Below are 57,671 nucleotides of genomic sequence, written 5' to 3'. Positions count from 1 at the left end.
CGAGGCGAAGCACACCGCGGCGCAGGAGCTTCTGGGGGACGCGTGCGAGCTGGCGTACTACCCCGAGGCGCGCCTGGGCGTGGCGGGCGGCATGCCCGCGCCCGACGGCGACGGCGTGGTCGTGGTCGCCGCGGCGGGCACGAGCGACGTCGCCGTGGCCGAGGAGGCGGCGCTCACGGCGCAGTTCCTCGGCAACGAGGTGGTGCGCCTGCTCGACGTGGGCGTGGCGGGCATCCACCGGCTGCTCGCGTGCTCGGACGAGCTCGCCCGCGCGCAGGTGGTCATCGCCGTGGCGGGCATGGAGGGCGCGCTCGCGAGCGTGATCGGCGGCATGGTGGCGTGCCCGGTGATCGCGGTGCCCACGTCCGTGGGCTACGGGACGGCGTTCGGCGGCGTGACGGCGCTGCTCGCGATGCTGAACTCATGTGCGAGCGGGGTGTCGGTGGTCAACATCGACAACGGGTTCGGCGCAGCCTATCAGGCGAGCCTCATCAACCACCTCTCCGCCCGCGCGGGCGCGTAGGGCCGGCGGCGCACGTGCGCCCTGCGGGCGCGATGTGCGGTGTGCGTGGGCGGTTGAGCGGAGCGAGCGCCTGCCTGGCGGCGTGTCGCGCGCCGCGGGCGGAATGTTTCACATGAAACATTCGTTTGTGCGAACCGATGTTTCACGTGAAACATCGTGAGTCGTATGACGTCTTGCAGGCGGAGCGCCTTGCGAGCGGAGTGCCTTGCGAACGCGGTGCCTTGAGAAGGGAGTTTGAGTGGGAAGCGTTTTGTGGTTGGAGTGCTCGTCGGGCATCAGCGGCGACATGTGCGCGGCGGCGCTGCTCGACGCGGGCGCTGACGAGGGGGCGGTGCGCCGCGCCCTCGCGAGCCTGCCAGTCGAGGGGTTCGAGGTGCGCATCACGCGTGTGGTGAAGTCGGGCCTGGACGTGTGCGACTTCGACGTGGTGCTCGACGCGGAGCACGAGAACCACGACCACGACATGGAGTACCTGCACGGCACGGGTTGTGAGCATGCGCATACGCACGAGGGAAGTCACACGCATCCGCACGAGCCGCACGCGCACGAGGACGACCAAGGTCACGCACACGCAGGCGAGGACGGCCACGCGCATGCGCACGCTTATGAAGGCGCTGGCGCGCAGGGGCACGCGCACCCGCACGAGCACCGCGGGATGGCGGAGATCGCCTCCCTCATCGACGCCGCCGACATGACTCCAGGTGCGAAGGCGATCGCGCGCGAGGTGTTCGCGATCATAGCCGAGGCCGAGGCGCAGGCGCACGGCGTGCCCGTCGGCGAAGTCCACTTCCACGAGGTGGGAGCCGTCGACTCCATCGCCGACGTGGTGGCCGTCGCCGCGGCGCTCGACAGCCTGCATGTCGAGGGGGTGGTCGTCACCGAGCTCGCGGAGGGGCGCGGCACGGTGCGCTGTCAGCACGGCGTCATCCCCGTGCCCGTTCCCGCGGTGGTCAACATCGCCGCAGCCCATGGCCTCGTGCTGCGTGTGCTCGACGTGCGCGGCGAGCTCGTGACGCCGACGGGCGCCGCCGTGGCGGCCGCCGTGCGCACGATCGACAAACTCCCCGAGCGCTTCACCGTCAAGCGCGTGGGCATGGGCGCGGGCAAGCGCGCCTACGAGACTCCCGGCATCCTGCGCGCCCTCATCATCGAGCCGGTGGAGTAGGGCAGGGCGCGACAGGGCTCGCCGCGCGCCTTTCGGCAGCTTCTCGCGATCAATTCGACGCGAACGCTTGCTTTATCACTCTACTGTGCTAAAGTATGGGGCGCTGCCGGAATCCTATGCGGTCGCACGCCAGTCTCGCGCGGTCGCATGAAGTGGATTGCCGACGGCTCACGCTGGTTGCGCAAGGTTGCGCGCCAGCCGTGTGGAGTCGGCGTACGCCGATGCACGCCGATCGCACGTGGCTGCGTGCCGGTCGTGTGGCGGCGCATGTTGCGCGGGTGCGGTCGCACGCCGACGGCGCATGCTGAAAATCCGCTGTTTTCGCCGCGCTGCTTACCCGGGCGGCGCGCGAGCAGTACCATAAGCTGTCTGAGAATACGTTGGAGAAGGAAAGCACCTGTGAACCTTGTCACCCCCTCTGGTTTCCGCGACGTCCTCACGCAGGAGGCGCGCGCGAGAGAGACGATCACGCGCGCGGTGCAGCAGCTCTTCGCTGACCGCGGCTACCTCCCCATAGAGACCCCCACGCTCGAGGTCCTCGACGTCATGCGCGCCGGCGGGCGCCTGCCGGGCTCGTCGTTCAAGTTCTTCGACTCGCGCGGCGACCTTCTGGCCATGCGCCCCGACGTCACGCTGCAGATCGCGCGCATGTGCGCCACGCGCCTGCGCAACGAGGAGGGGCCGCTGCGCTTCCGCTACACGCAGCGCGTCTTCCGCGAGACGGAGGCCGACGCGCAGGCCGCCGAGCGCGAGATGACGCAGTTCGGCGTGGAGTGCATCGGCGAGGAGGGGTTCGAGGCCGACGCCGAGATCGTGGGGCTGTTCATCGACGCGGTGCGCGAGAGCGGCGTGGACGACTTCTCGCTGGCGCTCGCCACGGTGGGCGTCCTGCGCGCGCTGCTCGACCGCTCGGGCGCGCCCGAGGCGTGGAAGGCCGCCGTGCTCGAGGCGTACCACGCGTCCGACTTCGTGGAGCTCGACCGCCTGACCGACCTCGACGACGCCACGCTCGACGTCGACGTCGCGGGCGTGGCCCCGGCCTATGCCGACGCCATCCGCGCGCTGCCGCGCATCCGCGGCGGCATCGAGGCCATCGAGGCCGTGCGCTCGCTCGTGGTGCCGCTCGGCTGCGCCGACGGCCTCGACGAGTTCGAGCGCACCTTCAACGCGCTGTCCGACCGCGGCCTGGCCGACCGCATCCTCATCGACTTCTCGGTCATGAGCTCGTTCGACTACTACACGGGCATCGTGTTCGCGGCGTACTCGCCGCATTTGGGCTCGCCGCTCGGCTCGGGCGGGCGCTACGACCACATGATCGGCGCCTACGGCGTGGAGCGCCCGGCGGCGGGCTTCGCGTTCTACCTCGAGCAGGTGATGAGCGCCGCCGCTGCGGAGAAGGCCGCGCAGGCCGCCAAAGCCGCGCCGGCCGCGGAGGGCGGCGAGGCTGCAGAATTCACGCCGGCCGCGGAGGGCGGCGAGACCGCCTGCGCTGCCCCCAGCGCGACCGCCACGTCCGCCAGCGCCGCGGGCCGCATGGCGCGCCCCCTGCGCATCGCCGTGCCGAAGGGCTCGCTGGCCGCCGACGCCCTCGAGTGCCTCGGCGCCGCGGGGCTCGACACCGCGGGCCTCGACAACCCGGGGCGCCAGCTCATCATCAGCAACCCGGGCGTGGACTTCATCATCGTGCGCCCCTCCGACGCGCCGGTGTTCGTGGCGCTCGGCGCCGCCGACTGCGGCATCTGCGGGAAGGACTCGCTGCTCGAGGCGTCGCCCGACGTGGTGGAGCTCGTGGACCTCAAGTTCGGCGAGTGCCGCTTCGTGGTGGCCGAGCCCGCAGGCGCAAGCGGCGCCATCGACGAGCACTACCGCAAGCTCGGCTCCATCCGCGTGGCCACGAAGTATCCCAACATCACGTCCGCCCACTACGCCAAGACCGGCGTGCAGGTGGAGATCGTGAAGCTGCACGGCAACATCGAGCTCGCGCCGCTCACGGGCATGGCCGAGCGCATCGTCGACATCACGGCCACGGGCACCACGCTGCGCGAGAACAACCTGGTGGTCGTGGAGGAGGTGCTGTCCTCCACGGCGCGCTTCTTCGCGAACACCTGCGCGTTCCGCACCGACGAGCGCGTCGCGGCCTTGGCGCGCGCGCTCCAACGCCACGCCGACGAGAGCACCTACGAGCCCATCGCGGGAAAGCCCATCGGCAGCGCCGCTGAGCCAGCCGCGCCCGCCGACAGCGGCGTCGCACCCGCCGCACCCGCCAAACCCGCCGCATCCGTCGGGTAACCCAAGAGCAAGACACCGGGCACGGCCGTGCGGGCCTGCCGACAAAAGATAGGAGATCACCATGATGCGCCGCGTCATCCTCAGCCCAGACGAAACGTTCACCAGCTCGCTCATCAACCGCACGGGCGCCTTCAACGCCCGCGCGCTCGAGGCCGCCACGTCCATCATCGAGGAGGTGCGCACCCGCGGCGACGCGGCCCTGCGCGACTTCACCGAGAAGTTCGACGGCGTGCGCCTGGAGGACTTCCGCGTGCCAGCCGCGGCCATCGAGGCCGCCGAGGCGAACGTCGCGCCCGCCACGGTGGAGGCGCTCAAGCACGCCGCCGCGCAGATCCGCGACTTCCACGAGCGCCAGGTGCAGCAGAGCTGGATCTACGCGCGCGCCGACGGCGCCGTCCTCGGCGCGAAGGTGACGCCGCTCGAGTCGGTGGGCATCTACGTGCCGGGCGGGCGCGCCCTCTACCCCTCCACCGTGCTCATGAACGCGCTGCCTGCGAAGGTGGCGGGCGTCGAGCGCATCGTGTGCGTGACGCCGCCGACGAAGGACGGCACGCTTGACGCGGGCATCCTCACGGCGTGCAAGATCGCGGGCGTGACCGAGATCTACTCCGTGGGCGGCGCGCAGGCCATCGGCGCTTTGGCCTACGGCACCGAGTCCATCGAGCCGGTCGCCAAGATCACGGGCCCGGGCAACGCGTACGTGGCCGCCGCCAAGAAGATCGTCTCGGGGGACGTGGGCATCGACATGATCGCCGGGCCGTCCGAGGTGTGCGTGGTGGCCGACGAGGCGGCCGACCCGTCGCTCGTGGCCATCGATCTCATGGCGCAGGCCGAGCATGACCCGCTTGCGGCGTGCTACCTGGTGACGTTCTCCGAGGCGTACGCCGACGCCGTGGAGGCTGCCATCGAGGGGCACCTCGCGCGCTCCATGCGCGCCGAGATCACGCGCGCCTCGCTCGAGGGACAGGGCCTCATCACCGTCTGCCCGAGCATGGAGGCCGCCCTGCAAGCCGTGAACGTCATCGCCCCGGAGCACCTCGAGATGCACGTGGCCGACGCCATGAGCTATCTGGGCAGCATCCGCAACGCGGGCGCCATCTTCCTCGGCGAGTGGACCACCGAGGCGCTCGGCGACTACGTGGCGGGCCCCAACCACACGCTGCCCACGGGCGGCACGGCGCGCTACGCGAGCCCGCTCTCGGTGGACGAGTTCGTGAAGAAGTCGTCCATCATCCAGTTCTCGCCCCAGGCGCTGAGAAACGACGCGCAGGCCACCATGCGCATCGCGCGCCACGAGGGCCTGTGGGCGCACGCCGAGTCGGTCGCGCTGCGCGTGGAGGCGCTCGAGGCCGCCGCCGCCGCGCAGGCCGCCGGGGCTGGCGCCGCCGCCGGCGCCGGAGTCGCGCAGGCCGCCGGGGCAGGGGCTGGCGCTTCCGACGTTGCCGGCGCCGACGCTGAGGAAGGGGAGGCCGCCGATGAATAAGGTGCGCGCATCCGCCCCCCAGCTTCGGGGCCTTATGCCCTATGATCCGAAGTACCTGCCCGCCGAGGCGCTCCTCTCCGCGAACGAGAACCCGCGCGACGTGGACCATGAGATCCGCTCGCAGGCGATCCGCGAGGTGAAGAAGACGGCGTTCAACCGCTACCCCGACCCGCTCGCCAACGAGCTGCGCGACATGATCGCCGAGGCCAACGGCCTCGAGCGCGACCAGGTGCTCGTGGGCAACGGCGGCGACGAGCTTCTGTTCAACCTGGCGCTCGCGTGGGGCGGCCCGGGGCGCACGTTCCTCAACCTGCCGCCGACGTTCTCGGTGTACGCGGCCAACGCGCGCCTCACGAACACCACGGTGGTCGACGTCCCGCGCAAGCCCGACTACTCCATCGACGAGGAGGCCGTGCTCGCGCGCGTGGCGCAGGGCGACATCGACTTCATGGCGGTGGCGAGCCCCAACAACCCCACGGGCCTCATGGCGCCGCCTTTGTTCCTCGAGCGCCTGCTCGACTCTACGGACGCGCTCGTGATGGTGGACGAGGCGTACTTCGAGTTCTCGCGTCAGACGATGCGCCCGCACCTGGCCGCGCACGAGAACCTCGTCATCCTGCGCACGTTCTCCAAGGCGTTCTCGCTCGCGGGCGTGCGCGTGGGCTACATCCTCGGGAACCCCGGGGTGATCCGCGAATTCGTCAAGGTGCGCCAGCCCTACTCGGTCGACGCGGTGTCGCAAGCCATCGCGCGCGTGGTGTTCGCCAACCGCGCGAAGTTCGAGCCGGGCATCGAGGCCATCATCTCCGAGCGCGCCCGCATGATGGAGGCGCTGCACAAGGTGCCGGGCGTCACCCCGTACCCGTCGGACTCGAACTGGATCTTCTTCAAGATCGCCGGCGCGGCCGAGGCGTGGGAGTACCTCTACGCGCACGGCGTGCTCGTGCGCGACTTCAGCAGCGCGCCGTACCTGGAGGGTGGTCTGCGCGTGACCATCGGCACGCCCGAGCAGAACGACCTGTTCCTGAGGAGCCTGCGCGACTTCGCGCTGCGCCCCGAGGGCTGACGGAAGGGGAGGGGAGATCGTGAGCAGAACCGCAACGGTGGAGCGCACCACCAAGGAAACCGACATCAGCGTCGAGATCAACCTGGACGGCACGGGCGTCGTCGACGTCGACACCGGCGTGCCGTTCTTCGACCACATGCTCGACGCCTTCGGGCGCCACGGCCTGTTCGACCTGCGCGTGCGGGCGCGCGGCGACGTCGAGGTCGACGCGCACCATACGGTGGAGGACGTCGGCATCGTGCTGGGGCAGGCCATCGCCCGCGCGCTCGGCGACAAGCGCGGCATCGCGCGCTTCGGCTCGCAGCTGCTGCCCATGGACGAGGCGCTCGTGCTCGCCGCGTGCGACATCTCGGGGCGCGGCCAGCTGCACTACGCCGTCGACGTGCCGCTCTGCCTGCTGGGGATGTTCGACACGTCGCTCGCGAAGGAGTTCCTCATCGCGCTGGCCGCCAACGCCGGCGTGACGCTGCATGTCCGCCAGCTGGCGGGTGAGAACGCGCACCACCTGGTGGAGGCCTCGTTCAAGGCGTGCGGCCGCGCGCTGCGCCAGGCGTGCGAGCTCGATGCGCGCGTGGGCGACGCGCTGCCCTCGACCAAGGGGGCGCTGTGATAGCGGTCGTCGACTACCACAAGGGGAACCTGAAGAGCGTCGAGCGCGGCCTGGCCGCGGTGGGCGGCGACGCGCGCATCACCGACGACGTGGACGTGATCGCGCGCGCCGACGCCATCGTGCTGCCGGGCGTGGGCGCCTTCGCCGACGCGGCGGCCACCATGGCCGAGCTTGGGCAGATGGAGGCCGTCCGCGCGCGCGTGGACGCCGGCGTGCCGTTCCTCGGCATCTGCCTGGGCGAGCACCTCATGTTCGAGGAGGGCGAGGAGGGCGCGCCCGAGGTTGGCGAAGGCGAGGAGCCGCGCCGCCCGCGCGGGCTCGCGATCCTGCCCGGCGTGGTGGGAAGGATGCCGCGCGTCGACGCCGCGGGGCGCGCCTACAAGGTGCCGCACGTGGGGTGGAACGCCGTCGTTCCGGCGGGCGCGGGCGCGGGTGCGCTCGGGGTCGCCGGGGGCGGGAGCAAAGCTCAGTCGCTCGGACAGTCCTGCTCGCACGGAAGCGCCGCCGGCGCTTCCGGCTCGTGCGGAACTCGCTTGGTGAGCACCGCTCCCGCCCCCGGCGACGAGGCCGTGCCGTGTGCCGTCGTCCCCAGCGGGAGCGGACAGGCTGAATTCGCTTGTCCGCTGTTCGACGGCGTGGCGCCGGGGGAGTTCTTCTACTTCACGCACAGCTACGTGGCACCCGACACGCCGGCCACCGTGGCCGTGACGACGCACTCGGTCACGTTCCCGTGCGCGGTGCAGTACCGTGACCGCGTGTTCGGCGTGCAGTTCCATCCCGAGAAGAGCTCGGACGCGGGTGCGAAGGTGCTCGCGAACTTCGTGCGCATCGTGGGCGAGATCTAGCGAAAGGACGTGGGCCATGTTTCTGCTTCCGGCCATCGACATTCTGGGCGGGCGCGCCGTGCGCCTGGCGAAGGGCGACTACGCTCAGGTCACGGTCTACAACGAGGATCCCGTGGCGCAGGCGCGCGCGTTCGAGGCGGCGGGCGCCTCCTGGCTGCACGTGGTCGACCTCGACGGCGCGAAGTCGGGCAACCCCGACAACGTCGAGGTGATCGAGCGCGTTCTGGCCGCCACCAACCTGAAGGTGGAGGTGGGCGGCGGCGTGCGCTCGATGGCCGCCATCGAGCGCCTCATGGCGGCGGGCGTGACGCGCGTGGTGCTCGGCACGGCGCTCGTGCGCGACCCGGCGTTCGCGCGCGAGGCGGTGGCCGCGTACGGCGGGAGCGCGCTCGTGGCGGGCATCGACGCGAAGGGCGGCGAGGTGGCCGTGTCGGGCTGGTGCGAAGGCTCGGGCATCACGGCGCACGAGCTCGCGCGCCGCATGGCCGACGCAGGCTACGAGCACCTCGTGTACACCGACATCGCGCGCGACGGCATGCAGACCGGCCTCGACCCGCAGGCGTACGTGCTCATGCACGAGGCGTTCGGGCATCCCGTGGTGGCGAGCGGCGGCGTGGCCAGCGTGGCCGACGTCGAGCGCCTCGCGCCCGTGGCCCATGCCGTCGAGGGCATCATCGCCGGCCGCGCCATCTACGAGGGCACGCTCACCGTCGAGGAGGGCGTGGCGGCCTGTGCCGCCGCAAGCGGCGAATAGCAGCGCGTCTTGGCAACGTCAGGAGGTGGCGCGGAATGAGGCGTGTGCGGGAGCGATGTGGAACGGAGCTCAGTCGCTCAAACAGTCCTGCTCGCACGAAAGCGCCGCCGGCGCTTTCGGCTCGTGCGGAACTCGCTTGGTGAGCACCATTTCACATCGCTCTCGAGCGACTGAGCTCCGTTCCGTGCCACCTCCGTCGGCTCAGGAAGACCATCAGCGGAAGAGGAAGATTCCCCATGTTAACTAAGCGAGTGATCCCCTGCATGGACGTGAAGGACGGCCGCGTGGTCAAGGGCGTCAACTTCGTGAACTTGCGCGACGCAGGCGACCCCATCGAGCTCGCGCGCGCCTATGACGAGCAGAAGGCCGACGAGGTCATCTTCCTCGACATCACGGCCACCTCCGACGACCGCGCCACCACCGTCGAGCTCGCGAGCCGCGCGAGCGAGGAGCTTCACCTGCCGTACTGCGTGGGCGGGGGCTTCCGCAGCGTGGCCGACATCCGCCGCATGATCGCCGCGGGCGCCGACAAGGTGAGCGTGAACTCGGCGGCGGTGAAGAACCCCGAGCTCATCACGGTGGCCGCCGCTGCGTTCGGCACGCAGGCGATCCTGTGCGCCATTGACGCGAAGGCGGTGGCGGGCAACCCCAACAAGTGGGAGGTCTACGTGGCGGGCGGGCGCACCGCCACGGGCATCGACGCCGTCGAGTGGGCGCAGGAGGCCGCGCGGCGCGGCGCGGGCGAGATCCTGCTCACGTCCATGGACCGCGACGGCAGCCGCGACGGCTTCGACTGCGCGCTCACCCGCGTGGTGGCGCGCGCCGTGGACATCCCGGTCATCGCCTCGGGCGGCGTCGGCGAGCTCGAGCACTTCGCGCAGGGCATCATCGAAGGCGAGGCCGACGCCGTGCTCGCCGCGAGCGTCTTCCACTTCGGCGAGCTCACCGTGCGCCAGGTGAAGGAGCACATGCGCTCCTGCGGCATCCCCGTGCGCCTGTAGCCCCGTTCCCTTGGGGCCTGTGTGCGTTGGAGCCCCGTGCGCATGCGCCCGCCTAGCGTTGTCCGCGCTTGGTTCGGCGGGATGCGTTCGGCGGGGTGCCTTGGGCATTCCGAGCCGGCGATAGGGCGCTGCCTCCTGCGGCGGCGGGTCGCATCGCCGCCTCCTGCGCGGCGGGTCGCACCGCTGCTTCTCGGCTGGTATCCCGTGATACAATGAGGGGCAGGGTTTCGGCAGGTCTCGAAAGGGGAAAGCGTCATGCCTGCTCAGCAGAACATCAAGTCCCACATCTCCTCTCCGCAGCATCGGCCGCCGCACGATCTGGGGTGCCCCATGCTGCAGGTCGTCACGGGGTGCTCGCACGGCAAGTGCCACTTCTGCGACATCTTCAACGGCGTGCCGTTCGCGGCGTCGCCGGACGAGGAGATCAGGGCCGACATCGAGGAGATCGCGCGCACGGCGACGGCGCTCACCCGGCGCATCTACCTCACGGGCGGCAACCCCTTCGCGCTGCCCACGCACCGCCTCATCGAGATCTTCGACATGGTGGAGGAGCGCATCCCCACGGTGAATAGCTATGGCGGCTTCTGCCGCATCGTGGACGTGGCGCGCAAGTCCGACGAGGAGCTGGCGCTTCTGGCCTCGCGCGGCGTCGACCGCATCACCATCGGCGCGGAGAGCGGCTTCGACGAGACGCTCGCGTTCATGGAGAAGGGCCACACCGCGGCCGACATCGTCGAGCAGGGGCAGCGCCTGCACAAGGCGGGCATCGACTTCACGTTCTTCTACCTCGCAGGCATGGCGGGCGCGGGGCAGGGCGAGCAGAACGCCGTCGCGTCGGCGCGCGCGTTCAGCGCGGCGAACCCGAGCGACATCCTCATCGTCACGCTCACGCCGACGCAGACCTGGCCGCTCGCGCGCGACATCGCCGCGGGCACGTGGGCCGCGCCGACCGAGGGCGAGATGGCGCGCGAGATCCGCACGTTCATCGAGCACCTCACCTGCACCTGCCACGTGAACTGCTCGCATGACACCGACGTCCTGCGCTTCGAGGGCATGGTCCCCGAGGCCCAGGGGCTGATGCTCGAGCTTCTGGACAACCTCATCCCGAAGATGAACGAAGGCGCGGCGCGGCGCATGCGCGAGATGCTGCACAAGGCATCGTTCTAGCGGCGCCAGGCGCGCGGCGCGGAGCATGCGCGCGTGTGCTCCGAGGCGCAGGAAAGGAGCGGGCTGCATGGACGCCCCCGACATCACCGACTTCTCCCAGCTCGCCTACAACGAGGCGGGCCTCATCCCGTGCGTCGTGCAGGACGTGCGCAGCAAGGAAGTGCTCATGGTGGCGTGGATGAGCGAGGCGTCACTCGAGCTCACGCGCGAGACGGGCGAGACGGTGTTCTGGTCGCGCAGCCGCCAGGAGCTCTGGCACAAGGGCGCGACTAGCGGAAACACCCAGCGCGTGGTGGAGATTCGCTACGACTGCGACGCCGACTGCCTGCTCGCGCTCGTGGAGGCGGCGGGTCCGGCGTGCCACACGGGGGCCGGGAGCTGCTTCTTCCGCACGCTCGAGGTCTAGCGGCGGCAACGTTAACGTTATGCCGTCATGCGACGCACCTTGTGCGTTCCGTGCTTGAACTGCGCGAAGACATGCGCTAACATGGGCGCAGTTTCATTTTCCCCGCACAGAAGCTCATCTGCCCGCCCATCCAGGCGCTTTGCGCGTTTTTCGCGCGGGCGCGCCCCGGCGATTCGCGGCAAGGCGGCTTTCGTGCCGTCTGCAGAGGAAGCATCCCCAAGAGGAAATCCCGTCAATTCCGCATAAGCCAAGGCAGGATACGTGCGCAGCCGCGCACGTTCGCACCATCCGAACCATCTGAAAGAGGAGGACCACGTGAAGTTCTTTCTGGACACCGCCGATCTCGCCGAGATCGAGGAGGCTGCCAGCTGGGGCGCGCTCGCGGGCGTGACCACCAACCCCACGCTCTACGCGCGCATCGGGGGCAAGCTCGACGACTTCCACAACCACATCAAGCGCATCTGCGACATCGTGGGGCCTGAGTGCCCCGTGTCGGCCGAGTCGGTCGCCATGACGCGCGACGAGCTCGTGCGCGACGGCCGCGAGCTGGCGCAGATCGCCCCCAACGTCGTGGTGAAGATCCCGACCATGGTCGAGGGCCTCGCGGCCACGCGCACGCTGGCCGACGAGGGCATCCGCGTAAACATGACGCTGTGCTTCACCGTGCCGCAGGCCATCCTGGCCGCCCGCGCTGGCGCGCGCTACATCTCGCCGTTCGTGGGCCGCTTCGACGACATCTCCGAGGACGGCCTCGACCAGGTGGCCAACATCGTGACGGCCATCAACAACTACGACTTCACGGCCAACACCGTGAACGGCGAGCAGATCGAGATCATCGCCGCGTCCATCCGCAGCGCCAACCACGTGACGCAGTCCGCCCTCATGGGCGCCGACATCGCCACCGTGCCCTTCGGCGTGCTGAAGAAGATGGTCGCCCACCCGCTGACCGACCGCGGGCTTGAGGCGTTCCTCGCAGACTGGGAGAAAGTACAGTAAATGAGCGAAGTCGAAGAGACGAAGACGGCGGGCGCGCCCGCCCCTGCACCTGAGGCAGCCGCCGAGGAGAAGCCCGTGCGCCGTCGCGCCACGCGCGCGAAGAAGGCGGAGGAGGGCGCTGCGGAGGCGAAGGCTGCCGGCGCTGACACCGAGGGCAAGGCCGAGAAGCCTGCGCGCAAGACCACGCGCACCCGCAAGGCCGCCCCCGAGGCGCCTGCTGCTGACGGGGACGCCGCCAAGGGCGCCGCCGAGGCGCCGGAGGCCTCTCCGCGCAAGGCGACGCGCACCCGCACCCGCAAGGCCGCGCCTGAGGCGGGCGAGGCCGCCGCTGACGTCGCGCCCGCGGCTGCCGAGGGCGCCGACGGCGCCGCTGACGTCGCGCCCGCTCCCGCGAAGCGCCGCGGGCGCCCGCGCAAGGTCGTGCCGGCCGAGGACGCGAGGGCTGCCGCTGCTCCTGCGGCTGCGCCCGCCGCTTCCGCCGACGCCGCGCCTGCCGCCGAGGAGGCTCCCAAGCCGCGCCGGGGACGTCCGCGCAAGGTGAAGCCGGCTGACGCCGAGGTGGCCCCCGCATCCGCCCCCGCGTCCGCCACCCCTGAGGCCGCTGCCCCCGAGGCGCCCGCCCCCGCGCCCGTCTTCGAGACGCCCGCGCCGGCTGAGGCCGCTTCCGCCGTGGCCCCCGCCGCTTCCGCCGACGCCGCCCCCGCGCCTGCCGCCGCCGCATCCGCCCCCGCGCCCGAGGCGCACGCCGACGCCCCGCGCCCGCGCGACTACCAGCGCACCCGCGCCGACCGCTCCGAGGGCCGTCCCAGCCGCGACCGCGCCGAGCGCAACGACCGCGACCCGCGCGGCAACCGCAACGGCAAGGGCGGCAACCGCAGCGATCGCAACGACCGCAACGACCGCAGCGATCGCAATGACCGCAACGATCGCAGCAGCCGTGACAGCCGCGACCGCAACGACCGCCGCCCGCGCCGCCAGCGCGACAACCGCGCCAACCGCGAGGTGGTCCCGAGCATCACCAAGGAAGAGCTTGCGGAGCTCAAGGTGGCCGAGCTGCGCGCGAAGGCCGCCGAGCTCGGCGTCGACGGCACGGGCGTCAAGAAGGCCGAGCTCGTGGGCCTGGTGTATGACGCCGCGGTGAAGGCCGAGGGCTTCGTCGAGGTCACGGGCGTGCTCGACATCCTCGCCGACGGCTACGGCTTCCTGCGCGCCGCGGGCTACCTGCCCGGCGAGGGCGACGCCTACGTGGGCGCCGCCACCATCCGCCGCAACGGCCTGCGCAAGGGCGACCTCGTGGTGGGGCAGACCCGCCCCGCACGCGAGAACGAGAAGTTTGCCGCCATCCAGAAGGTCATCTCCGTGAACGGCATCCCCCTCGAGGAGCTGGGCGCCCGCCCGCACTTCAAGGACCTCACGCCGGTGTTCCCGGATGACCGCCTGCTCATGGAGCACGGCAAGAACACCATCACGGCGCGCGTGATCGACCTGGCCGCGCCCATCGGCAAGGGGCAGCGCGGCCTCATCGTTTCGCCGCCGAAGGCCGGCAAGACCACCGTTCTGAAGGACATCGCCGCCTCCATCACGGCCAACAACCCTGACGTGCACCTGATGTACCTGGGCATCGACGAGCGCCCCGAGGAAGCCACCGACATGGAGCGCTCCATCCGCGGCGAGGTCGTCTCCTCCACGTTCGACATGCCGTGCGAGAACCACATCGCCGTGGCCGAGCTCGTGATCGAGCGCGCGAAGCGCCTCGTGGAGATGGGCAAGGACGTGGTGATCCTGCTCGACTCCATCACGCGTCTGGCGCGCGCCTACAACCTGGCGCAGCCCGCCTCGGGCCGCATCCTCTCGGGCGGCGTCGACTCCACGGCGCTCTACCCGCCCAAGCGCTTCCTGGGCGCGGCGCGCAACATCGAGAACGGCGGCAGCCTCACCATCCTGGCCTCGGCGCTCATCGACACGGGCTCGAAGATGGACGAGGTCATCTTCGAGGAGTTCAAGGGCACGGGCAACATGGAGCTCAAGCTCGACCGCTACCTGGCCGACCGCCGCATCTTCCCGGCCATCGACCCGGTGTCGTCGGGCACGCGCAAGGAGGAGCTGCTGCTCGACGGGCAGGAAGCCCCGCTCATCTGGGCCGTCCGCAGGATCCTGGCGAACATGAACAACACCGAGCGCGCGATGGACATGCTGATCAAGTCCTTGAAGCAGACCGAGACCAACCAGGAGTTCCTCATCCGCACGGCGAAGAAGGCCCAGGGCAGCCACGGGAAGTCGGACGAGGGATTCGAGTTCTAGGCTCAAGGAGGAGCCATGACCCAGCAGAACAACTGGCAGCAGGGCGTCTGGGGCGACGGGAGCACCCCGGCGCCCAACGCCTACGAGCAAACCTACAACGCCGCGGCTCCCGCTCAGCCGGGCGCGCAGGCCCCGCAGGCGGGTGCGGCAGCTCCGGAGCAGCCCGCAGCGCAGGCCCCGCAGCCCGCCCCGCAGCCTGCGCAGGCCGCGGCGCCCCAGCCGGGCTTCGGCGCCTATCCCGGAGCACCCCAGCCCGCCTACGCGCAGCCCGCCTACGCGCCGCAGCCGCCTGCGCCCGCTCCCAAGAAGGGCAAGGGCTGGATCGTCGCGCTCGTGGCGGTGGTCCTCTTCTTCGCGCTCATGTTCTTCGGGCTCGCGTCGTGCACTGCCGCCGTGAGCGCGGTGGCCAACCCCTTCGGCACCTTGGGCGAGGACCTCTCCTCTGACTCCGTCACCACGAACTCGGTGGGCATCATCGAGGTCTCGGGCACCATCCAGTACGACGGCACCACCGCGAGCCCCGAGGGACTCAAGGCGCAGCTTGACCGCGCCGAGGAGAACCCCTACATCAAGGCCGTGGTGCTGCGCGTCGACTCGGGCGGCGGCACGGCGACGGCGGGCGAGGAGATGGCCGCCTACGTGCGCGACTTCTCCAAGCCCGTGGTGGTCTCGAGCGCGTCGATGAACGCGAGCGCGGCCTACGAGATCTCGAGCCAAGCCGACTACATCTTCACGGCCAAGACCACCGCCATCGGCGCCATCGGCACGGCCATGCAGCTCACCGACATCTCGGAGCTGCTCGACAAGCTCGGCATCACGGTGGACAACATCACGTCAGCTGAGTCGAAGGACTCGAGCTACGGCACGCGCGCCCTCACCGAGGACGAGCGCGCCTACTACCAGGCCATGGTCGACCAGATCAACACGACGTTCGTGGAGACGGTGGCCGAGGGCCGCGGCATGACGGTCGACGAGGTGCGCGCGCTCGCCACGGGGCTCACGTTCACGGGCATGGACGCGGTTGAGAACGGCTTGGCCGACGAGATCGGCACGCTTGAGGACGCCGTCGCCAAGGCGGGCGACCTCGCGGGCTTCGCGCAGTGCGACACGGTGTACCTGCGGCCGAGCACGAGCGGTCTGGACGACCTGCTCAACCTGATGAGTGAGAGCCGCGGCAGCGCCGACGCGCGTGCGCTCGCCGCCGCTTTGGAGGAGATGGAAAACCATGTCGGATTTGAGGGATAACAAGCGCGTGAAGTGGCCTGCCCGCGCCGTGGTCACGGCGGGCATGCCGTACGGCAACAAGCCGCTGCACTTCGGCCACATCGGAGGCGTGTTCGTGCCCGCTGACGCGTTCGCGCGCTTTCTGCGCGACCGCATCGGGGCGGACAACGTGCGCTTCGTGTCGGGGACGGACTGCTTCGGCAGCCCCATCAACGAGGGCTACCGCAAGCTCGTCGAGGCGGGTCAGTTCGACGGCTCCATCGAGGAGTACGTCATGCGCAACCACGAGGCGCAGAAGTCCGTGCTCGAGGCGTACCACATCAGCCTCGACATCTTCGACGGCTCGGGCATCGGGCACGCGGCCGACGTGCACCAGCGGGTCACGAACGCGTTCATCGAGCGCCTCTACGAGAACGGCTGGCTCAAGCGCACCTCCACGCTGCAGTTCTACGACGCCCAGGCTGAGACGTTCCTGAACGGCCGCCAGGTGGTCGGGCGCTGCCCCGTGCAGGGCTGCAAGTCAGAGCACGCCTACGCCGACGAGTGCGACCTGGGGCACCAGTACGCGCCCGCCGACCTCATCGCGCCGATCTCGACGCTCTCGAACGCCGCGCCCGAGATGCGCCCGGTGGAGAACTGGTACTTCGACCTGCCGGCCTTCGCGGACTTCCTGCGCGCGCACGCCTCGAACCTCGCGGCCGACCCCGAGGTGCGCCCCGTGGTGCCCCAGACCATCGCGGAGTTTCTGGCCCCGCCGGTGATCTTCGTGAAGAACGAGGCGCACGAGGCGTACGAGGCCGTCGCCGGCGAGCTGCCGCGGCACGCGTACCGCCCGGCGGAGAAGGGCAAGGCCAGCTTCGAGATCGAGTTCGAGTCCATCGCGGCGCGCGACGAGGCGCGCAGCGTGCTCGCGCGCGCGAACATCCGCTTCCGCACCTCCAAGACGCTCGTGCCCTTCCGCATCACGGGCAACATCGAGTGGGGCGTGGAGGCGCCGGTGATCGAGGGCGTCGAGGGTCTCACCGTGTGGTGCTGGCCCGAGTCGCTGTGGGCGCCCATTTCGTTCACCTGCGCGGTGAACGACGAACGCGGCCTGCCGCGCGGCAGCTGGCGCGACTTCTGGTGCTCCGACGACGCGTGCGTGTACCAGTTCATCGGGCAGGACAACCTGTACTTCTACGGCGTGGCCCAGCCGGCGCTGTTTGAGGCGCTGCGCCCGGGCGGCCTGCTCGACGGCGGCGACGACGCGCTCGCGCTGCGCCAGACCACGCTCGTGGCCAACCACCACCTGCTGTTCGGCAAGACGAAGGCGTCCTCGTCGGGCAAGGTCAAGCCGCCCACGGGAGAGCAGCTCCTCGAGCACTACACGCCCGAGCAGCTGCGCGCGCATTTCCTCGCGCTCGGCCTCGACCAGAAGTCGGTCGGCTTCTCCCCGAAGCCCTTCGACCCCGACGAGGCCAAGCGGAGCGACCCGCGCGTGGCCGACCCGGCGCTCAAGGAGGGCGCGCTGCTCACCAACGTGTTCAACCGCCTCGCGCGCAGCTGCTTCTACGAGGCGCAGAAGAACTGCGAGGGGTACATGCCGCTCGGCGCGGTGACGCCGGAGGTGGGCGTGCGCGCCCGCCGCGCGCTGCGCAGCTACGACGAGCTCATGCACAAGGTGGAGCTGCACTCGGTGATGTCGCTCATGGACGAGTTCATCCGCTGGTCGAACAAGCGCTGGGCCGACCAGATCAAGGCCGCCGACGCCGCCGGTGATGCGGACGCGCGCCGCCAGGTGCTCGTGGACTGCTTCTTCCTGCTGCGCGTCTGCACGCTCATGATGCACCCGATCGTGCCGGTGGGCTGCGAGAAGATCTGCGACTACCTGAGCTTCAGCTTCAACGAGTTCTTCAGCTGGAACTACGACTTCGACTCGAACGACGAGCTGTGCACCGCCGCCGAGATCGACGACGCCCGCCACCGCATCCAGGAGCTCCCCCCGCGCTTCGACTTCTTCAAGAAGCACGAGAGCCAGTACAAGTAGGAGAAGGGGCAGCCCTTCGCGCCCCGAGCGGGGCGCCCGCGTCAGGCGCCCTCCCCCGTGTCATCCTGAGCGGAGCGCCCGCGTCAGGCGCCCTCCCCCGTGTCATCCTGAGCGGAGCGCCCGCAGGGCGCGGAGTCGAAGGATCTGGCCGCGAGTGGGCTGCGCATGCGAACGTGCCGTGCCCGGAACCAGATCCTTCGACTCGCTTCGCTCGCTCAGGATGACATAGGGGGCGTGTTCGCCAGGATGACACGGGGGAGGGCGCTCGCTTAGGACAGGGGAGAGCGATCTAGGTGGGCTCCTCCCAGGAGAGGGCGACCTGGGCGAACTCCTCTCAGGATGAAGGGTGGCCCGGGTGGACTCCTCTCAGGATGAAGCGCGACCCGGGAGGACTCCGCTCGGGATGACGCAGGAGGATGACCCGGGAGGACTTCGCTCAGGATGACCCGGGGGGGGGACTCTGCTCAGGATGGCGCGCGGTAGACAGCCCGCGACGGGGACGCGGGGACGGTGGTCTGCGCCCCGTTATCCGCGATCGGCGCGGTATTTTCCCGCAACCCCCTTGCAATGCGAGGGGGTTGTGCTATCTTAGACAGGCTGTGTAAACAGCAGACTATCACACATGCTTGCGTGACCTGATCCGCCAGTGGCCACCTGGAAAAGGCTGCGGACGCAGGGTTGACCGCAGGCAGAGGACTAACGAATGGAGAAGAGACATGACGAAAGTCAGCATTTCCACGCTGCTTGACGCAGGCAGCCACTTCGGTCACCAGACCCGCCGCTGGAACCCCAAGATGAAGCCCTACATCTTCGGCAGCCGCGGCGACATCTACATCATCGACCTCAAGCAGACCCTCATCGGCCTCGACAAGGCGTACACCTTCGTGTCCGACCTCACCCGCAAGGGCGGCACCGTGCTGTTCGTGGGCACCAAGAAGCAGGCCCAGGAGGCCGTGGCCGACGCCGCGAACCGCTGCGGCATGCCGTACGTGAACGCCCGCTGGCTCGGCGGCATGCTCACGAACTTCGTGACCATCCGCACCCGCGTGGAGCGCATGGAGGAGCTCGAGGCCATGGACGCCGACGGCCGCATGGCGCTGCTGCCGAAGAAGGAGCAGATCCTGCTGCACAAGGAGCTCGGCAAGCTGCAGACCAACCTCAACGGCATCCGCAACATGAAGCGCGTCCCCGACGCCGTCTTCGTGATCGACACCAACCGCGAGGAGATCGCCATCCACGAGGCCAAGCGCCTGAACATCCCCGTGGTGGGCACGCTTGACACCAACTGCGACCCGGACGATGTCGAGTACGGCATCCCGGCCAACGACGACGCCATCCGCTCGGTGCGCCTGCTGGCCGACTTCGTCGCCGACGCCGTGATCGCGGGCACCGGCGCTGACGTGACCGCCGCCGAGATGGCGGGCGAGGCCGCGCCCGAGGCTGCCGAGGCTGAGGCTCCGGCCGCTGAGGCTGCTGCCGAGTAGCCGATTCGCTTGGAACTGCGCGCGCGGGGCGGCTGACGCGCCCCGCGCGCTTCCTGAAAACACCCCTTCCCACAGAAAGGAATTCCCATGGCTGCTATCACCGCTTCTATGGTCAAAGAGCTTCGTGAGATGACCGGCGCTGGCATGATGGAGTGCAAGAAGGCCCTCACCGAGGCCGAGGGCGACATGGACAAGGCCGTCGACGTGCTGCGCACCCGCGGCCTGGCCGCCGTCGCCAAGAAGGCCGGTCGCGCCACCAACGAGGGCACCGTCATGGCGCTCGTGAACGACGAGTGCACCTGCGGCGCCGTGGTCGAGCTCAACTGCGAGACCGACTTCGTGGGCATGAACGAGAAGTTCAAGGCCTACGCTGAGAAGATCGCCACCGCGGCGCTCGCCGCCAAGCCGGCCGACGTTGAGGCCCTGAAGGCCGCCGAGATCGACGGCGAGACGGTCGAGGCCGTCGTCACCGACTGCATCCACGTGATGGGCGAGAACACCCAGCTCGCGCGCGTTGCCGTGGCCGAGGGCGCGGGCGTGTCCTCCTACATCCACGGCGGCGGCAAGATCGGCGTGCTCGTGGCCTTCGACGTCGAGGGCATCGACCCCGCTTCCGCCGACTTCCAGAAGTGCGGCCGCGACGTGGCCATGCAGGTGGCTGCCGTCAACCCCGTCTCCGCCACGCGCGAGGACGTGCCGGCTGACGTGGCCGAGCACGAGATGGCCATCTACAAGGCTCAGGCCGCCGAGTCCGGCAAGCCCGAGAACATCCAGGAGAAGATCGCCATGGGCCGCATGGAGAAGTTCTACAAGGAGAACTGCCTCGCTGAGCAGGACTTCGTGAAGAACCCCGACCAGACGGTCGCCGACTACGTCAACGAGTGCGCCAAGGCCCTCGGCGGCACGATCGCCATCAAGGGCTTCACCCGCTTCGCCCTCGGCGAGTAGCCGACAGCGCAGAGGTACAGGCGCCTGGCAGGCGCTTGATCGAATCAGCATAACCCGAAGTCGAGGGCCGCATCAAGCGGCCCTCGCTGTTTCTGCCCCAGGTTCTTCTGGCTTCCCCGGACCTTCCCTGGGCCTTGGGCGCCGCTGCCTGCGCCATGGCGACTCCCTTCGTGCGCTTCACCGAAAGCCGGCAGACGACAGGCGAGAAGAGGGAGTGCACCGTCGCGGGCAAATGCTCACGGCTCTGAGGCATGTCACCTGAACATGACAACAGCATCTGAGATGTGTCACCCTGACATGGTGGATGGGCAGGCTAGATCCGCCTATACTGAGCTCGGAGGTATGAAAGATATGATCAGTCAGAACATACTCTCGCTCAGGACGCGCTCTGGCATGACGCAGGAGGAGCTCGCCCAGAAAATCGGCGTGGCCAGGCAGACCGTCGCGAAATGGGAGGCGGGAGACGCCATCCCCGACCTCGCCAACGCGATACGCCTCGCGCAGCTGCTCGACGTGAGCATCGATGCGCTCGTCCACCACGACGAGGAGCAGGTCGGGTACCCTGTCGCTCCCCGTGGCCGGCATATCTTCGGCGTCGTCCGCATGGGCGAGCGCGGCCAAGTGGTCATCCCGAAGAAGGCGCGCGACATCTTCGAGCTGCATGCCGGAAGCGAGCTTCTGGTGTTGGGCGACGAGTCGCAAGGGCTTGCGCTTCAGCGCGTCGAGGACGCGGTGGCCATGCTGGAGAGCTACGGACGCGCCGTGAGCGAGAGGATCTCCGACTGATCCAGGGAGAGGACCTGCGGACGTGGAGGGCAGCCCGGCGAGGAGCGCCGAGCTCGAAGGCTGGCCTCACAAGCAAGCTGCTCGCCATCGACCTCGTCCTCGAGGAGCTCTGGCATATGACGCATAATTTCGAAGAAGGGGTTGGGCAGCCTTCGCTCTCTTACGCAGAGCATGAAGGCGGCGAGCGCGCTTTGGTCCTCGTCCACGCGCAGGGCATCGATCGGCGTAGCTTCGACAAGGTGATAAAGCCGCTGTCGAAAGACTTCACCGTGTATGCCGTGGACTGCTTCGGGCACGGGAGGAGCGCCCACAACCCGAATCTGTACAACATCGTCTCGCTGGGAGACGCCCTCGCAAGGTTCGTCGAAGAGGTGGTCGGCAGGTCGTGTATGCTGCTCGGGCACTCCTCGGGCGGACTGGTCGCCGCATACGCCGCCGGGAAGACGGAGCTCTGCGAGCAGCTCGTCCTCGAGGACCCGCCCTTCTTTGCCTGTCAGGGCGAGCGGAGAAGGAAGACGTTCAACTACCTGGACCTCTCGTCGGTGTGCCATGAGTACCTGCAAGGCGCGGCGCAGGGCTCGACGTGCGAAAGCTTCGTCCTGTTCTACTTCGAGAACCAATACGCCTGGAGCTTCTTCCCGGAGAAGGCGCGCGAGAAGGTGCGCCCGAAGAGCATCGCGGCAGCCAGGAAGTTCCTGCAGAAGCATCCCGGACAGGACCTGAAGGTTCCCTTCTGGCCAAAGACCGCCCTGGCGGCGTTTGTCGGGATGGGGGACTACGATCCGCGGTTCGGGGAGGCGTTCTACGACGACAGCTTCCACTGCGGGATTCCCCACGAGGAGCTGCTCGGCGAGATCAAGTGCCCGACCCTGTTCATGAAGGCGAAAACGGAGTGGTCTGATGACGGCGTTCTCTTCGCCGCGCTCGATGAAGACGACCTCGCGAAGTGCATGGGGCTCATCTCCGATTGCGCGCTCGTCCGGTTCGACTGCGGCCACGGGATCCACATCGAGAAGCCTCGGGCCTTCGTCTCGGCCATCAAGGACGTGAGCGTGCACGGCAAGGGGGGGGCGGCGCCGCGATCAGCGGGTTAAGCCTTGTGCCCTGCGACACGCCAACGGCGTTACCGACAACGGCGCTTTCCATCCACCCCTCAGGTGATTCTGGATGAAACGAGGCCGTTATCGGCGGTTTCTCGGAAAAAGTGGATGCAAAAGGCGCGTTGTCGGTGGTTTTAGGGGCCCGAAGCACCGATAACGCGCGTTTTCCAGCCAGCTTTTCCGGGCCGTGGATGCAAAAGGGGCGTTGTCGGTGCTTCGAGGGCTTCTCGGCAGCGCTCCTCCTCACTTCGATGCGTCAGGGCAGGAGGGCCAAGCATGCAACAGCGGCGGCCATGGCCATCAGAGCGCGCAGCCCTCCTTTATGCCGGATTGGAATGCCGAGGTCCTTGAGCAGTGACTTGGCGCCCACAAAGCAGTGCCAGGTCAGCAATGCGAGGACAATGAGCAGAAAGCATCGTGCGTCCAGCGCTCCGCCCGTCAGGCCCGCTGCCACATGGATCAGCGCAGCGGCAAGCAGCATCCCGCCACTTGCCCATTTGAGAGCAAGGTGCGCTTTCTTGCGGCTGCTAGGAGGCCGCCGCCTGTCCGCCATCATCGAATAGCTCGTTGCTGCTGAAAGCCCGACATGGGCGCCGGCCACGCCCGCGGCGATCCACGCCACCCATGCCAGGTGATCCGAGAATCCAAAGCGAAGCCAAAGCGCGCCCATGATCGCATGCAAGAAGAATGCCGCGACGATAATCGCGGCAGCTGATCCGTTCACCCTGCGAAGCTTCATGCGAGAGGACCTCGCAGAGCTTCAGGAGATGCGAAGCGTAGGAGGCTTCGGCGTCGAGCCAGGTGGCGTATTCCGTTTGTCGCTTCCCTTTTCACGGTCGAGCCTCCTTACATTTCAAGGCAAAGTATATCATCCATATATAAGGATAATCAAACGGTGCGGCAGAACCTGCTCGGATTCGCAAGGGGTTGTCACGTTTCGCCACGGATCGCTGGATTCCCAAAGCACAACGTCGCTGTCAGAGGAGACTGACGGCAGACAACGAGGCGGAACCGCTTTCGCGACTCCGCCTTACAAAACCACTTGCTCTGGAAGCGGTTTGCTTAGACCTTGGCGGGTCGCCGCTGTCTTCCGCGCATCCTGCAGCATGTGCGCAAAACGCCTGGAAGGCGGCGCATGACACGAAGCGTGTCGCCGGCGTGACGTCGCGGCTCTTTCCGGTCCCGCCAGCGCCCGCTACCTTCGGCCTCGCATCAAGGCGAGACGAAAGGAAGTGGTGCATATGCCAAGCGCAACACGCAGGCGCAGCGCAGGGAGGGGAGAGCTGCTCGCAGGGCTGGCGCTGCTGGCTGCCTTCGCGCTCTGGACCGCGCTGGTCCAATGCGTGGACGTGCGGCCCGTCGGTCAGAACGGGACGGACGTCGGCTTTGCGGCGCTCAACGTGTGGTTCCACGAGCTGACGGGCGTGCACATGGGGATCTACCTGGTCACGGACTGGCTCGGCCTCGTTCCGATCGCGGTTTGCCTGTGCTTCGGGGTGCTGGGCGCCGTGCAGCTGGTCAGGCGGAGGAGCCTGCTTCGCGTGGACGCGGACCTTCTCCTGCTGGGCGCCTATTACATCCTCGTCGTCTTCGGGTACCTGGTCTTCGAGATGAGCCCGGTCAACTACCGGCCCATACCCATAGACGGGATGATGGAGGCGTCGTATCCTTCTTCTACGACGCTTTTGGTCCTGAGCGTCATGCCGACGCTGAAGTACCAGGTCGACCGCAGGGCGAAGAGCCTGGTCCTCAGGGGCGCCGCAACGGTGTTCGCGGTCGGATTCTCGGCGCTCATGGTGCTCGGGCGGCTGGTCGCGGGTGTCCATTGGGCAACGGACATCGTCGGGGCCGCCCTGCTGGCGGCCGGGCTGTTCATGACGTACCGATCGGCTGTCGCATTCGCGGACCGCAGAAGGGCCAATCTGGACACGGAGGGACGAGGATGGAGTTCAGCGAGAAGCTGCAGGAGCTGAGGAAGGCGCGGTCGTTCACGCAAGAGGAGCTCGCCTGTGCCCTCTACGTCTCCAGGACGGCGGTGTCGAAATGGGAGTCCGGCAGAGGCTACCCGAGCATCGACTCGCTCAAGCAGCTCTCCCGGTTCTTCTCCGTGTCGATAGACGAGCTCATATGCTCGGACGAGATCATCGTAGCGGCCGAGGAGGACAGGAGGGGGTTTGTCGTCAGGTATCGCTCCCTCATCTGCGGTGCGCTCGACGTGCTCCTCGTCGTGCTTCTGCTCATACCCGCCTTCGGCAACGGCGCGGACTCCACCGCCACGGTGACGCTGCTCGACCTGACCGGCGTCAGCCCTTGGCTGAAAGCCGCGTTCGCGGCGCTTGTCGGCGCCACGGTCCTGGCGGGCGCGCTCGAGTTGGCTGCGGCCAGCCTCGGCAAGACGACGTTGGGCAGGGGCCTGCTTGCCGCGGGCATGGTCCTCTCGATCGTGGGCGTCGCGGCGTTCATCGCCTCCAGGCAGCCGTATGCGGGGATCGTCTGCTTCGCCCTTCTCGTGGCAAAGGGCTTCTTCATCTCCCAAGGGAAGTAGGTCGGCGTCGTTGTATGTTTATCCCTGCGGTTTCAGGCGTGTCGTGGTAGAGGGGTCCTCTTTGACGAGCTCTGGGAGTTTGATGAAGAGCTGGGGAAAGTGCCCGCCGGCGTCGGGTGCGCTTGCCTTTGACGCACGTCGCTGACCTGCGCTTTGCAACCGGTGGGCGCCAAGAGGGCGTGGAAAAGCAGCCTGCGGTTGGTTGATCGGGGCAGGCTATCGGCGTATCGTTAAGCTAGCCCGCATCTCCGGCAGGCGTCGACTTCATCTGTCGCGCCACCCGTTGCCCCGCTGTTCCGCCGCGCCCGAGCGCGCGGGCGCGCCTGCGGACGTATAATGGGGCGACGCCGACGAAAGGAACCGCGTCCATGAGCTTTCGCGACAACCTGCGGCACCTGCGCGCCGCGCACAGCATGACCCAGGAGCAGCTCGCCGCGCTCCTCGGCGTGAGCCGCCAGTCCGTCACCAAGTGGGAGTCCGAGCGCGCCTACCCCGAGATGGACAAGCTGCTGAGTCTGTGCCAGGTCTTCGGCTGCTCGCTTGACGACCTGGTGCGGGGCGATCTCGCCGTTGTCGCGCTGCCTGCTCCCTCAGACGTCGCTCCGCCCGTTCCTGACAACGCCGACGAATACAACGAGGCGCCCGTCTCGTGCCGCCAGGGTAGGCGCATGAGTGTGATCTGCGGCGTTATCATGCTCGTGTCTACCGCGCTCGCGCTTGGCATGTTGTTCGCGCCGTTCGCCATGGGCGCCGCTCCCGACCACGCTTGGGGCGAGGCCGGTGTCGTCTTCGCGGCGTTCTGCCTCAGGTTCTTCTGGCTTCCCTGGGTCTTGGGCGCCGTCGCCTGCGCCATGGCAGCTCTCTTCGCGCGTTTCGCCGAAAGCTGGTAGACGATGGGTGAAGAGAGGGGGAGCGCGTCGTCGCGATCAGCGGGTTAAGCCTGTGACCTGCGATGCGCCGACGGCGTCACCGACAACGGCGCTTTTCCATCCACCCCTCAGGTGATTCTGGATGAAACAAGGGCGTTGTCGGTGGTTTTTTGAGAAAAGTGGCTGGAGAATGCGCGTTGTCGGTGGTTTTCGGGGCCCGGAGCACCGACAACGGGCGTTTTCCAGCCAGCTTTCCCGAGCTGTGGATGCAAAGAGGGCGTTGTCGGTGCTTCGAGGGCTTCTCGTCGACGCTCCTCCGTGCCTTGATGCGTCAGAGCGGGAGGGTCAGGCATGCAGCAGCGACGACCACGGCCATCAGAACACGCAGCTCGCTTTTATGCCGGCTTGGAATGCCAGTCCTTGAGCAGTGAATTGGCGCCCACGAAGCAGTGCCAGGTCAGCAATGCGATGACAACGAGCGGAAAGCATCGTGCCTCCAGCGCTCTGCCTCTAAGTCTTTGGACGTTGTCTTGCTCGGGGGTCTGGCGGCGCTCGTAGTACAGGAGGATCGCCTGCGGGGAAAGGCAGGGCGTGCGACCTCGTTGACCCCCAGCCCATCTTCAGCAGACATGAAGTTGACCTTTCGACGTTGAGAAAGACTTTCGATCGCCTATCGGAAGGAGCAGACATGGCCGCTCAGGCGGACTCAAAAGATTGCTTGTGGCTCGAACGCGCCTTTCCCCTCCGTGCTATACTCTGCAGCGACGGGAGGTGCTTCGACATGGAAGTCGTGTATACGTTCGATGATCTTCAGAACCTGGTCAAGCCCATCCTCGACCGCTATGACGCCGAGTCCGCCCTGCTCTTCGGCTCGTACGCGCGCGAGGAGGCAACACCTGAGTCGGACATCGACCTCCTCGTGAGGGGCGGCGAGCAGTTCGTGCCGACGAACATCTTCGCCATCGCCGACGACCTCTACAACGTGTCGGGCAAGCGCGTTGACGTCTATGAGGAGTCGGAGATACGTGAGGGCTCTGAGTTGATGAAGCGCATCCACGCCGACGCACGGGTGATCGCATGAGCCCGTCCGACCTGCGGAAGGTCAAGCGCGTTCTCTCGTTCGCAGACGATTTGCATGCCATGATGGAGGAGAGGGATATTACGCGCGAGCTGGTCGAATCGGATCAGTTCGTCCAGAGGGCGGTCACCACGCCGCTCTACAACATCGGCGAGTACGTGTCTCACCTCTCGAAGGAGACGAGGGAAGAGCATCCCGACATCCCCTGGTCGAAGGTTGCGGGTCTGCGTCATCGCCTCGTGCATGACTGCGAAAGTACCAAGTGGGACATCGTGACCCAAGTCCTCTTTGACGATCTCTGGGAGTTTGCCGACCAGCTGAGGAAGCTGGTCGCCGACGCCGAGCGGGATGAGGTCGAGCCTGGCGAGGCCGACCGCGACGAAGCGTAGCGTCGGAATAGCTTCTCTTGTGCGCTTGCGGGATCGCCTGATGGTGTTGAGCGTGCCGTGCTCTCGGCGATGCGCCTGGCGGCGGGCGGCTCGCCTTCGGCAAGAGCGACGGGCGGCTCGCCTTCGGCGCGGGCGCTTGGCGGCTCGTATGCTCGGACGACCTGTTCGACCTCTGATATAGAAAGCTTGAGGTCTTGCTGCGCGCACCTGCGCGCGGGCGGCGGTATTTCCTATAATGGACGCGTGGCGGAGAACGAATGACCTGCCGCGCGGCGCCGGGGAAAGCGAGCTTGCGCTCGCCGGGCGCGCGGCTTGCCCTTAAGGATAGACATGACCTCAGAAATCATCATCGTGCGCGGCAACAACACGCTTGCCGGCGACGTGAGCGTCTCGGGCGCGAAGAACTCGGCGCTCAAGCTGATGGCGGCGTCGCTGCTCGGGCAGGGCGTCACCACCCTGCACAACGTGCCGCTCATCTCGGACATCAGCCTCATGGGCGAGGTGCTCAAGCGCCTCGGCGCCACCGTCGAGCGCCGCGGGCACGACCTCGTCATCGACACGCAGCCCGTCGACTCGTGCGAGACGCCCTACGAGCTCGTCTCGAAGATGCGCGCGAGCATCTCGGTGCTCGGGCCGCTCATCGGCCGCTTCGGCGAGGCGCACGTGGCCATGCCCGGCGGCTGCCAGATCGGTGCGCGCAAGATCGACATGCACCTCGTGGGGCTCGAGGCCCTCGGCGTCGAGTTCAGCATCGACCACGGCGTGCTCGTGGCGCGCACGCCGAACGGCCTTTCCGGCACGCACGTGATGCTCGAGTTCCCCAGCGTCGGCGCCACCGAGAACCTGCTGATGGCGGCCGTGGTGGCCGACGGCGCCACCTATCTGGAGAACGCGGCGTGCGAGCCGGAGATCGAGGATCTGGCCCGCATGCTCAACGCCATGGGCGCGCGCGTGAGCGGCGCGGGCACCTCGCACATCGAGATCCAGGGCGTGCCGCTCACCGACCTGCACCCCTGCGAGCACACCACGGTGGGCGACCGCATCGAGGCGGGCACCTTCCTCGCGGGCGGCGCGCTCACGGGCGGCCCCGTCACGACGCATGGCATCAACCCGGCGTACCTGCGCATGGCCATCATGAAGCTGCGCGCCATGGGGTGTACAGTCGAGACGGGCGAGGACTGGGTGCGCGTGAGCCGTTCGGGCGACCTCGTGTGCGCCGACATCCAGACGCTGCCGCACCCGGGCTTCCCCACCGACCTCCAGGCGCAGTTCATGCTGCTCGCGGCGCTGGCTGAGGGCACGTCGGTCATCACCGAGAACGTGTTCGAGAACCGCTTCATGTTCGCCGCCGAGCTCATGCGCATGGGCGCCGACATCACCATCGACGACCACCACGCGCTCATCCGCGGCGTGGCGGGCCTGCAGGGCGCCCCGGTGTCCTCGACCGACCTGCGCGCCGGCGCGGCGCTCGTGCTCGCGGGCATCGTAGCCGACGGCGAGACGCGCGTCCACCGCATCGAGCACATCGACCGCGGCTACGAGGACTACGCGGGCAAGCTCGCGAGCCTCGGCGCCGACGTCGAGCGCGTCCCGGGCGACCTCGTGCGTTAGGACGTCCATGCTCGGCAGGAAGAAGGGCTTCAGCGCCTCCCAGTCCAAGCGCATGTCCAAGCGCATGCAGTCGTCGACCGTGGGCTCGCACGTGGTGCGCGACGCGGGCACGCGCCGCGGCAAGCACGCGCCGGGCCGTTCGGGCGCGCCGTCGAACGCGTCGAGCGTCGACTTCGCGAACATGCGCCGCGCGAACAAGGCCACGCGCGGGTACGTGAGCCACGTGGGCACCTCGGCGCGAAGCGGCGAGAGCGACAGCGCCTACTCGCGGCGCGTGTCGCGCCTGGGCTACGTGCAGGAGATCCAGCGCAAGGCGCGTCACCGGCGCATCCTGTTCTTCGGGCTCGTGGCGGTGCTCGTGGTGGCCGTGGCCGCGGTCGTGGGCGCCTACACCTACTTCAGCTCGTCCGACTCCAAGCTGGCGCTCGGCTCCTCGAACGCCAAGGAGGCGCTCGTCGCCCCCGCGGAGGGCGAGCCCTACTACGTGCTCTGCGCCGCCGAGCTCGGAAGCGCGGCGAAGGCGCGCGGCGCGGCCACCGACGCGTATTTGCTCGTGCGCGTCGACGAGGCGGCGCGCAGCTTGAGCTTCGCGTCCATCCCCGCCAACCTCGACGTGCGCCTGTCGGACGGCAAGGACCACCCGCTCTACGACGCGCGCGGGCTCGGGGGCGACGCTGAGCTCATCAGGCAGGTGGCCAAGCTCGCCGAGGTGGACGTCGCGCACTTCGCGGCCACCGACGCAGACGGCCTGGCCGGCATGGTCGACGCCGTGGGCGGCGTGACGCTCACGCTTTCCGAGGAGGTCGACGACCCGCGCGCAGGCACGGTTGTCCTGCCGGCGGGCGAGCAGACCTTGGGCGGGAACGAGGCGCTCGTGTACCTGCGCGCCCTGAACTTCTCGGGCGGCTTCGACGCGGCCTCGGCCAACCGCGTCGCCTTCACGCTTGAGCTCGCGCAGCGCGCGCTCGCCTCCGAGGGCCTGAGCTTCGCGTCGCTCGTGGGCGAGGCGGGCAACTACCTGAGCTGCGACTTCACGTCGGGGCAGCTCATCGCGCTCGGCGACGCCCTGCGTCCGCTCGATGAGGCGACCACCTACGTCTGCGCGCTCCCCGGCTACGCGACGGACGCGGCCGAGCCGCTGTTCGAGTACTACGAGGACGAGTGGGCCGACATGCTCGCGCGCTTCAAGGCGGGGGAGGACCCGGCGATCGTCGACAGCTCGGCCGCGGGCGTGAACCCGTCCGACGTCACCGTCGAGGTGCGCAACGGCGCCGGCACCACGGGCGCGGCAGGGCGCCTCAGCGAGATGCTCACCTCCGCGGGCTTCAAGGTGGAGGGCGTCGGCAACGTCGACGACGGCACCGTCTACCCCGAGACGTTCGTCATCTACAAGGACGCGGCCTACGAGGGCGCCGCCAAGGCCGTCGCGCGCGCCGCGAGCGGCGGGCGCGTCATCAACGGCGGCGACTTCTACACCTTCGACACCAACGTGCTCGTCATCATCGGGAAGGACTGGATGCCCGTCTCGTGACGGACGGGGGTTTCTCACGTCCGCGCGCGGGCGCGTCGGCTATGATAGAATGCGTTCGAAGAAAACATCCCAGATAAGGAGTTCATCATGGTAGAGAAGTCTGACGTCGCAGCGGTGCTCGAGCTCATCCGCCCCAGCCTCCAGGCTGACGGCGGCGACGTGCGGCTCGTCGACGTGTCCGAGGACGGCATCGTCACCGTCGAGCTGCAGGGCGCGTGCAAGGGCTGCCCCATGTCGCAGATGACGCTGGCCAACGGCGTCGAGCGCATCCTGAAGGAGCGCGTGCCGGGCGTGGCGAAGGTCGTCCCGGCCGACCTGGCGTAGTGTCTGCGCCTGAGCAAGTAAGGGGCGGGCCTGGCGGCTCGCCCCTTTTCATGCGCGCGGCCAGGCGCGCGTTTCGGCTTTGGTTTCGCGAAGGAGAGCGAGGAGCACGTATGGAGAGGTGCTGGGAGCGTCGCGGGTGCGACGACGAGATGCGGGGGCGCTGCCCTCATAACATACCGGGCGAGCCGTGCCCGGCCGACTGCCACTTCGCCGCATGCCAGCGCAAGACGCACGTGGTGTGCGACGACTTCAACCTGCTGCTCAACCCCGACCGCGACTACGACGCCGCCGTCAAGGAGATCTGCCGCTTCTGCGAGCACTTCCTCGCGCACGGCCCCTCCATGGCCGAGCGCCCCGCCGACTTCAGGCGCCAGGGCAACCCCAACCGCTTCCTGCTCTAGGGCGGGCTCGCGTCCTGGGGGCTGGCGGCCGTGGCTTCGCGCAGCCGCGGCCCGCGGGCCTCACGCGGGCCCCGCGCGGGCCCCGCGCGCCGCGACAGGTCCGCCATAGGTTCGCCGCGCCCGGCGCGCTCGTTCTGCTACAATGGGGGAAGCTGGAATCGTTTTTCAAGCGAGGAGGTTCCCAAGGTGCCCATGCTCACCTGCCCGTCGTGCGGAGCTCATGATCTCGACCTGCGCGCCTACGACTCCCTGATGGTGCTGCGCCCCGACCTCGCCCTCTTCTCGCTTCACTGCAACCACTGTGCGACGAAGGTATCGACGCTTCAGCCCATCCCGCCTGACCTGCGCGAGGAAGTGCGCTTCGCCGCCGTCGAGGTGGGCGCGGGCATGGGCTTGGAATAGGAGCTCTCCGTGCTCAACAACATCTACCAGATGCTCGACCCCGTCGCGTTCACGCTGGGGCCCCTCTCCGTGCGCTGGTACGGCATCGCGTACGTGCTCGGGTTCGCCTGCGCGGCCCTCATCATCTCCCGCGTGGCGCGTCGCTGGAAGGTGAGCGTCGATCTTGACGCGCTGCTCACCGTGCTCGTGTGCGTGATCATCGGCGTGATCGTCGGCGGGCGCGCAGGCTACGTGCTCTTCTACGGCGACGGCTACTACCTCGCCCACCCGCTCGAGGTGCTCGCGACGAACCAGGGCGGCATGAGCTTCCACGGCGGGCTGATCGGGGCGCTGCTCTCGGGGATCGTGGCGGCGCGCCTCACGCACATCCCGTACCTCACGCTGGCTGACCTCGGCTGCATCGCGGCGCCGGTGGGCCTGTTCTTCGGCCGCTGCGCGAACTTCGTGAACGGCGAGCTGTGGGGCGCGCCGACCGACGCGGCGTGGGGCGTGGTGTTCGGCGGCGCGGCCGGTACGATGCCGCGGCACCCCTCGCAGCTCTACGAGGCGCTGCTCGAGGGCGTCGTCATCTTCCTGGTGCTCTACGCGCTCTCGCGTCGCGTGCCCCCGCGCCCGCGCGGGACGTTCCTCGGCGTGTTTCTGGTCATGTACGGGGTGTTCCGCTTCGCCATCGAGTTCGTGCGCGAGCCCGACGTCCAGCTCGGGTACTTGTGGGGCGGCTGGCTCACCATGGGGCAGCTCCTGTCGCTTCCGCTCGTGGCGGTGGGCGTGTGCGTGCTCGTTTATGCCGTTCGCATGAAGAAGCCGCAAGAGGGTCTTCCTAAAATGCTAGAAAAAGAGTAACATTTAAGCAAAGCAAGACGAGACGAAGGAGAATCATCATGCAGGTCAAGTTCTTTAGGTGCGAGCATTGCGGGAACATCGCGGTCAAGGTCGTCGACGCGGGCGTGCCGCTGGTGTGCTGCGGCGAGAAGATGGTCGAGCTCGTGGCGGGCGCGGTTGACGCGGCGCTCGAGAAGCACGCGCCGGCCGTCACCGTCGACGGCGCGAACGTCCACGTGCAGGTGGGCAGCGTCGAGCATCCCATGACCGAGGAGCACTCCATCCAGTTCATCTGCCTCGTGACAGAGAAGGGCTACCAGGTCCGCCCGCTCACGCCGGCTGACGCCCCCGTCGCTGACTTCACGGTCGCCGCGGGCGACGCCCCCGTGGTCGTCTACGAGTTCTGCAACCTTCACGGCCTCTGGGTGAGTGAGCTGTAGGGGCTATCTCAGGCACCGCAAGAACCCTCGCTGACTTTACGAACGACCTGCGGGATTAAACACCGCAGGTCGTTCTTCTTTTCTTGCGCCTCTTTTTCTTCCCTTTCCAAACTTTATTTCCCTCTTGCATTTCTTGCCTTGTTTGGTAATATAGACAAGCTTGTCCTGCCTTGGTCGGAAACCAAGGCGCTGACCTTGGTCGGAAACCAAGGGAGAGAACCCACAAGGAGTGAACCCATGAAGCAAGGAATTCATCCGAAGTACGTCGATTGCGTCGTGAAGTGCAGCTGCGGCAACACCTTCACCACGCGTTCCACCAAGCCCGAGCTGAAGATCGACATCTGCAACGCGTGCCACCCGTTCTACACCGGCACCCAGAAGCTCATCGACACCGGCGGACGCGTCCAGCGCTTCGCTGACCGCTTCGGTTCTGCCAAGAACCTCGTCGCCGAGCGCGAGGCCGCCAAGAAGGCCGCCCGTGCCGCCGAGATCGCCGAGCGCGAGGCTGCCAAGAAGGCCGAGCGCGAGGCTAAGGCCGCCAAGAAGGCCGAGCGTGCCGCCGCCTTCGCCGCCAAGGCCGCCGAGGAGGCTGCCAAGGCCGAGGCTGCCGCCGCCGCCGCTGAGCCGGCTGCGGAAGAGGCTGCCGAGCCTGCCGCCGAGGAGGCTGCCGAGGCGTAAGGGCCCCGCATATGCCAACGCGCTGAGAGGGCCCGCCCCGCACGAGGGGCGGGCCCTCTTGCGTCTGGGCCGCCCCTCCGCGTAACCGCCTCGTAACATAGCCCGCTATAATGTGACTTTAAGCTGAGAAGAGAAGGGGAGCGCCGTGGTAACCAATCCCGATCAAGATTTCGTCCTCAAGACGGTCAAGGGCCGTGACGTCCACTTCGTGCGCCTCTGGTTCACTGACGTGCTCGGCACCATGAAGTCGTTCGCCGTGGTCCCCGGCGAGCTCGAGGACGCCTTCGCCGACGGCATGGGCTTCGACGGCAGCTGCATCGAGGGCTTCTCGAAGACCCAGGAGTCGGACATGCTCGCCTTCCCCGACGCCTCGACGTTCCAGGTGCTGCCGTGGCGCCCCGAGTCGAACGCCGTGGCGCGCATGTTCTGCAACATCAAGACGCCCGACGGCCGGCCCTTCGAGGGCGACCCGCGCCACGTGCTCAAGCGCATGGTGCAGAAGGCCACCGAGGCGGGCTACGTCTTCAACGTTGGTCCTGAGCTGGAGTTCTTCTACTTCAAGGACCCGAGCGGCACCGAGGTGCTCGACCGCGGCAGCTACTTCGACCTCACCTCGCTCGACTCCGCGAGCGACCTGCGCCGCGACACGGTGCTCACGCTCGAGAAGATGGGCATCCCCGTGGAGTACTCGCACCACGAGATGGGCCCCTCGCAGCATGAGATCGACCTGCGCTATGCTGACGCGCTCTCCATGGCCGACGCGGTGATGACCTACAAGCTGGTGGTGAAGGAGATCGCGCTCAAGCACGGCGTGTACGCGTCGTTCATGCCCAAGCCGCTCGCCGACGCGCCGGGCAACGGCATGCACGTGCACCAGAGCCTGTTCGACCTCGACGGCCGCAACGCGTTCTTCGACGAGAGCGACCCGTGGGGCTACAACCTCTCGAAGGAAGCGAAGCACTACATCGCGGGCCTGCTGAAGTACGCGCCTGAGTTCTGCCTGGTCACGAACCAGTTCGTGAACTCCTACAAGCGCCTTGCGGCCGGAGGGGAGGCGCCCACCTACCTGTCGTGGGCCCAGCGCAACCGCTCCACCCTCGTGCGCGTGCCGGGGTACCGCCCCAACCGCGAGGACGCCTGCCGCGTGGAGCTGCGCAGCCCTGACCCGGCGGCGAACCCCTACCTCGCCTTCGCCGTCATGTTGGCGGCGGGCCTCAAGGGCATCGAGGACGAGCTCGAGCTCGTGCAGCCCACCGAGGACCACAACCTGTTCGTCCACTCCCAGCAGGGCCTGCGCTCAGGCGGCGTGGGCGTTCTGCCCGAGACGCTCGGCGAGGCGGTCGAGCTGTTCGAGGGAAGCGAGCTCATGCGCGAGACGCTCGGCGAGCACATCCACAGCTACCTCGTGGCGGCCAAGCGCGCCGAGTGGCGGGAGTACGAGAGCGTCGTGACCCCCTGGGAGCTCGACCGGTTCCTGGCGGTGCTGTGATGGCGCAGCGCAAGAGCGTCATATTCATCGCGGACAGCCTGGACAACGCGCACAAGTTCCAGCAGGTGCTCTCCGGGCTCGACGTGGACGTGGCGGCGGGCTCGTCTTTGCAGTTCAAGAAGCTGCTCTCGACGCATCCGAACCACGACCTGGTGATCTACGAGGCGCGCGGCGACGCGCTCGGCAACGTGGCGCAGGCCGAGGCCATGCTGGTGGAGGACGGCGCGCCCGCGATGCTCGTCATCGTGAACGAGGGGCAGCTCGCGGAGTTCCGCCTGCCCGTGCAGGTGAAGGCCGACTTCGTGGTGCACGGCGCCTCCGCCGAGGAGTGCGCGGCGCGCATCCGCCAGCTTCTGTGGCCGGGCAACGAGAGCTCCACGTCCGACTTCATCACGGTGGACAACATGACCATCAACCTGGCGACCTACCAGGTGAAGGTGGCCGGCGAGCCGCTCGACCTCACGTATCTGGAGTACGCGCTGCTGGCTTTCCTGGTGACGCACCCCGGGCGCACGTACTCGCGCGACGCGCTCTTGCGCCGCGTGTGGGGCTTCGACTACTACGGCGGCAGCCGCACCGTCGACGTGCACGTGCGCCGCGTGCGCGCGAAGCTCGGCCCCGAGCTGGCCCAGCGTCTGGAAACCGTGCGGGGAGTGGGCTACCTCTGGAGCGCCTAGTGAGGGCGTGGGGTATACTCTTCCCGAAACACGCTTCCGCACGCTCTCACGAAGGGACCCTCCATGTCGAAGAAGGTGGCCGTCATCGACGGCAACTCGCTCATGCACCGCGCCTACCACGCCATCCAGACGCCCATGTCGGCCCCTGACGGCACGCCCACCAACGCGGTGTTCGGCTTTCTGTCCATGTTCCTCAAGTTCGTCGAGCTCGCCGCGCCCGACGCGGTCGTCTGCGCGTTCGACGCGGGCAAGCCGCAGTTCCGCATCGAGGAGCTCAGAGCTTACAAGGCGCAGCGCCCGCCCATGGACGACGAGCTGCGCGTGCAGTTCCCCGTGATGGAGGAGCTGCTCGCCAGCATGGGCGTGCCGGTGGTGAAGGTGCCCGGTTGGGAGGGCGACGACATCTTGGGCACCATCGCCGCGCGCGACGAGGCGCTCGGCTTCGAGACGCTGCTCGTCACGGGCGACAAGGACGCCTACCAGCTGGCGAGCGAGCTGACGCGCATCGTCACCACCAAGAAGGGCATCACCGACGTGGCCATCTACGGGCCCGACCAGGTGGTCGAGCGCTACGGCGTCACGCCGGAGCAGTTTCCCGACTACCTGGGGCTCATGGGCGACTCGTCCGACAACATCCCCGGCGTGCCGGGCATCGGCCCCAAGACGGCCTCGAAGCTCCTGCAGCGCTTCGGCAGCATGCAGGGCATCTACGACAACCTCGGCGAGCTCAAGGGCAAGCAGCTCGAGAACCTGCGCGACAACCAGGACGCGGCGCTTCTGAGCAAAAGGATCGCCACCATCGTTACCGACCTGGACTTCGAGCTCGACCTCGAGGAGGTGAGCTTCCCGTGCTTCGAGGCGAAGGACGTGGAGGCGGCCTTCGGCAAGTACGCGCTCTCAAGCCCGCTCACGCGCGTGCTGGCGCTCGTGGGCGCCGAGGCCGCGCGCACGTTCGCGCCGCTCTCCTTCGAGCCGGTGCTTGAGGGCGCCGAGGCGCGCGAGCTGGTGGAGGGCGCCCTGCGCGCCGGCGAGCTGATCGGCGTGGCCTTCGAGGAGCCCGAGCAGGTGTCGCTGTTCGCGGAAGGCGCCACGGCGGCGTTTGCCACGGGCTCAGGCTCGGCGGTGCTCGAGGGCGGCGAGGCGGCCGACATGCTCGCGCGCGTCGTGCGGGAGGGGAGGCTCGCCGCGCTCGACCTCAAGGGCGTCCTGCGCCGCGCGTACCCGGCCGACACCGCCGAGGCGGCGCGCATCACCGACGCGGAGCTTTTCGGCGTGGACGCCTTCGACGTGGGGCTCGCGGCCTACGCGCTCAACTCGTCCACGTCGGCCTACACCTACGAGGCCCTCATGGAGACGTACGCGGGCGGCGCGCTGCCCGAGGTGAAGACCGACGCCGAGCGCGCCGCGCTGCACGCCGTCGCCGCGCGCCTGCTCGCGCCGCTGCTCGACGAGGCGCTCGAGAAGGACGGCAGCGCGCGCGTGTACCGCGAGATCGACCTGCCGCTCGTGGGCGTGCTCGCCTCGATGGAGCGCACGGGCGCGGCGCTTGACGCCGACGTGCTCGCGCGCCTCGGCGCGAGCACGCAGGTCGAGCTCGACGCCCTCTCGGAGCAGGTGTTCGAGATGGCGGGCGAGACGTTCAACCTCGACTCGCCCAAGCAGCTCGCGCGCATCCTGTTCGAGGTGATCGGGCTTAAGCCCCTCAAGAAGAACCAGCGCGGCTACTCCACCGACGCGAGCGTGCTCAAGGAGCTGGCGAAGGTGCATCCCCTTCCTGACCTGGTGCTGCGCTACCGCGAGCTCGCCAAGATCAAGTCGACCTACATCGACGCCCTGCCGCGCATGCGCGCCGCCGACGGGCGCGTGCACACGCAGTTCAACGAGACGGTCACCGCCACGGGGCGCCTCTCCTCGTCCGACCCGAACCTGCAGAACATCCCGGTGCGCACCGAGTTCGGCCGCCAGATCCGCGCGGCGTTCGTGCCCCTGCGCTCAGGCGACGTGTTTCTGTCGGCCGACTACTCGCAGATCGAGCTGCGGCTGCTCGCGCACCTGTCAGGCGACGAGCATCTGGTGGCGGCGTTCAACTCGGGTGCCGACTTCCACGCGCAGACGGCCGCGCGCGTGTTCGGGCTGCCGGTCGACCAGGTGACGCCGGAGCTGCGCAGCCGCGCGAAGGCCGTCAACTTCGGCATCGTGTACGGCCAGCAGGCCTACGGGCTCTCGCAGAGCCTCGACATCCCCTTCGGCGAGGCCAAGGAGATGATCGACCGCTACTTTGAGGCGTACCCCGGCGTGCGCGCCTACCTCGACGCCACGGTGGCCGCGGCGAAGGAGAACGGGTACGCGGAGAGCATGTTCGGGCGCAAGCGCCACATCGCCGAGCTGCGGGCGCGCAGCGTCCAGCAGCGCAGCTTCGGCGAGCGCACGGCCATGAACCACCCCATGCAGGGCAGCGCGGCCGACATCATCAAGCTGGCCATGGCGGAGTGCCTGCGCCGGATGCGCGCGGAGGGACTTGAGGCGCAGCTCATGATCCAGGTTCACGACGAGCTCGACTTCTCCGTGCCCGCCGGCGAGGTGGAGCGCCTGGCCGCCCTCGTGCGCGAGGTGATGGAGGGCGTCGTCGAGCTTGCGGTCCCCCTGAGCGTCGACGTGTCCTGGGGCGCGACCTGGGCCGAGGCGCACTAGCGGGCCGACCCGCGGCAGGCGGCTGCGGGCCGCGAGGTTGCCCGCGCCTGCACCCCGCACCCGCGCCCCGCGCCCGCGTCCCGCGCCCCCGCAGCCGCGCAGCCGCGCTCGCACCCCGTGCAGGCTGGCGAAAAAAACCCGCAAGTTCTCGGCGCGGAGCGGGCGATTATCTGCTATCATCTTCAAGGTTGCGCCAAAAAGGTGCAGCTTCGGAATAAGTGCGATGATACGCGGGGATCGTGCATACGGACAGCCGCCTCGGGCTTCACGGGGCTTGGTTGACTTGCTACGGTCACGCTGCTAAGCTATCGCCTTGCGTTTATTTCAAATGAGGAGTAGAAGACATGTACGCAATCGTAAAGACTGGCGGCAAGCAGTACAAGGTTGCCCCGGGTGACAAGATCAACATCGAGAAGCTCGATGCCGAGGTCGGCGCCACCGTCGAGCTTCAGGCCATCTGCGTCGTCGACGGCGACAAGGTCGAGGCCGACCCCGTGAAGGCCGCCGAGACGAAGGTCACCGCCACCGTGCTCGAGCAGTTCAAGGGCGAGAAGCAGCTCGTCTTCAAGTTCAAGAAGCGCAAGAACTACAAGAAGCTGCGCGGCCATCGCCAGCAGCTTACGCGCGTCCAGATCACGTCCGTCGGTACCGCTACCGCCGAGTAACGTAAGGGAGGGAATTACTCATGGCACACAAAAAAGGCTTAGGCTCCACTCGCAACGGCCGCGACTCCCACGCAAAGCGTCTCGGCGTCAAGAAGTTCGCAGGCGAGACCATCAAGACGGGCCAGATCATCGTCCGCCAGCATGGCACGCACTTCCATCCGGGCGAGAACGTCGGCCGCGGCAGCGACGATACCCTGTTCGCCCTGTGCGACGGCAAGGTCGACTTCACCCGCGGCGTCAAGCGCCGCGTGCACGTGCGCCCCGAGGCGTAAAAGCCCCTGCAGCCGCTCAATAGTTGCTTCTTGGTGCCCTCTGCTCGTCAGGGGGCACTTTTGTTGGTAAAGTAGGCCAAAACCGTCCCATGCGGACGCTTGACGCAGAGGTCGAAAGGTTATCCTCCATGTTCATAGACAAGGTGCGCATCAACGTGCGCGGCGGGAACGGCGGCGCGGGCTGCATGTCGTTCCGCCGCGAGGCCCACGTGCCCAAGGGCGGGCCTGACGGCGGCGACGGCGGGCACGGCGGCAACGTCATCGTGCAGGCCGACGCGAGCGTGTCCTCGCTCATCGAGTACCGCTTCAAGCACCACTTCAAGGCCGAGCGCGGCACGCACGGCCGCGGCAGCCGCATGCACGGCGCCCAAGGCGCCGACCTGGTGCTGAAGGTGCCGGTGGGCACGGTGGTGCGCGAGTACTTCGAGGAAGAGAAGGAAACGGGCGAGCTCATCGCCGACCTCACGCACGACGGCGAGCGGGTCACGGTGGCGCGCGGCGGCGTCGGCGGCCGCGGCAACATCCACTTCGTCACCTCCACCCGCCGCGCGCCCGCCTTCGCCGAGCTCGGCGAGCCGGCGCAGGAGGGCTGGATCGAGCTCGAGATGAAGCTCATGGCCGACGCGGCGCTCGTGGGCATGCCGAGCGCGGGCAAGTCCTCGCTCATCGCCAAGATGAGCGCGGCGCGCCCGAAGATCGCCGACTACCCGTTCACCACGCTCGTGCCGAACCTCGGCGTGGCCACGAGCGGGGATTTGAGCTTCGTGGTGGCCGACGTGCCCGGCCTCATCGAGGGCGCGCACGAGGGACGCGGGCTCGGGCACGAGTTTCTGCGCCACATCGAGCGCACGGCGCTCATCGTGCACGTGGTGGACCTCACGGGCGACTACGAAGGGCGCGACCCGCTCGAGGACTACGAGGTCATCAACCGCGAGCTTGCGCTCTACGCCGAGGAGCTGGGGCGGCGCCCGCGCATCGTGGTGGCCAACAAGATCGACGTGCCGGGCACCGACGAGGTGTGCGCCCAGCTCGCGGAACGCGTGCGCGCCGACTCCATCGCCGCGGCCGGCGGCAACGAGTTCGCGCCGAGCCCCATCGACCCGAAGCTCTACCGCATCAGCGCGCTCACGGGCAAGGGCGTCGAGTCGCTCAAGGCCGCCATCGCCACCAAGGTGCACGAGCTGCGCGAGGCCGCGCGCGAGCGCGCCGCCGCCGAGGTCCAGTACGACCACATCTGGGAGCACAAGCGCGAGGCCCGCGAGGCGCGCTTCTTCGTCACGCAGGAGGGCCCGGGCGTCTTCCGCGTGACGGGCACGCGCGTCGAGCGCATGGTGGTGCAGACCGACTGGGAGAACGAGGAGGCCGTCACCTTCCTGCAGCACCGCTTCAAGCGGCTCGGCGTGGACGACGCGCTGCGCAAGGCGGGCGCGCTCGACGGTGACGAGATCCGCATCGTGGGGCGCTCGTTCGAGTACGAGTCGCCCGAGGGTGCCGTCGACGTGTACCAGGAGCTTGACCTATGACGTGCGAAGCTGAGAACAGGGGCGGCGCGGTGGCCGCCGACGGGGTTGCGGGAGCGGCGGCGGCAGCCGGGGCTGCGACTGCGGCGGGAGCTGGGGCTGCGACGGCGGCCACCCCGCGCCGCCTCGTCATCAAGATCGGCTCCTCGACCCTCACCACTTCGGAGAGCTCCATCGACTACGCCTACCTCGATGCGCTCGCCGACCAGATCGCGCACGTGCGCGCGGCGGGCTGGCAGCCGGTCATCGTGACCTCGGCGGCCATCGCGTGCGGCTTGGAGGCGCTCGGCATCGCGAAGCGACCCTCCGACATGCCGAGCCTGCAGGCCGCGGCCTCGGTGGGCCAGAGCGCGCTCTCGGCGGCGTACTCGCGCGCCTTCGCCGCGCACGGCATCGTCACCTCGGTGGTGCTGCTCACGCGCCGCGACACGGCCGACCGCACGGCCTACCTGCATGCGCGCGACACGCTCTCGCGCCTGCTCGAGCTCGGCGTGGTGCCGGTGGTGAACGAGAACGACACGGTGTCGGTCGAGCAGATCCGCTTCGGCGACAACGACACGCTCGCGGCGCTCGTGGCCTGCCTCATTGACGCCGACCTCATGGTGATCCTGTCCGACATCGACGGCCTCTACGACGCGAACCCCGCGAAGGTGGCCGGCGCGCGCCTCATCGAGAAGGTGGAGCGCATCGACCGCCGCATCATGGGCGTGGCGGGCGACGCGGGCTCGGTGGTGGGGTCGGGCGGCATGGTCACGAAGATCAAGGCCGCGCGCGTGCTCATGGTGGCGGGCATCCCCATGGTCATCGCGCACGGACGCCGGCCCGACGCCGTGGTGGACGCGGCGGCGGGGCGTCCCGTGGGCACGCTCTTCGTGGCGAACGAGCGGCCGCACGAGATCACGCCGAAGAAGCTCTGGCTCGCGCTCGGCGACGCGGTGCGCGGCGCGGTGATCGTGGACGAGGGCGCGCACCGCGCGCTCGTGGAGCGCGGCAGCTCGCTACTGTGCGTGGGCGTCACGCGCGTCGACGGGCGCTTCGACGCCGAGGACATCATCGACATCAAGGACGAGACGGGGCATATCGTGGCGCGCGGCAAGGTGGCGTTCGCGAGCGACGAGGTGGAGCTGGCCTGCGGGCGCACCCGCGAGGCGCTTTTGGGCAACCGGCTTCTGGCGCCGCTCGCGGAGCGCCCGCTGGTGCACCGCGACGAGCTTGTCGTCTTCGAGTAAAAAGTCGGGTTGATGTACCGCCGACGGTACGTCAACCCAAGGGCGTTTGGCTTATAATGGGAACATTCATTCGCTTACGAGCGGAAGGGGGCCTGAGATGGGCGAGGTGAACATCGAGAACGAGGTGCGGGAGCTGGCCCTGCGCGCCCGCGCGGCGAGCGCGGAGGTGGGCGCGGCGAGCGCGGAGGCGCGCAACGCCGCGCTCATGGCCATGGCGGCCGCCCTGCGTGCGCACGCGGGCGAGATCGTCGAGGCCAACGCTGCTGACATGGCCGCGGCGCGCGAGAAGGGCACGAGCGCGTCGATCCTCGACCGGCTCATGCTCGACGAGGGGCGCGTGGAGGCCATGGCCGCGGCGCTCGAGGACCTCATGCGCCTGCCCGACCCGCTCGGGCGCGTGCAGATGGAGAGCACGCTGTACAACGGCATGAGCCTCACGCGCGTGAGCGTGCCGCTCGGCGTGGTCGCCATGGTGTACGAGGCGCGCCCGAACGTGACGGCCGACGCCGCGGGCATCTGCGTGAAGTCGGGCAACGCCTGCGTGCTGCGCGGCGGCAGCCTGGCGGCGCGCTCCAACGAGGTGATCGCGCGCGTGCTGTCGGAGGCGGCCGCGAGCGCGGGCCTGCCGGCCGACGCCGTCTGCGCCATCACCACCACCGACCGCGCGGCCACCGACGCGCTCATGCAGCTGCACGGCATCGTCGACGTGCTCATCCCGCGCGGCGGCGCGGGGCTCATCCGCCACTGCGTGGAGTGCTCGCGCGTGCCGGTCATCGAGACGGGCACGGGCAACTGCCACGTGTACGTGCACGCCTCGGCGGACCTGGCGATGGCGCGCGACATCGTGCTCAACGCGAAGTGCCGCCGCTTCGGCGTGTGCAACGCCGCGGAGACGCTGCTCGTGGACGAGCAGGTCGCGCGCGCGTTTCTGCCCGGTGCGCTCGCCGCGCTGGCAGCGCGCGGGGTCCTCGTGCACGGCGACGAGCTGGCCTGCGCGTGCGCCGCGGAGGCGGGCCCGGACGTGCGCTGCGTGGCCGCGACCGAGGCGGACTGGGCGACCGAGTACCTCGCGCCCGAGATCGCCGTCAAGTGCGTGAGCGGCGTCGACGAGGCCATCGCGCACGTGAACCGCTACGGCACGAAGCACTCCGAGGCCATCGTGGCCGCCGACGAGGACGCCGTCGAGCGCTTCCTGGCGCGCGTGGACGCGGCGGCGGTGTACGCGAACGCGTCGACGGCGTTCACCGACGGCGGGCAGTTCGGCCTCGGCGCCGAGATCGGCATCTCCACGCAGAAGCTGCACGCGCGCGGGCCGTTCGCGCTCGACGCGCTCACCTCGTACAAGTACGTCCTGCGCGGGGATGGGCAGGTGCGCGCGCAGTGAGTGCGTCCTGCGAAGACACGGGACGCGCGCGCACGTCGGCGCGCCCGGCAGGCGCGGGCGCGCCGACGGTGTGCGAGCGCTTCGACAGCCTGGGGGCCGACGGCGCGCCTGCGCGCCTCGGCATCATGGGCGGCACGTTCGACCCCATCCACATCGGGCATCTGGCCTGCGCCGAGCAGGCGCGCGAGGCGTACGGCCTCGACGCGGTGGTGTTCATCCCTACGGGCAACCCCGCCTTTAAGCGCGACCGCGACGTCACGCCGGGGCGGATGCGCCTCGAGATGTGCCGCCTCGCCGCGCTGCCCAACCCGCACTTCGACGTGAGCGCCATGGAGATCGCCCGCGGCGGCGTGACTTACACGGTGGACACCGTGCGGGCCCTGCGCGCGCACTACCCCGAAAACGTCGAGCTCTTCTTCATCACGGGGGCCGACTCCATCCTGTCGATCGCGCGTTGGCGCAAGAGCGCGGAGATCGCCTCGCTCGTGCGCTTCATCGCGGTCACGCGCCCCGGCTACGTGGTGACGGACGCGTTCAAGGAGGAGCTTGCCAGCCTGGGCGACTACGACGTGAGCTACGTCGAGGTGACGGCGCTGTCCGTGTCGTCGAGCGACCTGCGCGCGCGGGTGCATGCGGGCTACTCGCTGCGCTACCTCACGCCGCTGGCGGTATGCGACTACGTGCACCGGCACGAGCTGTACCGCGGAGAAGGCGCGGCGCCCTACGCGACGAAGGCGGCGCGCGCGGCTGCGGGCGGCCCGGGCGGGGAGGGGGCGGCCGGCGGGGCTGGCGAACCTGACGCGGCCGGCGAAGCTGGCGGGAAGCGCGTAGCCGACGGATCCGGTGCGGCTGGCGCGGCCGGTGCAGCCAGCGCAGCTGGCGAAGGGAACGAGAAGGGAGCGCAAGCGATGGCGGCTGATCCGCTGGGCGGGAAGTTCTATCGCGCGCGGCACGCCGAGCTGCGCGACCGCGTGAGCGCCAAGCGCCTCGAGCACATCGAGGGCGTGGCCGAGACGGCTGAGCGCCTCGCGCGGGCCTACGGCGTCGACGAGCGGAAGGCGCGCCTCGCGGGGCTTCTGCACGACTGGGACAAGGGCTACGACGACGAGGGCATGCTCGCGCGCGTGCGCGAGCTGGGGATGGACGTCCCCCCGGAGTACCTGGCCATCCCGCGCGTGCTGCACGGCATGACGGCTGCGGTGGCGCTTGCGCGCGCGTTCCCCGCGATACCCGCCGACGTCATACGGGCCATCGACCGCCACACGGTCGGCGCCCTCGACATGGAGCCGCTCGACATGGTAGTCTACATCGCCGACGCGCTCGAGCCCGGCCGCACGTTCGGGCCGGTCGACGAGCTGCGCGCGCAGGTGGGGAAGGCGAGCCTGGAGGACCTCTTCTTCCTGACGTACCGCCACTGGCTCGTGCTCATGCTCGACCGGGGCAGCGCGCTCGCCCCCGACACGATCGCTATCTGGAACGCCTACGCTGCGCGCTACCAAAACGCGCATCCGCGTAAGAAGAAAGGAAGGAAATGACCGACAAGATTGCCGAGCAGGCTGCTTTTTCGCGCAGGTGCGCCATCATCGCCGCGCGCGCGGCCGACGAGAAGAAGGCCACCGACATCATGGTGCAGGAGGTGCGCGAGCTCATCGGCGTCACCGACTACTTCGTGATCGTCACCGCCGCCAACTCGCGCCAGGTGGAGGCCATCATCGACGAGATCGAGGACAAGCTGCGCGAGGAGGCTCAGGTCAAGCCGAGCCACCGCGAGGTGTCCGGCGACGGCTCGTGGTCGCTTCTGGACTACGGCGACATCGTGGTGCACGTGTTCATGCCCGAGACGCGCGAGTACTACCGCCTCGAGGCGCTGTGGAACGACGCGCCGGTGGTCGACTTGGCCGCTGAGGCGGGCCTTGCCGACATCCCGTACTCCGAGCGCATCGCCAAGATGCTCGGCAAATAGGGAATCGGCGCTTCGCGCCACCTAACCCATCACCTATCCCAACCCGTCTTTCGGGACAGTTCTTCTGCTGTGCCCAAAGACGGGTTCGCGCGCTCAGCGCAGCTGTCGCGCGCGATGCGCCCGACGGGGCGCACATGTGTCCTCCTTGCTTGGGCAGGGGGCTTTGCCTAGCATGGCGCGTTGCTCCCAGCTGATGCGCCCCTCGGCAGACGAGGAGCGCATCCGTGCCCACGTTCGTCGAGGCCTGCTGCTGCAGAGGCCGTCGCCCCGAAGGCGTCATCGCGCGCCGCCACTTCTCCCGCTCTGATCTGATCGCCCGCCTTCTGCGCGACCGGCATGTGGCGCGCTTCGTGGTGGCGCCCGCGGGCTTCGGCAAGTCCGCCCTCGCCTTCGAGTACGCCGACGTGGTGTGCTCGTTCCAGCACGTGTTCTGGATCAACGGCCGCTCCCCGTGCTTTCTGCGCGACCTCGACGCCGACGTGCTCTTGAGCTCCGTGTGCAGGCTCGATCCCCAGGCGGCGCTCGTGGTGTGCGAGGACGTGCCGCGCCTCGACGACGACCGCACGCTTTCGTTCGCGCGCCTCGTCGACGCGTTGCTCGACCGCAGGATCGAGGTGATCGTGACCTGCGTGCCCTCCGCTGACTCGTTCGCGCCGCTGCTGCGCGACCGCATGCTGCTGCGCGGCGTTGACCTGCTGCTGAGCGACGAGGAGCTGTCCTGCGAGGTGGCGAGCGGGCGCATGGGCGAGGAGCTGCGGCGGACCTGCGCGCCGGGCGAGCGCGTGGCGTGCCTGCGGTGGGGCGAAGGGGGCGCCCGCACGCTCATGGAGGGCGTGCGGCGCGAGGAGCTTCCCGGCGACGTGCGCCTCGGCATGCTCGTGCTGCTCGCGCTCGGGGAGGGGAGCGTGGAGGACCTGGCCGTATTCCTGCCGTGCGAGCGCGCGTGCGAGATCGCGCGCTTGCTCGAGGACGGCTACGCGTTTCTGGGAATCGACGGGAGGGCGGGAACGTACCGCGCCGTCAGCTTGGAGGCGGGCGAGCTCGGCGTCGCCTTCGGGCACCGCATGGACGACATGGCGGCGGCCTCGGCGTGTTCTGCCCGCGATGAGCTCGCCGCCCGCCTCGCCGAGGAGCTCTTCGCCCGCGGGCGGCTCGTGCGGGCCTGCCGGCTCATGGTGGCGCTCGCGGCGAAGGGCGCGGCCGCGACGTGGGCGTGCGCGCACGGCTGGGAGCTGCTCGAGCACGGCGAGGCGCACGCCTTCTGCGAGATGCACGAGGACGTGGCGCGCGGGGCGACCGGCATGCACGACGTGCTCTCGAGCCTGCGCGGCTGGGCGTGCCTCATGCTCGACGACGTCCCCGAGGCGCTCGCCTACGCGCGGCGCGTGACCCGCTCCTCGGCCGCTTCCCCGCTCGACCGCGTGCGTGCGAACGTGCTGCTCGCGCGGGAGGGCGCGCCCGAGGTGCGCGAGCGCGCGGTGCTGGCGCTCGAAGGGCTCATGGCGCCGACGTCCCGCACCCCGCTTGACGAGGAGACGGCCCGCGCCGCCGACGACACGATGGCGTGGCCTTTGCTTGCGCGCCTCGCCGCCGCGCCCGAGGCGGGCGAGCGGCTGCGGGCGTGGGAGCGCGCCGCGGCGGCCGACGCCTCAGGCTCTCCCGCCTGCCCGCGCGGCCTGCGAAACGCGCTTTTGCTCGGCGCGGCGTGGCTGCTCGACGACCTGGCCTGCGAGGACGGCACCGGCCAGCTTGCAAGCCAGCTCGTCGGCCTGCGCGCCTCGGACGGCCGCCTCGCCGCCGACATGATCGCCTCCTTCGTCGGCGCCGCGCTCGCGGCTGCCTGCGCCCACGGCGCGCCGAGCTGGTATGCGCTCGCCGCCAGCGAAGCGCTCGAGCGAGCGGTGGCGCGCGACGGCCGCCTCGCCGCGTTCGCCCCCGCGCCTGCGACGGCGGCGACGCTGCGGCGCGCCGAGGTGGCGTGCATCGGGCAGCGCGAGCGCTACCGGCGCTCCCAGGACGCGCGCCGCGGCGAGCGGCGGGAGTTCCAGCTCGCGCACCCCGACCCGTTCCGTGCGCACGACACGTCGGCCGCCTACGCGATAACGGCGCGCACCGCCGTGCCCACCCTGTTCGTGCGCCTGTTCGGCGGCCTCGAGGCGCGCATCGGCGACGAGCTCGTCGACCCGCGCGCCTTCAGCCGCGTCAAGACCAGGACGCTGCTCGCCATGCTCGTGCTCAACCGTGGCCGCGAGGTCGCGCGCGACCGCCTGGCGGCGCTGATGTGGCCGGCCGCCACGCCGGAGGCGGCGCGCAAGAACTTCTACAGCATCTGGTCGAAGCTCAACCGCGCGCTGCGCGTGGGGGAGCACTGCCCGTACCTCATCCGCAGCCAGAACGGGTGCCGGCTCGACCCGCGGCTCGTGACGAGCGACGTGGCCGCCTTCGAGGCGCTCTCGCGCACGCTTCTGTTCGGCGTGCCGGAGTCCGAGGGGTGGGAGGAGCTCTACGCGCAGGTGTGCGACGTGTACGCCGACGACCTCATGCCGGGGGAGGAGGACAACGAGATCATCGCCTCGATGCGCGACCGCTACCGCGTGCAGCTCATCGACGGGCTGATCGCGACGTCGATCCGGCTCTCGCAGCGCGGCGAGGCGCGCGGGTCGGTGTGGTTCGCGCGCGAGGCGCTGCGCCGCGACGCCGCGCGGGAGGACGCCTACCTGGCGCTCATGGAGGCGCAGGTCGCCGCCGACCAGCGCGCCTCCGCGATCGAGACGTACTTCGCCTGCCGCCGCTTCCTCTCCGACGAGCTGGGGATCGACCCCTCCGCGAAGACCGTCGAGCTGTACCGCTCCATCATCGAGACGGAGGAGCCGCTCGCATGAGGGGGCCCGCCCCGCCCCGCCGCGCCCGCGCCCCCGCGCCCGCGCGCCCTCGCCCTCGCGCCCTCGCGCCGCCCGCGGCGCCTCTTCGCTCCTTGGCGGTCGTATGTAATTCCGCCGCGTTGAGGTGGGGTGCATTAGAATAAGGAGGCTTGTACTTTCCCGCAGGCCCGCGCATCGCGCGAGGTCCGCGCGGCGAAACCGCTTCCCAGGAGAAGGACGGAACACGACATGGGATTTCTTTCCAAGCTGCTCAGCCTCGGCGAGGGCAAGCAGCTCAAGAATTACGAGAAGGTCGTAGAGCAGATCAACGCGCTCGAGCCTGAGATGGAGGCGCGCTCCGACGAGGAGCTGCGCGCCCTCACCCCGGCCTTCCGCGAGCGCCACGCGGCGGGCGAGCCGCTCGACGCGCTTCTGCCCGAGGCGTTCGCCGCCGTGCGCGAGGCATCCCGGCGCACCACGGGCCTGCGTCACTTCGACGTGCAGCTCATCGGCGGCATGGCCCTGAACGACGGCAAGATCGCCGAGATGAAGACCGGCGAGGGCAAGACGCTCGTCTCCACGCTGGCGGGCTACCTCAACGCCATCCCCGGGCACAACGTGCACATCGTCACCGTGAACGACTACCTCGCCAAGCGCGACTCCGAGTGGATGGGCCAGATCTATAGGTTCCTCGGCATGGAGGTGGGCCTCATCCAGAACGGCATGCGCCCCGCCTCGAAGATTCCGGCGTACAAGGCCGACGTCACCTACGGCACGAACTCCGAGTTCGGTTTCGACTACCTGCGCGACAACATGGTCACGCGCGGGAGCAACCGCGTGCAGCGCGGGCACCACTTTGCCGTGGTCGACGAGGTCGACTCCATCCTCATCGACGAGGCGCGCACCCCGCTCATCATCTCCGGCGCGGGCACGCAGGCGGCCGACACCTACAAGCGCTTCGCCGGCGTCATGCCCGGGCTCAAGGAGGGCGTCGACTTCGACATGGACGAGGCCAAGCGCACCATCAACGCCACCGAGAGCGGCCTGGAGAAGATCGAGCTGATGCTCGGCATCGACAACATCTACGCCGACCCGTCCGGCCAGCTGGCGAACCACCTGCAGCAGGCGCTGAAGGCCCAGTTCCTCTTCCACCGCGACGTGGACTACGTGGTGATCGACGGCGAGGTCAAGATCGTCGACGAGTTCACGGGCCGCATCATGGAGGGCCGCCGCTACTCCGAGGGCCTGCACCAGGCGCTCGAGGCGAAGGAGCGCGTGCGCGTGCGCGAGGAGAACCAGACGCTCGCCACCATCACGCTGCAGAACTACTTCCGCCTCTACGAGAAGCTCTCCGGCATGACGGGCACCGCCATGACCGAGGAGTCGGAGTTCCGCCAGATCTACAACTTGGGCGTGGTCGCCATCCCGTCGAACCGGCCGGTGGTGCGCGTCGACGAGAACGACCTGGTGTACCGCACGGTCGAGGCGAAGTTCAACGCCGTGGCCGACGACATCGCCGCGCGCCACGCAGCGGGGCAGCCCTGCCTGATCGGCACGGTGTCCATCGAGAACTCCGAGCGCCTGAGCCGCCTGCTCGACAAGCGCGGCATCAGACACGAGACCCTGAACGCCAAGCACCACGAGCGCGAGGCGCACATCGTGGCGCAGGCTGGGCGCACCGGCGCGGTCACCATCGCCACCAACATGGCCGGCCGCGGCACCGACATCCTGCTCGGCGGCAACCCGGACGTGCTCGCCGACGACCTGCTGCGCGCCCGCGGGCTTGACCCGGAGGCCCCCGCGCTCACCGAGGAGGGCGCGCCGAACCCGGCTTGCCCCACGCCCGAGCAGCGCGCAAGCGCCCTCGCCGACGCGAAGAAGGTGTGCTCCGCGGAGCAGGAGCAGGTGCGCGCGGCGGGCGGCCTGTGCGTCATCGGCACCGAGCGCCACGAGAGCCGCCGCATCGACAACCAGCTGCGCGGCCGCTCCGGCCGTCAGGGCGACCCGGGCACCACGCAGTTCTACCTCTCGCTCGAGGACGACCTCATGCGATTGTTCGGCGGCTCGAAGATGGACTCCATCTCCAACATGATGCAGAAGGCCGACATGACCGACGACATGCCGATCCAGGCCTCCATGGTGTCGAAGTCCATCGAGAGCGCGCAGCGCCAGGTGGAGTCGATGCACTTCTCAGCGCGTAAGAACGTGCTCGAGTACGACGACGTGATGAACCTGCAGCGCAAGGCCATCTACGAGGAGCGCAACGCCATCCTCGACGGCAAGGACATGTCCGAGCGCATCCCCGAGATCATCGCCGACGCCGCGGCGGCCGTGGTGGCGGAGAACTGTCCCGACCGCGTCGCGAGCGACGACTGGGACGTGAAGGCGGTCGACCTCTGGGTGGCGAACATGACGGGCCGGACCGGCTTCAGCGTGGCGGCGCTCGACCACGACGACGACCCCGCGGCGGTGGCGGAGGCCATCGAGGAGTATCTCGGCGCGGTATACGCGGAGAAAGCCGACGCCCTGGGGCACGACCTCATGAAGAACCTCGCGGCCCAGGTGATGCTGCGCATCATCGACACGCGCTGGATGGCCCACCTCTCCGAGATGGACTACCTCAAGACGGGCATCGGCCTGCGCGCCTTCGGTCAGCGCGACCCGCTCGTGGAGTACAAGAACGAGGCGTACAACGCCTTCGAGAAGCTTACCGGCTCGATGTACGACGACTACCTGCGCACGCTGCTGCGCCTCGAGATCGCGACTGCCGCGCCGGCGCCGGAGTCCATCAACGCCGAGAACCCGCTCGAGCGCAAGATGAGCTACTCCTCGCCCGAATCGGCGCTCCAGTCCTCGGGAATGCGCTCGGCGCGCGCCGCCGCCGCGCCCGCGGCCGCCGCGGCGAGCACGGTGCCCAAGCCCGCCCCGGCCAAGCCGCAGACCTACGTGAAGGACAAGGACGACCCCTTCGCCAACGTGGGCCGCAACGACCCCTGCCCCTGCGGCTCGGGCAAGAAGTTCAAGAAGTGCCACGGCATGAACCAGTAGGTCCCGCTCAAAAGACGTTCGTCCCGGCGGGGCGGGCGGCTTCGCGGCGGTGTGCCGGTTGCCGCGGTTGGGAGTTTGGCGATACGAGAAAGACGACATGGCTGAGAAAGAGAACAAGGAGCTCGAGGAGCTTGCGGCGCGCGTGGCTGACGCGCGCGCCTTCCTCCACATCGACGACAAGTCATCCGAGCTGAGAAAGCTCGACGAGCAGGCGTCCGACCCGGCGTTCTGGAACGACGCGGCGCGCGCGAGCGCGGTGTCGAAGCGCGCGTCGAACCTGCGCGCCACCATCGACGACTACGACGAGGCCGTCTCCACCCTCGAGGACGCCCGCGCGGCGCTCGAGCTGGCGAGCGAGGACGAGGCGTTCGCCGACGAGTACGCCGAGGCGACCGCCGCGCTCGCTGCGCAGCTCGCCGCGCTCGAGATCACCTCGTGGTTCTCGGGCGAGTTCGACGAGGGCGACGCCATCCTCACGGTGAACCCCGGGCAGGGCGGCCTCGAGGCCCAGGACTGGACCGAGATGCTCTGGCGCATGTACACGCGCTACGCCGACGCGAAGGGCTGGAAGGTCACCGCGCTCGACGTGGTGCCCGGCGAGGGCATCGGGCTCGACAAGGCCACCATCCAGATCGAGGGGCGCTACGCCTACGGCATGCTGCGCAGCGAGATCGGCGTGCACCGCCTCGTGCGCATCTCGCCGACTGACGTGAAGGCGCGCCGCCAGACCACCTTCGCGGGCGTCGAGGTGCTTCCCGTGCTCGCCGACGACATCGAGGTGGACCTCAACCCCGCCGACGTGCGCGTCGACGTGTACCGCTCGAGCGGTCCGGGCGGGCAGTGCGTGAACACCACCGACTCGGCCGTGCGCCTGACGCACGAGCCCACGGGCATCGTGGTCACCTGCCAGAACGAGAAGAGCCAGCTCCAGAACAAGGAGGCCGCCTTCCGCGTGCTGCGCGCCAAGCTCTACGAGCTCGAGGAGCGCAAGCGCCAGGAGGAGATCGACGCGCTGCGCGGCGAGCGCATGGACAACTCGTTCGGCAGCCAGATACGCAACTACGTGCTCTACCCCTACCAGATGGTGAAGGACCTGCGCAGCGGCGTGGAGACGGGCAACGTCGACGCGGTGCTCGGCGGCGACCTGGAGGAGTTCGTCATCGGATTCCACAAGTGGCGCGTCTCGCAGTAGGGAGGCGCCTTCGGGCGCGGCGCGGCACGAAGGCCGCTTGGCCCAAAGGCGGGGCTATCTGAAACACGTCAGAGCTTCTCGCTGACGTTACGATCCGACCTGCGACAGCCATAGCAGTAATGATAATATAAGCGCGACATTCTCATGAGGGAAGGAACAGCATGGACTCTCGTTCACTGGAATCTCAGGCGCGGGGCATCCGCATCGACATCGTGTCGATGATCGCCGAGGCGGGAAGCGGGCACCCCGGAGGCTCGCTCTCGTGCGCTGACATCCTGACGGCGCTGTACTTCGGCGGCGTCATGGAGCACGACCCCGCCGACCCCCAGATGGCCGGCCGCGACTGGTTCTTCCTCGCCAAGGGGCATGCCGCGCCCGCGCTCTACGCCACGCTCGCGCACGCGGGCTACTTCCCGACCGACGAGCTCGCCACGCTGCGCAAGCTCGGCACGCGCCTGCAGGGGCATCCCGACTCGAGCATGGTCCCCGGCGTCGAGGTGTCCACCGGGTCGCTCGGCCAGGGCCTGTCCATCGCGGCGGGCACGGCGGCGGGCCTGGCGCTCGACGGCGAGGCCGGCTGCGTGTTCGCGCTTTTGGGCGACGGCGAGTGCGAGGAGGGCCAGGTCTGGGAGGCGGCCATGTTCGCCGCGCACCGCAAGCTCGGCAACCTCGTGGCCATCGTCGACAACAACGGCCTGCAGATCGACGGTAAGATCACCGACGTGTGCAGTCCCGAGGACCTCGGCGCCAAGTTCGCCGCCTTCGGGTGGGAGGTCACCCACGTCGACGGGCATGACCTGGAAGCGCTTGTGGAGGTATTCGGCGCCGCCAAGGCCGCCGGCGGGGACGTCCCGCACGCCGTGATCGCGCACACCGTCAAGGGCAAGGGCGTGTCGTTCATGGAGAACCAGGCCGGCTGGCACGGCAAGGCCCCCAACGCAGAGCAACTTCAGACCGCGCTTGCCGACCTGCAAGCTGCGCGCGCATAGAGGAGGACGATCGTGGTTAAGCTTGCAACCCCCGAACAGGCCCAGACGAAGAAGGCGACGCGCGCGGCGTTCGGCGTGACGCTCGCCGAGCTCGCCGACGCGGGCGTGCCCGTCGTCGCCGTCGACGCCGACCTCTCCGGGTCGACCACCACCAAGAAGCTCGCTGACGCGGGCCATGCCGACCGCCTGTTCAACTGCGGCATCGCCGAGCAGAACATGATCGACGTGGCCGCGGGCCTGTCCCTCACGGGGAACATCGCCTTCACGGGCTCGTTCGCCGTGTTCGGCACGGGCCGCGCCTACGACCAGATCCGCAACACCGTGTGCTACTCCAATCTCAACGTGAAGATCGCCCCCACGCACGCGGGCATCTCGGTGGGCCCCGACGGCGGCAGCCACCAGATGCTCGAAGACGTCTCGCTCATGCGCGGGCTGCCTGGCATGCGCGTGCTCGTGCCCGCCGACTACGCCGCGGCGCGCGCGGCGCTCAAGCTCGCCGCCGCCACGCCGGGCCCGGTGTACGTGCGCATGGGCCGCGCGAGCGTGCCGTGCGTGTACGACGACGACGTGGAGCTCGAGCTCGGCCGCGCCTACGTGCTGCGCGAGGGGGCCGACGTCACCATCGTGGCGTGCGGCGTGGAGATCCGCGAGGCGCTTGCCGCCGCTGAGGCCCTCGCCGCAGAAGGCGTGTCGGCCGAGGTCATCGACGCGTTCTCGGTCAAGCCGCTCGACGAGGGAACCATCTTGGCCTCGGTTGCCAAGACACGCCGCGTCGTGGTCGCCGAGGAGCACTCCGTCATCGGCGGCCTCGGGTCGGCCGTGGCCGAGCTGCTGGCGCGCAAGCACCCCGCGCCCTGCGAGTTCGTGGGCGTGCGCGACCGATTCGGCAAGTCGGGCGAGTTCGAGGAGCTGCTCGCCTACTTCGAGCTTGATGCCGCTGCCATTGTTGAAGCTGTGAAGACGGTCAGGGCCCGATAGGGCGTCTGCTAGAATTTGTACGTCTCAGTGCATAATGACTACTTGAACGGAGCAAACTGTGACGAATGAAACGAGCCGGGGGGAGCTCACGCCGCGTCGCGGCCGCCATGCCGGCCACGCGCGCCAAGCTCAACCCCAAAGCCGTGCTCAGATAACCTCCCAGTTATCGCAGGCACTGCCCGTGCTCGAGGTTGATGACACACCCGGCCAGATGGGCACGCCTGTCATCACCTTCGACCACGTGACCAAGATCTATCCCGCCCAGCCCAACAAGCCCGCTCTCTCGGACATCTCCCTGCAGATCTTCGCGGGCGAGTTTCTGTTCCTCGTGGGGCACTCGGGGTCGGGCAAGTCGACCTTCATCAAGCTGCTCACGCGCGAGATCAAGCCCTCGGAGGGGCGCATCTTCGTCGCTGACGAGGACCTCTCCACCATGCGCAACTGGCGTGTGCCGTATTTGCGCCGCAACATCGGCTGCGTGTTCCAGGACTTCAAGCTCCTGCCGAACAAGACGGTGTTCGAGAACGTGGCCTTCGCGCTCGAGGTCATCGGCAAGAGCCGCCACGTCATCAAGACGCAGGTCCCCGAGGTCCTGCGCCTGGTGGGCCTGCAGGAGAAGCTCAACAAGAAGCCTGACCAGCTCTCCGGCGGTGAGCAGCAGCGCGTGTCCATCGCGCGCGCCATCGTGAACCGCCCACCGCTTCTGATCTGCGACGAGCCCACGGGCAACCTCGACCCGCAGACCTCGCGCGGCATTATGGACCTGCTCGAGCGCATCAACCGCACGGGCACCACGGTGCTGGTCGCCACGCACGACCGCGAGATGGTGGACAACATGCGTCGCCGCGTCATCGCGCTCGACCGCGGGCACCTCACGCGCGACCAGGACAGGGGGGTGTACGGCTTCGATGTCTAGCATTGGCTATTTCTTCAAGGAGTCCCTGCAGGGCTTTACCCGCAACCTCTCCACCGCGTTGGGCTCCATCGTCACGATCTTCCTCTCGCTGCTCATCATCGGCGTGTTCTTGGTGGGCGGCGTCATGATCGACCGCTTGCTGTCCTCGGTTGAGGACGAGGTGTCCATCACGGCCTACGTGGCCGACGATGCCAGCCAGGCCGACATCGACAAGGTCATGGCCGACATCCGCAACATGGAGGGCGTGGCGAGCGTGTCGTTCACCACGAAGGACCAGGCGCTCGAGAACTTCCGCAACTCGATGACCTCGAACCCCGAGATCATCGACCAGCTCGACGGCGTGAACCCGCTGCCGGCCTCCATCGACGTGGAGCTGACCGAGGCGCAGCTGGTCGAGGGCGTGGCCAACGCGATCGTGGCGGACGAGACGTACACCCGCATCTGCGAGGACCCCGCTGACGTGGCTGACTCCGTCAAGTACGGGTCGACCACCACCAAGCGCCTGCTCACGCTGACGAACTACGTGCGCTACGTGGGCGCCGCGCTCATCGTGCTTCTGATCTTCATCGCGCTCGTGTTCATCAACAACACGATCCGCCTGGCCATCCTGGCGCGCCGCAAGGAGATCGCCATCATGCGCCTCGTGGGCGCGTCGAACGGCTTCATCCGCGGGCCCTTCCTCATGGAGGGCGCGCTGCACGCCATCATCGGCTCGCTGCTCGCGGTGGGCGCCATCCAGCTTCTGCGTATGTTCGCCATCCCGCAGCTGCAGAGCGCGCTCATGTTCCTCAACTTCAACATCGAGGGCACCATGTACCTGTTCATCTACGCCGCTTTGGTGGTGGCGGGCCTGATCATCGGCTTGTTCGGCTCGGCGCTCGCCATGCGCCGCTACCTCAAGGTCTAGCGGGCGCGTCGGGCGGAAGGCATGGGGGAGTCTCCTCGACATAACGCGCGGCGCAAGAAGCAGGCGTCGGTCACCTCACGCGAGCGGATGCGCGGCAAGCGCGCCGCTCGCGTGCTCTGCGTGTTCATCGCGGTGGTGATCGCCTTCGCGGCGGGCTTCCTCGTGCGCAGCCAGACGGCGTTCGTGGCCTCGCTCGGCTTCCCGCTCTCGCAGGAAGAGGACGCCGCAGGCGCGGGCAGCGCGACGAAGAAGACGACCTACGACTCGGCCGCGATGCGCGTGTCCGAGGTGGAGGATCTGCTCAACGCGAACAGCCTGGACGTCTACGACGTGTCGACGGCCGCCAACAGCATGCTCTCGGCCCTGATGAAGGCCACGAACGACCCGTACGCCACCTATTTCGACCCCGACCGCTACGCCAAGTACATCAAGGAGACGGCCGACCGCTCGTACGCGGGCATCGGCGTTCTGTTCTCCGACTACAACGGGCGCGCCTACGTGGTCGACGTGTTCGAGGGCTCGGAGGCCGAGGCCAAGGGCGTGGTGCAGGGCGATTTCGTGGAGGCCATCGACGGCGACAGCAGCCATGAGTGGACGATGACCGAGGTGGTCAACGCGCTGGCCCGCGAGGACGGCGACAGCGTCACCATCACGTGGATGCATCCCGTCAGCCTCGACGCCGAGACGGGCTCCGAGTTCACCACCACGCTCACGTGCCGCCGCTTCGAGGAGGCGAACCTGTCGACGGGCCTTACGGGAGACGTGGGCTACATCCGCCTGCGCCAGTTCACGCAGAACTCGTCTGATTTGGTGAAGAACGCGGTGAGCAGCCTCACGTCGCAGGGCGCCGCCGCCTTCGTGCTCGACCTGCGCGACAACCCCGGCGGCTACCTCACGCAGGCGGTCGACGTGGCCAGCCTGTTCGTGCAGAGCGGCGTGCTCGTGCAGATCCAGACGGTGGAGGGCACCACCACCAAGACCGCCTCGGGCGTGACCGTGACCCAGGCGCCCCTCGTCGTGCTCGTCAACGGCTACACCTCGGCGGCGGCCGAGGTCCTCGCGGCGGCTTTGCAGGACAACCAGCGCGCCACCGTGGTGGGCGAGACCACCCTGGGCAAGGGCTCGGTGCAGGTGGTGCGCGAGCTGAGCTTCGGCGGCGCCGTGCGCTACACCGCGGCCTACTACCGCACCCCGCTCGGGCACGACATCGACGGCATCGGCGTGGTGCCGAGCACGGTGGTGGGACCGGGCTCCGACCCCGACTCCGACACGCAGCGCCTGGTCGCCATCGACGTGGCGAGCTCCGCCGCCGACGCGCTGGACGCGCTGGTCCCGCTGGCCTAGCGGCGAGGCGCATGGGTCGCACCCGCTCTCATACGCGGCGCACGCCGCGCTCCCACCCCCGCGGTGTGCTCGTGGCGCGCGCCGGGGGCTTCGGCTTCGTGCAGACGGCGGAGGGAGAGTACTTCGTCCCGGCCGCCTGCATGAACGGCGCGTTCGACGGCGACCTGGTGGAGGTGGCGCCGATCGCGCGCAAGGGCGCCTCGAGGCGCGGCGGGCGCGGCGCGGGTGGCGCGGGCGCCGGCGCGGCGCGCGGGGGCGAGGGCGACAAGCCGGCGGCGCGCG

52 protein-coding genes (1 of these 52 running past the window's edge) are annotated in these 57,671 nt (G+C 68.8%); 51 read left to right on the top strand and 1 reads right to left on the bottom strand.

Annotated elements, in window-relative coordinates; all coding sequences use genetic code 11:
• From larB to G7Y50_RS05475, 19 genes are all read left to right on the top strand, one after another.
• A protein-coding gene (larB, locus tag G7Y50_RS05565) for a nickel pincer cofactor biosynthesis protein LarB (RefSeq protein ID WP_165055317.1) crosses the window boundary here: on the top strand, nt 1–523 show its 3' portion. Its footprint begins 275 nt before the window's first position; only the last 523 of its 798 coding nucleotides appear in the window; its start codon lies beyond the left edge, outside the window; the stop codon is at nt 521–523.
• Nucleotides 524–761: 238 nt separating this feature from the next.
• Nucleotides 762–1,688: a nickel insertion protein gene (gene larC / locus G7Y50_RS05560; protein ID WP_165055319.1), complete on the top strand. Its 927-nt coding sequence runs from the start codon at nt 762–764 to the stop codon at nt 1,686–1,688.
• Between the two features lie 399 nt (nt 1,689–2,087).
• Nucleotides 2,088–3,977: an ATP phosphoribosyltransferase regulatory subunit gene (gene hisZ / locus G7Y50_RS05555; protein ID WP_165055321.1), complete on the top strand. Its 1,890-nt coding sequence runs from the start codon at nt 2,088–2,090 to the stop codon at nt 3,975–3,977.
• A 64-nt stretch (nt 3,978–4,041) separates the two neighbouring features.
• A complete protein-coding gene (gene hisD, locus G7Y50_RS05550) occupies nt 4,042–5,460 on the top strand; it encodes a histidinol dehydrogenase (protein ID WP_165056971.1) in 1,419 nt (472 codons plus the stop codon).
• Nucleotides 5,453–6,526: a histidinol-phosphate transaminase gene (gene hisC / locus G7Y50_RS05545; RefSeq protein WP_165056784.1), complete on the top strand. Its 1,074-nt coding sequence runs from the start codon at nt 5,453–5,455 to the stop codon at nt 6,524–6,526. The genes hisD and hisC overlap by 8 nt, the downstream gene beginning before the upstream one ends.
• Nucleotides 6,527–6,542: 16 nt before the next feature.
• A complete protein-coding gene (gene hisB, locus G7Y50_RS05540) occupies nt 6,543–7,136 on the top strand; it encodes an imidazoleglycerol-phosphate dehydratase HisB (RefSeq protein ID WP_165056785.1) in 594 nt (197 codons plus the stop codon).
• Complete coding sequence (locus G7Y50_RS05535; RefSeq protein ID WP_165056783.1) at nt 7,133–7,981, top strand: imidazole glycerol phosphate synthase subunit HisH; 849 nt, start codon at nt 7,133–7,135, stop codon at nt 7,979–7,981. The genes hisB and G7Y50_RS05535 overlap by 4 nt, the downstream gene beginning before the upstream one ends.
• 16 nt (nt 7,982–7,997) lie before the next feature.
• Complete coding sequence (gene hisA, locus G7Y50_RS05530) at nt 7,998–8,735, top strand: 1-(5-phosphoribosyl)-5-[(5-phosphoribosylamino)methylideneamino]imidazole-4-carboxamide isomerase (RefSeq protein ID WP_165056782.1); 738 nt, start codon at nt 7,998–8,000, stop codon at nt 8,733–8,735.
• A 236-nt stretch (nt 8,736–8,971) separates the two neighbouring features.
• On the top strand, nt 8,972–9,736 hold the full coding sequence (gene hisF / locus G7Y50_RS05525; protein ID WP_165056781.1) for an imidazole glycerol phosphate synthase subunit HisF: 765 nt from the start codon (nt 8,972–8,974) through the stop codon (nt 9,734–9,736).
• 255 nt (nt 9,737–9,991) lie between these two features.
• Nucleotides 9,992–10,903 (top strand): radical SAM protein, encoded by a 912-nt coding sequence (locus tag G7Y50_RS05520; protein ID WP_165056780.1) that lies wholly within the window; start codon nt 9,992–9,994, stop codon nt 10,901–10,903.
• A 67-nt stretch (nt 10,904–10,970) separates the two neighbouring features.
• Nucleotides 10,971–11,309 carry a phosphoribosyl-AMP cyclohydrolase gene (gene hisI, locus G7Y50_RS05515; RefSeq protein WP_165056779.1) on the top strand — a complete coding sequence of 113 codons (339 nt, stop codon included), beginning with the start codon at nt 10,971–10,973 and terminating at the stop codon, nt 11,307–11,309.
• A gap of 315 nt (nt 11,310–11,624) precedes the next feature.
• Nucleotides 11,625–12,305 carry a transaldolase family protein gene (locus G7Y50_RS05510; protein ID WP_165056778.1) on the top strand — a complete coding sequence of 227 codons (681 nt, stop codon included), beginning with the start codon at nt 11,625–11,627 and terminating at the stop codon, nt 12,303–12,305.
• Nucleotides 12,306–14,606, top strand: coding sequence for a transcription termination factor Rho (gene rho / locus G7Y50_RS05505; protein WP_241159497.1), 2,301 nt, complete (start codon nt 12,306–12,308; stop codon nt 14,604–14,606).
• 15 nt (nt 14,607–14,621) lie between these two features.
• Nucleotides 14,622–15,851 (top strand): signal peptide peptidase SppA, encoded by a 1,230-nt coding sequence (gene sppA, locus G7Y50_RS05500; RefSeq protein ID WP_165056442.1) that lies wholly within the window; start codon nt 14,622–14,624, stop codon nt 15,849–15,851.
• On the top strand, nt 15,832–17,856 hold the full coding sequence (locus G7Y50_RS05495; RefSeq protein ID WP_165056443.1) for a class I tRNA ligase family protein: 2,025 nt from the start codon (nt 15,832–15,834) through the stop codon (nt 17,854–17,856). Before sppA ends, G7Y50_RS05495 begins: the two co-directional genes overlap by 20 nt.
• Before the next feature lie 716 nt (nt 17,857–18,572).
• Entirely contained in the window at nt 18,573–19,340 is a 768-nt protein-coding gene (rpsB, locus tag G7Y50_RS05490) for a 30S ribosomal protein S2 (RefSeq protein WP_165056444.1), read from the top strand.
• An 87-nt stretch (nt 19,341–19,427) separates the two neighbouring features.
• Nucleotides 19,428–20,288 carry a translation elongation factor Ts gene (tsf, locus tag G7Y50_RS05485; RefSeq protein WP_165056445.1) on the top strand — a complete coding sequence of 287 codons (861 nt, stop codon included), beginning with the start codon at nt 19,428–19,430 and terminating at the stop codon, nt 20,286–20,288.
• Nucleotides 20,289–20,639: 351 nt separating this feature from the next.
• On the top strand, nt 20,640–21,074 hold the full coding sequence (locus G7Y50_RS05480; protein WP_165056446.1) for a helix-turn-helix domain-containing protein: 435 nt from the start codon (nt 20,640–20,642) through the stop codon (nt 21,072–21,074).
• A gap of 116 nt (nt 21,075–21,190) precedes the next feature.
• A complete protein-coding gene (locus tag G7Y50_RS05475) occupies nt 21,191–22,168 on the top strand; it encodes an alpha/beta fold hydrolase (protein ID WP_165056447.1) in 978 nt (325 codons plus the stop codon).
• Nucleotides 22,169–22,430: 262 nt separating this feature from the next.
• Here the strand turns inward: G7Y50_RS05475 and G7Y50_RS05470 are convergent, their stop codons facing one another.
• Complete coding sequence (locus G7Y50_RS05470) at nt 22,431–22,913, bottom strand: hypothetical protein (RefSeq protein ID WP_165056448.1); 483 nt, start codon at nt 22,911–22,913, stop codon at nt 22,431–22,433.
• 502 nt (nt 22,914–23,415) lie between these two features.
• Between G7Y50_RS05470 and G7Y50_RS05465 the strand changes: the two genes are divergently transcribed.
• From G7Y50_RS05465 to G7Y50_RS05305, 32 genes are all read left to right on the top strand, one after another.
• The gene (locus tag G7Y50_RS05465) at nt 23,416–24,147 is read left to right on the top strand and encodes a phosphatase PAP2 family protein (RefSeq protein ID WP_165056449.1); all 732 of its coding nucleotides are present in this window, start codon (nt 23,416–23,418) and stop codon (nt 24,145–24,147) included.
• Nucleotides 24,117–24,719, top strand: coding sequence for a helix-turn-helix domain-containing protein (locus tag G7Y50_RS05460; RefSeq protein ID WP_165056450.1), 603 nt, complete (start codon nt 24,117–24,119; stop codon nt 24,717–24,719). Before G7Y50_RS05465 ends, G7Y50_RS05460 begins: the two co-directional genes overlap by 31 nt.
• Nucleotides 24,720–25,087: 368 nt before the next feature.
• Complete coding sequence (locus tag G7Y50_RS11920; protein WP_206214776.1) at nt 25,088–25,609, top strand: helix-turn-helix transcriptional regulator; 522 nt, start codon at nt 25,088–25,090, stop codon at nt 25,607–25,609.
• Nucleotides 25,610–26,369: 760 nt separating this feature from the next.
• Complete coding sequence (locus G7Y50_RS05450) at nt 26,370–26,669, top strand: nucleotidyltransferase family protein (protein ID WP_165056451.1); 300 nt, start codon at nt 26,370–26,372, stop codon at nt 26,667–26,669.
• A complete protein-coding gene (locus G7Y50_RS05445; RefSeq protein WP_165056452.1) occupies nt 26,666–27,055 on the top strand; it encodes a DUF86 domain-containing protein in 390 nt (129 codons plus the stop codon). The genes G7Y50_RS05450 and G7Y50_RS05445 overlap by 4 nt, the downstream gene beginning before the upstream one ends.
• A 330-nt stretch (nt 27,056–27,385) precedes the next feature.
• Nucleotides 27,386–28,666, top strand: coding sequence for a UDP-N-acetylglucosamine 1-carboxyvinyltransferase (gene murA / locus G7Y50_RS05440; RefSeq protein WP_165056453.1), 1,281 nt, complete (start codon nt 27,386–27,388; stop codon nt 28,664–28,666).
• A 7-nt stretch (nt 28,667–28,673) separates the two neighbouring features.
• A complete protein-coding gene (locus tag G7Y50_RS05435; protein WP_165056454.1) occupies nt 28,674–30,197 on the top strand; it encodes an LCP family protein in 1,524 nt (507 codons plus the stop codon).
• 87 nt (nt 30,198–30,284) lie between these two features.
• The gene (locus G7Y50_RS05430) at nt 30,285–30,521 is read left to right on the top strand and encodes a NifU family protein (protein WP_165056455.1); all 237 of its coding nucleotides are present in this window, start codon (nt 30,285–30,287) and stop codon (nt 30,519–30,521) included.
• A 110-nt stretch (nt 30,522–30,631) separates the two neighbouring features.
• Nucleotides 30,632–30,922: a hypothetical protein gene (locus G7Y50_RS05425; RefSeq protein ID WP_165056456.1), complete on the top strand. Its 291-nt coding sequence runs from the start codon at nt 30,632–30,634 to the stop codon at nt 30,920–30,922.
• Between the two features lie 192 nt (nt 30,923–31,114).
• Nucleotides 31,115–31,324 carry a UDP-N-acetylmuramoylalanyl-D-glutamate--2,6-diaminopimelate ligase gene (locus G7Y50_RS05420; RefSeq protein ID WP_165056470.1) on the top strand — a complete coding sequence of 70 codons (210 nt, stop codon included), beginning with the start codon at nt 31,115–31,117 and terminating at the stop codon, nt 31,322–31,324.
• Between the two features lie 9 nt (nt 31,325–31,333).
• Nucleotides 31,334–32,167, top strand: coding sequence for a prolipoprotein diacylglyceryl transferase (lgt, locus tag G7Y50_RS05415; protein WP_165056457.1), 834 nt, complete (start codon nt 31,334–31,336; stop codon nt 32,165–32,167).
• Between the two features lie 38 nt (nt 32,168–32,205).
• Nucleotides 32,206–32,586, top strand: a complete 381-nt coding sequence (locus G7Y50_RS05410; protein ID WP_165056458.1) for a desulfoferrodoxin family protein — start codon at nt 32,206–32,208, stop codon at nt 32,584–32,586.
• A 237-nt stretch (nt 32,587–32,823) separates the two neighbouring features.
• Complete coding sequence (rpmE, locus tag G7Y50_RS05405; RefSeq protein ID WP_165056459.1) at nt 32,824–33,264, top strand: 50S ribosomal protein L31; 441 nt, start codon at nt 32,824–32,826, stop codon at nt 33,262–33,264.
• A 145-nt stretch (nt 33,265–33,409) separates the two neighbouring features.
• On the top strand, nt 33,410–34,753 hold the full coding sequence (locus tag G7Y50_RS05400) for a glutamine synthetase family protein (RefSeq protein ID WP_165056460.1): 1,344 nt from the start codon (nt 33,410–33,412) through the stop codon (nt 34,751–34,753).
• Entirely contained in the window at nt 34,753–35,430 is a 678-nt protein-coding gene (locus G7Y50_RS05395) for a winged helix family transcriptional regulator (protein WP_165056461.1), read from the top strand. The genes G7Y50_RS05400 and G7Y50_RS05395 overlap by 1 nt, the downstream gene beginning before the upstream one ends.
• Nucleotides 35,431–35,493: 63 nt before the next feature.
• A complete protein-coding gene (polA, locus tag G7Y50_RS05390) occupies nt 35,494–38,121 on the top strand; it encodes a DNA polymerase I (protein WP_165056462.1) in 2,628 nt (875 codons plus the stop codon).
• A 344-nt stretch (nt 38,122–38,465) separates the two neighbouring features.
• Nucleotides 38,466–38,786, top strand: coding sequence for a 50S ribosomal protein L21 (gene rplU / locus G7Y50_RS05385; protein WP_165056463.1), 321 nt, complete (start codon nt 38,466–38,468; stop codon nt 38,784–38,786).
• Nucleotides 38,787–38,806: 20 nt separating this feature from the next.
• A complete protein-coding gene (gene rpmA / locus G7Y50_RS05380) occupies nt 38,807–39,058 on the top strand; it encodes a 50S ribosomal protein L27 (RefSeq protein ID WP_165056464.1) in 252 nt (83 codons plus the stop codon).
• Nucleotides 39,059–39,186: 128 nt separating this feature from the next.
• Nucleotides 39,187–40,581 (top strand): GTPase ObgE, encoded by a 1,395-nt coding sequence (gene obgE / locus G7Y50_RS05375; protein ID WP_165056465.1) that lies wholly within the window; start codon nt 39,187–39,189, stop codon nt 40,579–40,581.
• Nucleotides 40,578–41,807: a glutamate 5-kinase gene (gene proB / locus G7Y50_RS05370; RefSeq protein WP_165056466.1), complete on the top strand. Its 1,230-nt coding sequence runs from the start codon at nt 40,578–40,580 to the stop codon at nt 41,805–41,807. The genes obgE and proB overlap by 4 nt, the downstream gene beginning before the upstream one ends.
• 97 nt (nt 41,808–41,904) lie before the next feature.
• On the top strand, nt 41,905–43,191 hold the full coding sequence (locus G7Y50_RS05365) for a glutamate-5-semialdehyde dehydrogenase (RefSeq protein WP_165056467.1): 1,287 nt from the start codon (nt 41,905–41,907) through the stop codon (nt 43,189–43,191).
• Nucleotides 43,188–44,726: a nicotinate-nucleotide adenylyltransferase gene (nadD, locus tag G7Y50_RS12195; RefSeq protein ID WP_304518499.1), complete on the top strand. Its 1,539-nt coding sequence runs from the start codon at nt 43,188–43,190 to the stop codon at nt 44,724–44,726. Before G7Y50_RS05365 ends, nadD begins: the two co-directional genes overlap by 4 nt.
• Nucleotides 44,723–45,154, top strand: a complete 432-nt coding sequence (gene rsfS / locus G7Y50_RS05350; protein WP_165056468.1) for a ribosome silencing factor — start codon at nt 44,723–44,725, stop codon at nt 45,152–45,154. Before nadD ends, rsfS begins: the two co-directional genes overlap by 4 nt.
• Before the next feature lie 224 nt (nt 45,155–45,378).
• Nucleotides 45,379–48,036 carry a BTAD domain-containing putative transcriptional regulator gene (locus tag G7Y50_RS05345; RefSeq protein WP_165056469.1) on the top strand — a complete coding sequence of 886 codons (2,658 nt, stop codon included), beginning with the start codon at nt 45,379–45,381 and terminating at the stop codon, nt 48,034–48,036.
• A gap of 228 nt (nt 48,037–48,264) precedes the next feature.
• Nucleotides 48,265–51,063, top strand: a complete 2,799-nt coding sequence (gene secA / locus G7Y50_RS05340; RefSeq protein ID WP_165056753.1) for a preprotein translocase subunit SecA — start codon at nt 48,265–48,267, stop codon at nt 51,061–51,063.
• A gap of 97 nt (nt 51,064–51,160) precedes the next feature.
• Nucleotides 51,161–52,255, top strand: coding sequence for a peptide chain release factor 2 (prfB, locus tag G7Y50_RS05335; RefSeq protein WP_165056754.1), 1,095 nt, complete (start codon nt 51,161–51,163; stop codon nt 52,253–52,255).
• Nucleotides 52,256–52,416: 161 nt separating this feature from the next.
• On the top strand, nt 52,417–53,244 hold the full coding sequence (locus tag G7Y50_RS05330; protein ID WP_165056755.1) for a transketolase: 828 nt from the start codon (nt 52,417–52,419) through the stop codon (nt 53,242–53,244).
• 12 nt (nt 53,245–53,256) lie between these two features.
• Entirely contained in the window at nt 53,257–54,222 is a 966-nt protein-coding gene (locus tag G7Y50_RS05325) for a transketolase family protein (protein ID WP_165056756.1), read from the top strand.
• A 211-nt stretch (nt 54,223–54,433) separates the two neighbouring features.
• A complete protein-coding gene (ftsE, locus tag G7Y50_RS05320) occupies nt 54,434–55,138 on the top strand; it encodes a cell division ATP-binding protein FtsE (protein WP_206214779.1) in 705 nt (234 codons plus the stop codon).
• Nucleotides 55,131–56,045 carry a permease-like cell division protein FtsX gene (gene ftsX / locus G7Y50_RS05315; RefSeq protein WP_165056758.1) on the top strand — a complete coding sequence of 305 codons (915 nt, stop codon included), beginning with the start codon at nt 55,131–55,133 and terminating at the stop codon, nt 56,043–56,045. The genes ftsE and ftsX overlap by 8 nt, the downstream gene beginning before the upstream one ends.
• 21 nt (nt 56,046–56,066) lie before the next feature.
• Nucleotides 56,067–57,389 (top strand): S41 family peptidase, encoded by a 1,323-nt coding sequence (locus G7Y50_RS05310; protein ID WP_165056759.1) that lies wholly within the window; start codon nt 56,067–56,069, stop codon nt 57,387–57,389.
• Between the two features lie 71 nt (nt 57,390–57,460).
• On the top strand, nt 57,461–57,671 hold a 211-nt coding region (locus tag G7Y50_RS05305; protein WP_241159496.1), incomplete at its 3' end, for a hypothetical protein.

The sequence above is a fragment of the Adlercreutzia sp. ZJ176 genome (assembly GCF_011038975.1).
Classification (GTDB): Bacteria; Actinomycetota; Coriobacteriia; order Coriobacteriales; family Eggerthellaceae; genus CAAEEV01.
This window is presented reverse-complemented; position numbering and strand designations above follow the sequence as displayed.

Coding starts and splice junctions, on each gene's coding strand:
- G7Y50_RS05425 (WP_165056456.1), top strand. CDS start 30,632: ATGGAGAGGTGCTGGGAGCGTCGCGGGTGCGACGACGAGATGCGGGGG.
- tsf (WP_165056445.1), top strand. CDS start 19,428: ATGGCTGCTATCACCGCTTCTATGGTCAAAGAGCTTCGTGAGATGACC.
- hisD (WP_165056971.1), top strand. CDS start 4,042: ATGCGCCGCGTCATCCTCAGCCCAGACGAAACGTTCACCAGCTCGCTC.
- G7Y50_RS05520 (WP_165056780.1), top strand. CDS start 9,992: ATGCCTGCTCAGCAGAACATCAAGTCCCACATCTCCTCTCCGCAGCAT.
- polA (WP_165056462.1), top strand. CDS start 35,494: ATGTCGAAGAAGGTGGCCGTCATCGACGGCAACTCGCTCATGCACCGC.
- rpmE (WP_165056459.1), top strand. CDS start 32,824: ATGAAGCAAGGAATTCATCCGAAGTACGTCGATTGCGTCGTGAAGTGC.
- G7Y50_RS05365 (WP_165056467.1), top strand. CDS start 41,905: ATGGGCGAGGTGAACATCGAGAACGAGGTGCGGGAGCTGGCCCTGCGC.
- prfB (WP_165056754.1), top strand. CDS start 51,161: ATGGCTGAGAAAGAGAACAAGGAGCTCGAGGAGCTTGCGGCGCGCGTG.
- sppA (WP_165056442.1), top strand. CDS start 14,622: ATGACCCAGCAGAACAACTGGCAGCAGGGCGTCTGGGGCGACGGGAGC.
- G7Y50_RS05420 (WP_165056470.1), top strand. CDS start 31,115: ATGCTCACCTGCCCGTCGTGCGGAGCTCATGATCTCGACCTGCGCGCC.
- rho (WP_241159497.1), top strand. CDS start 12,306: ATGAGCGAAGTCGAAGAGACGAAGACGGCGGGCGCGCCCGCCCCTGCA.
- G7Y50_RS05435 (WP_165056454.1), top strand. CDS start 28,674: ATGCTCGGCAGGAAGAAGGGCTTCAGCGCCTCCCAGTCCAAGCGCATG.
- ftsE (WP_206214779.1), top strand. CDS start 54,434: ATGGGCACGCCTGTCATCACCTTCGACCACGTGACCAAGATCTATCCC.
- hisC (WP_165056784.1), top strand. CDS start 5,453: ATGAATAAGGTGCGCGCATCCGCCCCCCAGCTTCGGGGCCTTATGCCC.
- G7Y50_RS05465 (WP_165056449.1), top strand. CDS start 23,416: ATGCCAAGCGCAACACGCAGGCGCAGCGCAGGGAGGGGAGAGCTGCTC.
- G7Y50_RS11920 (WP_206214776.1), top strand. CDS start 25,088: ATGAGCTTTCGCGACAACCTGCGGCACCTGCGCGCCGCGCACAGCATG.
- hisI (WP_165056779.1), top strand. CDS start 10,971: ATGGACGCCCCCGACATCACCGACTTCTCCCAGCTCGCCTACAACGAG.
- G7Y50_RS05430 (WP_165056455.1), top strand. CDS start 30,285: ATGGTAGAGAAGTCTGACGTCGCAGCGGTGCTCGAGCTCATCCGCCCC.
- rpmA (WP_165056464.1), top strand. CDS start 38,807: ATGGCACACAAAAAAGGCTTAGGCTCCACTCGCAACGGCCGCGACTCC.
- G7Y50_RS05445 (WP_165056452.1), top strand. CDS start 26,666: ATGAGCCCGTCCGACCTGCGGAAGGTCAAGCGCGTTCTCTCGTTCGCA.
- G7Y50_RS05475 (WP_165056447.1), top strand. CDS start 21,191: ATGACGCATAATTTCGAAGAAGGGGTTGGGCAGCCTTCGCTCTCTTAC.
- rplU (WP_165056463.1), top strand. CDS start 38,466: ATGTACGCAATCGTAAAGACTGGCGGCAAGCAGTACAAGGTTGCCCCG.
- rpsB (WP_165056444.1), top strand. CDS start 18,573: ATGACGAAAGTCAGCATTTCCACGCTGCTTGACGCAGGCAGCCACTTC.
- proB (WP_165056466.1), top strand. CDS start 40,578: ATGACGTGCGAAGCTGAGAACAGGGGCGGCGCGGTGGCCGCCGACGGG.
- murA (WP_165056453.1), top strand. CDS start 27,386: ATGACCTCAGAAATCATCATCGTGCGCGGCAACAACACGCTTGCCGGC.
- obgE (WP_165056465.1), top strand. CDS start 39,187: ATGTTCATAGACAAGGTGCGCATCAACGTGCGCGGCGGGAACGGCGGC.
- ftsX (WP_165056758.1), top strand. CDS start 55,131: ATGTCTAGCATTGGCTATTTCTTCAAGGAGTCCCTGCAGGGCTTTACC.
- G7Y50_RS05410 (WP_165056458.1), top strand. CDS start 32,206: ATGCAGGTCAAGTTCTTTAGGTGCGAGCATTGCGGGAACATCGCGGTC.
- G7Y50_RS05460 (WP_165056450.1), top strand. CDS start 24,117: ATGGAGTTCAGCGAGAAGCTGCAGGAGCTGAGGAAGGCGCGGTCGTTC.
- G7Y50_RS05495 (WP_165056443.1), top strand. CDS start 15,832: ATGTCGGATTTGAGGGATAACAAGCGCGTGAAGTGGCCTGCCCGCGCC.
- rsfS (WP_165056468.1), top strand. CDS start 44,723: ATGACCGACAAGATTGCCGAGCAGGCTGCTTTTTCGCGCAGGTGCGCC.
- hisA (WP_165056782.1), top strand. CDS start 7,998: ATGTTTCTGCTTCCGGCCATCGACATTCTGGGCGGGCGCGCCGTGCGC.
- hisF (WP_165056781.1), top strand. CDS start 8,972: ATGTTAACTAAGCGAGTGATCCCCTGCATGGACGTGAAGGACGGCCGC.
- G7Y50_RS05470 (WP_165056448.1), bottom strand. CDS start 22,913: ATGAAGCTTCGCAGGGTGAACGGATCAGCTGCCGCGATTATCGTCGCG.
- G7Y50_RS05480 (WP_165056446.1), top strand. CDS start 20,640: ATGATCAGTCAGAACATACTCTCGCTCAGGACGCGCTCTGGCATGACG.
- secA (WP_165056753.1), top strand. CDS start 48,265: ATGGGATTTCTTTCCAAGCTGCTCAGCCTCGGCGAGGGCAAGCAGCTC.
- G7Y50_RS05310 (WP_165056759.1), top strand. CDS start 56,067: ATGGGGGAGTCTCCTCGACATAACGCGCGGCGCAAGAAGCAGGCGTCG.
- G7Y50_RS05395 (WP_165056461.1), top strand. CDS start 34,753: ATGGCGCAGCGCAAGAGCGTCATATTCATCGCGGACAGCCTGGACAAC.
- G7Y50_RS05330 (WP_165056755.1), top strand. CDS start 52,417: ATGGACTCTCGTTCACTGGAATCTCAGGCGCGGGGCATCCGCATCGAC.
- G7Y50_RS05450 (WP_165056451.1), top strand. CDS start 26,370: ATGGAAGTCGTGTATACGTTCGATGATCTTCAGAACCTGGTCAAGCCC.